The organism is Candidatus Planktophila sp. (assembly GCA_030681675.1).
Lineage (GTDB): Bacteria > Actinomycetota > Actinomycetes > Nanopelagicales > Nanopelagicaceae > Planktophila.
Genome location: JAUXRP010000002.1, coordinates 1 through 57,671, shown reverse-complemented (window position 1 = coordinate 57,671; position 57,671 = coordinate 1). Strand labels below are relative to the sequence as shown.

General features: G+C 46.8%; 59 protein-coding genes, 3 tRNA genes and 1 riboswitch (1 of these 63 running past the window's edge). Of the genes, 26 read left to right on the top strand and 36 right to left on the bottom strand.

The window, feature by feature from the left end:
* Positions 1-813, top strand: partial view of a DUF349 domain-containing protein gene (locus tag Q8K48_00315; protein ID MDP1850843.1) — the 3' portion only. The gene continues 486 nt to the left of window position 1, outside the view; only the last 813 of its 1,299 coding nucleotides appear in the window; its start codon lies beyond the left edge, outside the window; the stop codon is at positions 811-813.
* 1 nt (position 814) lies between these two features.
* Here Q8K48_00315 and Q8K48_00310 read toward each other — a convergent pair whose 3' ends face one another.
* From Q8K48_00310 to Q8K48_00245, 14 genes are all read right to left on the bottom strand, one after another.
* Positions 815-2,977, bottom strand: coding sequence for a bifunctional (p)ppGpp synthetase/guanosine-3',5'-bis(diphosphate) 3'-pyrophosphohydrolase (locus Q8K48_00310; GenBank protein ID MDP1850842.1), 2,163 nt, complete (start codon positions 2,975-2,977; stop codon positions 815-817).
* Positions 2,978-2,986: 9 nt separating this feature from the next.
* The gene (secF, locus tag Q8K48_00305) at positions 2,987-4,042 is read right to left on the bottom strand and encodes a protein translocase subunit SecF (GenBank protein ID MDP1850841.1); all 1,056 of its coding nucleotides are present in this window, start codon (positions 4,040-4,042) and stop codon (positions 2,987-2,989) included.
* Positions 4,043-4,045: 3 nt separating this feature from the next.
* Positions 4,046-5,557, bottom strand: coding sequence for a protein translocase subunit SecD (gene secD, locus Q8K48_00300; GenBank protein ID MDP1850840.1), 1,512 nt, complete (start codon positions 5,555-5,557; stop codon positions 4,046-4,048).
* 11 nt (positions 5,558-5,568) lie between these two features.
* Entirely contained in the window at positions 5,569-6,609 is a 1,041-nt protein-coding gene (ruvB, locus tag Q8K48_00295) for a Holliday junction branch migration DNA helicase RuvB (protein MDP1850839.1), read from the bottom strand.
* Positions 6,602-7,216, bottom strand: coding sequence for a Holliday junction branch migration protein RuvA (gene ruvA, locus Q8K48_00290; GenBank protein MDP1850838.1), 615 nt, complete (start codon positions 7,214-7,216; stop codon positions 6,602-6,604). Before ruvA ends, ruvB begins: the two co-directional genes overlap by 8 nt.
* Positions 7,217-7,753 (bottom strand): crossover junction endodeoxyribonuclease RuvC, encoded by a 537-nt coding sequence (gene ruvC / locus Q8K48_00285; GenBank protein ID MDP1850837.1) that lies wholly within the window; start codon positions 7,751-7,753, stop codon positions 7,217-7,219.
* Between the two features lie 61 nt (positions 7,754-7,814).
* The gene (locus Q8K48_00280; protein ID MDP1850836.1) at positions 7,815-8,567 is read right to left on the bottom strand and encodes a YebC/PmpR family DNA-binding transcriptional regulator; all 753 of its coding nucleotides are present in this window, start codon (positions 8,565-8,567) and stop codon (positions 7,815-7,817) included.
* 36 nt (positions 8,568-8,603) lie between these two features.
* The gene (pdxT, locus tag Q8K48_00275) at positions 8,604-9,200 is read right to left on the bottom strand and encodes a pyridoxal 5'-phosphate synthase glutaminase subunit PdxT (protein MDP1850835.1); all 597 of its coding nucleotides are present in this window, start codon (positions 9,198-9,200) and stop codon (positions 8,604-8,606) included.
* 14 nt (positions 9,201-9,214) lie between these two features.
* Complete coding sequence (pdxS, locus tag Q8K48_00270; GenBank protein MDP1850834.1) at positions 9,215-10,102, bottom strand: pyridoxal 5'-phosphate synthase lyase subunit PdxS; 888 nt, start codon at positions 10,100-10,102, stop codon at positions 9,215-9,217.
* A 40-nt stretch (positions 10,103-10,142) separates the two neighbouring features.
* Entirely contained in the window at positions 10,143-11,123 is a 981-nt protein-coding gene (locus Q8K48_00265; protein MDP1850833.1) for a DUF3048 domain-containing protein, read from the bottom strand.
* 40 nt (positions 11,124-11,163) lie between these two features.
* The gene (locus Q8K48_00260; GenBank protein ID MDP1850832.1) at positions 11,164-11,667 is read right to left on the bottom strand and encodes a hypothetical protein; all 504 of its coding nucleotides are present in this window, start codon (positions 11,665-11,667) and stop codon (positions 11,164-11,166) included.
* A 3-nt stretch (positions 11,668-11,670) separates the two neighbouring features.
* Positions 11,671-12,852 carry a glycosyltransferase family 4 protein gene (locus tag Q8K48_00255; protein MDP1850831.1) on the bottom strand — a complete coding sequence of 394 codons (1,182 nt, stop codon included), beginning with the start codon at positions 12,850-12,852 and terminating at the stop codon, positions 11,671-11,673.
* Positions 12,849-13,733 carry a phosphatidylinositol mannoside acyltransferase gene (locus Q8K48_00250; protein ID MDP1850830.1) on the bottom strand — a complete coding sequence of 295 codons (885 nt, stop codon included), beginning with the start codon at positions 13,731-13,733 and terminating at the stop codon, positions 12,849-12,851. The genes Q8K48_00255 and Q8K48_00250 overlap by 4 nt, the downstream gene beginning before the upstream one ends.
* Positions 13,734-14,330: a CDP-alcohol phosphatidyltransferase family protein gene (locus Q8K48_00245; GenBank protein ID MDP1850829.1), complete on the bottom strand. Its 597-nt coding sequence runs from the start codon at positions 14,328-14,330 to the stop codon at positions 13,734-13,736.
* Between the two features lie 24 nt (positions 14,331-14,354).
* Here Q8K48_00245 and Q8K48_00240 point away from each other — a divergent pair, with 24 nt between their 5' ends.
* The gene (locus Q8K48_00240; GenBank protein MDP1850828.1) at positions 14,355-14,939 is read left to right on the top strand and encodes a hypothetical protein; all 585 of its coding nucleotides are present in this window, start codon (positions 14,355-14,357) and stop codon (positions 14,937-14,939) included.
* Here Q8K48_00240 and Q8K48_00235 read toward each other — a convergent pair whose 3' ends face one another.
* Genes Q8K48_00235 through Q8K48_00220 form a run of 4 tightly spaced genes read right to left on the bottom strand, consistent with a single transcriptional unit; the run spans position 14,940 to position 19,198 of the window.
* Positions 14,940-15,455 (bottom strand): HIT domain-containing protein, encoded by a 516-nt coding sequence (locus Q8K48_00235; GenBank protein ID MDP1850827.1) that lies wholly within the window; start codon positions 15,453-15,455, stop codon positions 14,940-14,942. It abuts the gene before it with no gap.
* 5 nt (positions 15,456-15,460) lie between these two features.
* A complete protein-coding gene (gene thrS / locus Q8K48_00230) occupies positions 15,461-17,449 on the bottom strand; it encodes a threonine--tRNA ligase (protein MDP1850826.1) in 1,989 nt (662 codons plus the stop codon).
* A gap of 4 nt (positions 17,450-17,453) precedes the next feature.
* Complete coding sequence (locus tag Q8K48_00225; GenBank protein MDP1850825.1) at positions 17,454-18,212, bottom strand: aminotransferase class IV; 759 nt, start codon at positions 18,210-18,212, stop codon at positions 17,454-17,456.
* Positions 18,209-19,198 carry a chorismate-binding protein gene (locus Q8K48_00220; protein ID MDP1850824.1) on the bottom strand — a complete coding sequence of 330 codons (990 nt, stop codon included), beginning with the start codon at positions 19,196-19,198 and terminating at the stop codon, positions 18,209-18,211. The genes Q8K48_00225 and Q8K48_00220 overlap by 4 nt, the downstream gene beginning before the upstream one ends.
* Before the next feature lie 69 nt (positions 19,199-19,267).
* Between Q8K48_00220 and Q8K48_00215 the strand changes: the two genes are divergently transcribed.
* Both Q8K48_00215 and Q8K48_00210 read left to right on the top strand, forming a co-directional pair.
* Positions 19,268-19,340, top strand: a tRNA-Gly gene (locus Q8K48_00215).
* A gap of 29 nt (positions 19,341-19,369) precedes the next feature.
* Positions 19,370-19,443: transfer RNA gene (locus tag Q8K48_00210), tRNA-Cys, on the top strand.
* A gap of 34 nt (positions 19,444-19,477) precedes the next feature.
* Here Q8K48_00210 and Q8K48_00205 read toward each other — a convergent pair.
* Positions 19,478-20,212 (bottom strand): hypothetical protein, encoded by a 735-nt coding sequence (locus tag Q8K48_00205; protein ID MDP1850823.1) that lies wholly within the window; start codon positions 20,210-20,212, stop codon positions 19,478-19,480.
* Between the two features lie 176 nt (positions 20,213-20,388).
* On the opposite strand from Q8K48_00205, the gene Q8K48_00200 reads away from it, so the two are divergent.
* Positions 20,389-20,775, top strand: a complete 387-nt coding sequence (locus tag Q8K48_00200; protein ID MDP1850822.1) for a phosphomannose isomerase type II C-terminal cupin domain — start codon at positions 20,389-20,391, stop codon at positions 20,773-20,775.
* Positions 20,776-20,808: 33 nt separating this feature from the next.
* Positions 20,809-20,880, top strand: a tRNA-Val gene (locus Q8K48_00195).
* 31 nt (positions 20,881-20,911) lie between these two features.
* Here Q8K48_00195 and Q8K48_00190 read toward each other — a convergent pair.
* From Q8K48_00190 to Q8K48_00180, 3 genes are read right to left on the bottom strand one after another with little or no spacing between them, the layout of a single operon-like run.
* Positions 20,912-22,285 carry a tryptophanase gene (locus Q8K48_00190; GenBank protein MDP1850821.1) on the bottom strand — a complete coding sequence of 458 codons (1,374 nt, stop codon included), beginning with the start codon at positions 22,283-22,285 and terminating at the stop codon, positions 20,912-20,914.
* A 55-nt stretch (positions 22,286-22,340) separates the two neighbouring features.
* Positions 22,341-22,895: a GNAT family N-acetyltransferase gene (locus Q8K48_00185; protein ID MDP1850820.1), complete on the bottom strand. Its 555-nt coding sequence runs from the start codon at positions 22,893-22,895 to the stop codon at positions 22,341-22,343.
* On the bottom strand, positions 22,888-23,388 hold the full coding sequence (locus tag Q8K48_00180; GenBank protein MDP1850819.1) for a DinB family protein: 501 nt from the start codon (positions 23,386-23,388) through the stop codon (positions 22,888-22,890). Before Q8K48_00180 ends, Q8K48_00185 begins: the two co-directional genes overlap by 8 nt.
* 126 nt (positions 23,389-23,514) lie before the next feature.
* Here Q8K48_00180 and Q8K48_00175 point away from each other — a divergent pair, with 126 nt between their 5' ends.
* A complete protein-coding gene (locus Q8K48_00175) occupies positions 23,515-24,945 on the top strand; it encodes a nitronate monooxygenase (GenBank protein MDP1850818.1) in 1,431 nt (476 codons plus the stop codon).
* A gap of 46 nt (positions 24,946-24,991) precedes the next feature.
* On the opposite strand, the gene Q8K48_00170 is transcribed toward Q8K48_00175, so the two are convergent.
* Positions 24,992-25,768, bottom strand: a complete 777-nt coding sequence (locus Q8K48_00170) for an alpha/beta fold hydrolase (GenBank protein ID MDP1850817.1) — start codon at positions 25,766-25,768, stop codon at positions 24,992-24,994.
* A gap of 80 nt (positions 25,769-25,848) precedes the next feature.
* Here Q8K48_00170 and Q8K48_00165 point away from each other — a divergent pair, with 80 nt between their 5' ends.
* Positions 25,849-26,505, top strand: coding sequence for an exonuclease domain-containing protein (locus tag Q8K48_00165; GenBank protein ID MDP1850816.1), 657 nt, complete (start codon positions 25,849-25,851; stop codon positions 26,503-26,505).
* A 9-nt stretch (positions 26,506-26,514) separates the two neighbouring features.
* Here Q8K48_00165 and trpD read toward each other — a convergent pair whose 3' ends face one another.
* On the bottom strand, positions 26,515-27,570 hold the full coding sequence (trpD, locus tag Q8K48_00160) for an anthranilate phosphoribosyltransferase (protein MDP1850815.1): 1,056 nt from the start codon (positions 27,568-27,570) through the stop codon (positions 26,515-26,517).
* A 56-nt stretch (positions 27,571-27,626) separates the two neighbouring features.
* Positions 27,627-28,040, bottom strand: a complete 414-nt coding sequence (locus tag Q8K48_00155; GenBank protein MDP1850814.1) for a hypothetical protein — start codon at positions 28,038-28,040, stop codon at positions 27,627-27,629.
* 150 nt (positions 28,041-28,190) lie between these two features.
* Here Q8K48_00155 and Q8K48_00150 point away from each other — a divergent pair, with 150 nt between their 5' ends.
* From Q8K48_00150 to Q8K48_00135, 4 genes are read left to right on the top strand one after another with little or no spacing between them, the layout of a single operon-like run.
* The gene (locus Q8K48_00150; GenBank protein MDP1850813.1) at positions 28,191-28,820 is read left to right on the top strand and encodes a heme-copper oxidase subunit III; all 630 of its coding nucleotides are present in this window, start codon (positions 28,191-28,193) and stop codon (positions 28,818-28,820) included.
* A 15-nt stretch (positions 28,821-28,835) separates the two neighbouring features.
* Positions 28,836-29,627 (top strand): c-type cytochrome, encoded by a 792-nt coding sequence (locus Q8K48_00145; protein ID MDP1850812.1) that lies wholly within the window; start codon positions 28,836-28,838, stop codon positions 29,625-29,627.
* Between the two features lie 5 nt (positions 29,628-29,632).
* Positions 29,633-30,646, top strand: a complete 1,014-nt coding sequence (locus Q8K48_00140; GenBank protein ID MDP1850811.1) for a Rieske 2Fe-2S domain-containing protein — start codon at positions 29,633-29,635, stop codon at positions 30,644-30,646.
* Positions 30,643-32,229, top strand: a complete 1,587-nt coding sequence (locus tag Q8K48_00135; protein ID MDP1850810.1) for a ubiquinol-cytochrome c reductase cytochrome b subunit — start codon at positions 30,643-30,645, stop codon at positions 32,227-32,229. Before Q8K48_00140 ends, Q8K48_00135 begins: the two co-directional genes overlap by 4 nt.
* Here the strand turns inward: Q8K48_00135 and Q8K48_00130 are convergent.
* The 6 genes from Q8K48_00130 to erpA form a co-directional block, all read right to left on the bottom strand.
* Complete coding sequence (locus tag Q8K48_00130) at positions 32,226-33,086, bottom strand: DMT family transporter (protein MDP1850809.1); 861 nt, start codon at positions 33,084-33,086, stop codon at positions 32,226-32,228. The genes Q8K48_00135 and Q8K48_00130 overlap by 4 nt on opposite strands.
* A gap of 9 nt (positions 33,087-33,095) precedes the next feature.
* A complete protein-coding gene (locus Q8K48_00125; protein MDP1850808.1) occupies positions 33,096-33,500 on the bottom strand; it encodes a cytochrome c oxidase subunit 4 in 405 nt (134 codons plus the stop codon).
* Positions 33,501-33,505: 5 nt separating this feature from the next.
* On the bottom strand, positions 33,506-35,158 hold the full coding sequence (gene ctaD, locus Q8K48_00120; protein MDP1850807.1) for a cytochrome c oxidase subunit I: 1,653 nt from the start codon (positions 35,156-35,158) through the stop codon (positions 33,506-33,508).
* Positions 35,155-35,904, bottom strand: coding sequence for a cytochrome c oxidase subunit II (gene coxB / locus Q8K48_00115; protein MDP1850806.1), 750 nt, complete (start codon positions 35,902-35,904; stop codon positions 35,155-35,157). The genes ctaD and coxB overlap by 4 nt, the downstream gene beginning before the upstream one ends.
* A 76-nt stretch (positions 35,905-35,980) precedes the next feature.
* Entirely contained in the window at positions 35,981-36,958 is a 978-nt protein-coding gene (locus tag Q8K48_00110) for a carbohydrate kinase family protein (protein MDP1850805.1), read from the bottom strand.
* A gap of 29 nt (positions 36,959-36,987) precedes the next feature.
* Complete coding sequence (erpA, locus tag Q8K48_00105; protein ID MDP1850804.1) at positions 36,988-37,344, bottom strand: iron-sulfur cluster insertion protein ErpA; 357 nt, start codon at positions 37,342-37,344, stop codon at positions 36,988-36,990.
* Between the two features lie 92 nt (positions 37,345-37,436).
* On the opposite strand from erpA, the gene Q8K48_00100 reads away from it, so the two are divergent.
* The gene (locus Q8K48_00100) at positions 37,437-37,967 is read left to right on the top strand and encodes a DUF3043 domain-containing protein (GenBank protein MDP1850803.1); all 531 of its coding nucleotides are present in this window, start codon (positions 37,437-37,439) and stop codon (positions 37,965-37,967) included.
* On the opposite strand, the gene Q8K48_00095 is transcribed toward Q8K48_00100, so the two are convergent.
* A complete protein-coding gene (locus tag Q8K48_00095) occupies positions 37,964-38,965 on the bottom strand; it encodes an aldo/keto reductase family protein (protein MDP1850802.1) in 1,002 nt (333 codons plus the stop codon). The two genes, Q8K48_00100 and Q8K48_00095, sit on opposite strands and share 4 nt — an antisense overlap.
* A 61-nt stretch (positions 38,966-39,026) precedes the next feature.
* A riboswitch (adenosylcobalamin (AdoCbl) riboswitch) is annotated at positions 39,027-39,180 on the top strand.
* A 76-nt stretch (positions 39,181-39,256) separates the two neighbouring features.
* Between Q8K48_00095 and Q8K48_00090 the strand changes: the two genes are divergently transcribed.
* From Q8K48_00090 to Q8K48_00075, 4 genes are read left to right on the top strand one after another with little or no spacing between them, the layout of a single operon-like run.
* Positions 39,257-39,790, top strand: coding sequence for an SCO2322 family protein (locus tag Q8K48_00090; protein ID MDP1850801.1), 534 nt, complete (start codon positions 39,257-39,259; stop codon positions 39,788-39,790).
* A 10-nt stretch (positions 39,791-39,800) separates the two neighbouring features.
* Positions 39,801-40,547: an energy-coupling factor transporter transmembrane component T gene (locus tag Q8K48_00085; GenBank protein MDP1850800.1), complete on the top strand. Its 747-nt coding sequence runs from the start codon at positions 39,801-39,803 to the stop codon at positions 40,545-40,547.
* Positions 40,544-42,154, top strand: coding sequence for an ATP-binding cassette domain-containing protein (locus Q8K48_00080; protein ID MDP1850799.1), 1,611 nt, complete (start codon positions 40,544-40,546; stop codon positions 42,152-42,154). Before Q8K48_00085 ends, Q8K48_00080 begins: the two co-directional genes overlap by 4 nt.
* Positions 42,151-42,969, top strand: coding sequence for an ECF transporter S component (locus tag Q8K48_00075; protein MDP1850798.1), 819 nt, complete (start codon positions 42,151-42,153; stop codon positions 42,967-42,969). The genes Q8K48_00080 and Q8K48_00075 overlap by 4 nt, the downstream gene beginning before the upstream one ends.
* On the opposite strand, the gene gcvT is transcribed toward Q8K48_00075, so the two are convergent.
* Positions 42,935-44,023 carry a glycine cleavage system aminomethyltransferase GcvT gene (gene gcvT / locus Q8K48_00070; GenBank protein MDP1850797.1) on the bottom strand — a complete coding sequence of 363 codons (1,089 nt, stop codon included), beginning with the start codon at positions 44,021-44,023 and terminating at the stop codon, positions 42,935-42,937. The genes Q8K48_00075 and gcvT overlap by 35 nt on opposite strands.
* A 38-nt stretch (positions 44,024-44,061) precedes the next feature.
* On the opposite strand from gcvT, the gene Q8K48_00065 reads away from it, so the two are divergent.
* The 4 genes from Q8K48_00065 to Q8K48_00050 all read left to right on the top strand — a co-directional run bounded on the left by Q8K48_00065 (position 44,062) and on the right by Q8K48_00050 (position 49,599).
* Positions 44,062-45,552 carry a leucyl aminopeptidase gene (locus Q8K48_00065; protein ID MDP1850796.1) on the top strand — a complete coding sequence of 497 codons (1,491 nt, stop codon included), beginning with the start codon at positions 44,062-44,064 and terminating at the stop codon, positions 45,550-45,552.
* Between the two features lie 82 nt (positions 45,553-45,634).
* Positions 45,635-47,002, top strand: a complete 1,368-nt coding sequence (gene lpdA, locus Q8K48_00060) for a dihydrolipoyl dehydrogenase (GenBank protein ID MDP1850795.1) — start codon at positions 45,635-45,637, stop codon at positions 47,000-47,002.
* A 13-nt stretch (positions 47,003-47,015) separates the two neighbouring features.
* Complete coding sequence (sucB, locus tag Q8K48_00055; protein ID MDP1850794.1) at positions 47,016-48,701, top strand: 2-oxoglutarate dehydrogenase, E2 component, dihydrolipoamide succinyltransferase; 1,686 nt, start codon at positions 47,016-47,018, stop codon at positions 48,699-48,701.
* A 7-nt stretch (positions 48,702-48,708) separates the two neighbouring features.
* Positions 48,709-49,599, top strand: a complete 891-nt coding sequence (locus Q8K48_00050) for a TIGR01777 family oxidoreductase (protein MDP1850793.1) — start codon at positions 48,709-48,711, stop codon at positions 49,597-49,599.
* A 1-nt stretch (position 49,600) separates the two neighbouring features.
* Here Q8K48_00050 and Q8K48_00045 read toward each other — a convergent pair whose 3' ends face one another.
* Together Q8K48_00045 and Q8K48_00040 are read right to left on the bottom strand one after the other, a co-directional pair.
* Entirely contained in the window at positions 49,601-50,617 is a 1,017-nt protein-coding gene (locus tag Q8K48_00045) for a Gfo/Idh/MocA family oxidoreductase (GenBank protein ID MDP1850792.1), read from the bottom strand.
* Positions 50,618-52,759, bottom strand: coding sequence for an MMPL family transporter (locus Q8K48_00040; GenBank protein MDP1850791.1), 2,142 nt, complete (start codon positions 52,757-52,759; stop codon positions 50,618-50,620).
* A 66-nt stretch (positions 52,760-52,825) separates the two neighbouring features.
* Here Q8K48_00040 and lipB point away from each other — a divergent pair, with 66 nt between their 5' ends.
* Genes lipB through Q8K48_00020 form a run of 4 tightly spaced genes read left to right on the top strand, consistent with a single transcriptional unit; the run spans position 52,826 to position 55,781 of the window.
* The gene (gene lipB / locus Q8K48_00035) at positions 52,826-53,482 is read left to right on the top strand and encodes a lipoyl(octanoyl) transferase LipB (protein MDP1850790.1); all 657 of its coding nucleotides are present in this window, start codon (positions 52,826-52,828) and stop codon (positions 53,480-53,482) included.
* Between the two features lie 23 nt (positions 53,483-53,505).
* Positions 53,506-54,411: a lipoyl synthase gene (lipA, locus tag Q8K48_00030; protein MDP1850789.1), complete on the top strand. Its 906-nt coding sequence runs from the start codon at positions 53,506-53,508 to the stop codon at positions 54,409-54,411.
* Positions 54,404-55,102, top strand: coding sequence for a lysophospholipid acyltransferase family protein (locus Q8K48_00025; GenBank protein ID MDP1850788.1), 699 nt, complete (start codon positions 54,404-54,406; stop codon positions 55,100-55,102). Before lipA ends, Q8K48_00025 begins: the two co-directional genes overlap by 8 nt.
* A 4-nt stretch (positions 55,103-55,106) precedes the next feature.
* A complete protein-coding gene (locus Q8K48_00020; GenBank protein MDP1850787.1) occupies positions 55,107-55,781 on the top strand; it encodes a DUF4191 domain-containing protein in 675 nt (224 codons plus the stop codon).
* On the opposite strand, the gene Q8K48_00015 is transcribed toward Q8K48_00020, so the two are convergent.
* On the bottom strand, positions 55,778-56,149 hold the full coding sequence (locus Q8K48_00015) for an RDD family protein (GenBank protein ID MDP1850786.1): 372 nt from the start codon (positions 56,147-56,149) through the stop codon (positions 55,778-55,780). The genes Q8K48_00020 and Q8K48_00015 overlap by 4 nt on opposite strands.
* Positions 56,150-56,310: 161 nt before the next feature.
* Here Q8K48_00015 and glnA point away from each other — a divergent pair.
* Positions 56,311-57,671, top strand: a 1,361-nt coding sequence (gene glnA / locus Q8K48_00010) for a type I glutamate--ammonia ligase (protein MDP1850785.1), incomplete at its 3' end; no start/stop codon positions are given.

The window sequence follows — 57,671 nt, the reverse complement described above, 5'->3', positions numbered from 1 at the left end:
GAGTCATGGAAGAGCACGGGAGATAGATTAAAAACTCTCTTAGATGAGTGGAAATCCGCGCCACGTTTAGATAAAGCGACAGATGCCGAACTGTGGAAGCGTTTCTCATCCTCGCGTAACAAATTTGATAAACGCCGTCGCACCCACTTTGCCGCCCTTGAAGCGGTACAGAAAGTTGTCTCTGATGCAAAAAAAGCGATTATTACTGAAGCTGAAAGCTTAGCCACATCAACTGATTGGGTGCCAACAGCCAAACGCTTTAAAACACTTATGGATGCTTGGAAAGCTACGGGTCGAGGCAAGCCAAGTGATGATGCCAAGATGTGGGCGCGTTTTAAAGCCGCGCAGGACCAATTCTTCACTGCTAAGAATGCAGATCTAGAAAAACGCGATGTAACGATGGCAAGTAATTTAATAAAGCGCGAAGAACTTGTCGTACTCATCGAAGCAATTCTGCCAATAACGAAGTTGGATGAGGCTAAGAAGGCGCTTCGAGAGCATATGAACGAATGGAACAAGATTGGTATGACTCATCGCGACAAGCGCGCCTCTCTCGATGCTCGTGTCCATGCAGTTGAAGCTGCAGTTAAAGCGGCCGAAGCCGATAATTGGCGCAAGAGTGATCCCGCTGCAAAGGCTAGAGCCCAAGAGGTAGTAAAGCAGCTGAATGATTCAATCGAAAACTATGAAAAAACCGCCGCTAAATCGCAAGCTGCTGGCAATACCAAGAAAGCTACCGAGGCTTTAGAGTCAGCCGCCGCTCGAAGAGTGTGGCTCGCAGAGGCAGAAAAGAGCTTGGCAGAGTTTAGCTAATTTAATTTTTAGTGGTTCTATAGACGTCGTAGACGCCTTCGATATTTCGCACTGCACCTAGGACTGCATCCAAATGCGTTGCGTCGGCCATTTCAAAAGTAAAGCGTGAAAAGGCCGTACGGTCTTTTGATGTACTAACTGATGCACTTAAAATATTTACATGTTGATCCGATAGTGTGCGTGTCACATCAGCTAAAAGTGATGCACGGTCCAGCGCCTCTACCTGAATATTTACGAGGAAGATCGAACCTGCTCCTACTCGCCACTTTACCTCGACCACTCTATCGAATTGATTTGTTACTAAATCCCCTGCATTGACGCAATCACTTCGATGTATGGAAACACCACTGCCTTTAGTAATAAAGCCCATGATTTCATCACCTGGTACCGGTGTGCAGCAGCGTGCAAGTTTAACGAGTACATCATCAGCGCCTTCAACATCTACGGCATTACTTGATCTGCGACTTACAGGCACACGGGTGGGCAGAACATTCATAGTTGGTTCGGGGTGAGAGTCTTCTGCGCCGAGCGCTACGACTAACTTATCAATTATCGATGTTGCTGAAACATGGCCATCACCGACGGCAGAGTAAAGGCTTTCGATATCGCTGTAGTGAAGATCATGGGCGAGCTCTAGAAGCGAGTGACCAGCAAATATCTTTTGCAAAGGCAGACCAGCTTTGCGCATTTGTCGAGCGATTGATTCACGGCCAGCATCTATCGCTTCCTCTCTACGCTCTTTACTAAACCAAGCCTTTATCTTTGAACGTGCGCGAGGGCTCTGTACAAAGTTAAGCCAATCTCGACTTGGACCTGCGTGCTCGCCCTTATTAGTTAAAATCTCTACAACATCACCATTACTTAACCGGGATTCAAGTGGAACTAACCGTCCATTTACTTTTGCCCCTGCGCATCGGATGCCCACATCGGTATGAACCGAGAATGCAAAATCAACCGGAGTCGATCCCCCTGGCAGAGCGACAACACTCCCCTTTGGCGTAAATACGAAGACCTCAGGTGAACCTAAATCAAAACGCAACGCTTCGAGGAACTCTGAAGGATCTTCGGTCTCCTTTTGCCATTCATGGAGTTGGCGAAGCCATAACATTTCTGGCGAACTCTCGTTATTCTCATGTCCCTGCTTGTACTTCCAGTGTGCTGCAATGCCGAACTCAGCCCGCGAATGCATATCAAAGGTTCGGATCTGAATCTCTATCGCTTTACCAGTCGGTCCGATTACCGTTGTATGAAGAGATTGATAGAGATTAAATTTAGGCATCGCAATGTAATCTTTAAATCGGCCAGGAATTGGACTCCATCTAGCATGAATAGAACCTAATACGGCATAACAGTCGCGTACATCATCAACTAGAACTCGAATACCTACTAAATCATAAATTTCATTGAACTCGCGTCCTCGAACAACCATTTTTTGATACACCGAAAAAAAATGTTTTTGACGACCCGTAACCGTTGCATGAATCGAATCTTTAGCTAGATCATCGGTGACGATGGCGATAACCTGCGATGTTAGTGAATCGCGCGAAGGTGATCGCTCAGCAACTAACCGAGAAATCTCTTCAAATTTCTTAGGTTCGAGAACTTCAAATGAGAGATCTTCTAACTCCCACTTAATTGCATTCATTCCTAGCCGGTGCGCTAATGGTGCATATATATCTAGAGTCTCGCGAGCCTTGCGCTCAGCGTTTTCCTGAGAAACAAATTTCCAGGTGCGCGCATTGTGCAGACGATCTGCAAGTTTGATTACCAATACACGAATATCCCTAGACATTGCCACTACCATTTTACGAACGGTCTCAGCTTCGGCCATGGGGCCATATGTAAGGCGATCTAATTTAGTGACACCGTCAACAAGATTAGCGATCTCGTCACCAAAATCTCGTCGCAACTCTTTGAGTGAGTACGGAGTATCTTCTATGGTGTCATGCAAGAGCGCTGCAATAATTGTTTCGCTATTTAATCCTAGCTCTGCCAAGATTTTAGCAACGGCTACAGGGTGTGTAATGTAGTGTTCTCCGGATTTACGTAATTGACCCTCATGTGCCTTTTGGGCAACAAGAAAGGCGCGCTCTACATCTTCAAGCTTGCTACTCGCATGATTTTCTTTGAGCACACTTAAAACTGGTGCAATCAAAGTATCCACAAGAACTGCCTACTTGCGACCTTTGCGCTTTGGTTGATTACGAGGTCCACGATTTTCAATCTTTGCAGTAATTGGAGTTACTGCGGAAAAAACTGTTGGGGTTGCACTTCGCCCATTTACACGCTTGGCCAGGGCAATCATCGCCGGCTCTCTTTCACGCAATTGAGCAAGCACGGGAGGTGCGATAAAGACCGAGGAATAAGTTCCGACTGCTAAACCAATAAATAGAGCGAGCGAGAGATCTTTGAGCGTTCCAGCACCGAGTAGTCCCGCACCTACAAACAAGATTGAGCCAACTGGAAGTAAGGCAATGACAGACGTGTTAAATGAGCGAACAATCGTCTGGTTAACTGCCAAATTTGCAGCTTGAGAATACGTGCTCTTTGAACTCGATGTTATGGTCCGAGTGTTTTCACGAATCTTGTCAAAGACAACAACGGTGTCGTAGAGCGAATAACCGAGAATGGTGAGAAAACCAATGACCGTCGCCGGCGTTACATCAAATCCAACAAGAGCATAGATTCCAACTGTAATAAAGACGTCGTGCACAACGGCCACAATTGCCGCAACTGCCATCTTCGGCTCAAATGCCATAGCAAGATAGAGCATGACGCAAATCAGGAAACCAAGTAATCCGTACACTGCCTTGCGTGTAATCTCTTTACCCCACGATGGACCAACGATTTGAGTATCGATTGATTCGACACTTACCGAAAACTTGTCGGCAAGGGCATCCTGAACCGCATTATTTTGAACAGTATCAAGGGCCGCCGTTTGAACTCGCACTTTATCAGTACCAATATTTTGAACGATTATCTCGCCAGGAACTCCAACTGAAGCAACAGCTGCACGTGCATCGGCAATTGATGCGTTTTGCTTAGTAACCGTAAAAGATGAGCCACCTTTAAATTCAATTCCTAAATGTAGGCCTTGCCATACAAGGGCTGCGATTGATAAAAGGATGAAGAAAGCAGAAATTGAATACCAGCGACGTCGACGTCCAATGAAGTCAACTGATGTTTCACCGCGATAGAGACGACCACCTAGACCTGAAAATTTTGACATGAATTACGCCTCCTTAGTTACTAGCAGTGTTCCAGTGCTCTTAGCTGAGAGGCCAGAGAAGCGGTGCCCAGATGCAAAGAAATTGAGCCGTGCAAGAATCGTCACGAGTGGCTTTGTGAAAGTGAAGACCACAATGAGGTCAACCAAGGTGGTGAGACCTAAAGTAAATGCAAAGCCTCGAACTCCGCCAACGGCAAAGAAGTAGAGAAGTGCTGCGGCAATAATCGAAACAAAGTCGGCGATTAAAATTGTGTGACGGGCGCGCAGCCAGCCAGTTTCAACTGCAGTTCGAAGCGATTTACCCTCTCTAATCTCATCTCGAATACGTTCGAAGTAGATAATGAATGAATCGGCAGTAACGCCGATAGCTACGATTGCACCCGCGATTCCAGCAAGTGTGAGCGTAAATCCAATCCATTCTCCTAGAAGCAAGAAGAGAACAAGTACAAGTGAAGTTGCCACAAGAAGTGAGCCGACGGTTACAAGGCCAAGACCTCGGTAATAGAGCAGTGAGTAAAGAAAGACGAGAATTAGGCCAAGGCCACCTGCAATTAAACCAGCATCAAGTTGGTCAGCTCCAAGAGTTGGAGAGATCTGCTGAATTTCGCCACGATCAAATGCCAAAGGCAATGCACCGTACTTTAATACATTGGCTAAATCCTGTGCTTCAAGTTGAGTGAAGCTGCCAGTAATCTGCGCATTTCCAGATGGAATTGGCTCAGTGATTCGTGGAGATGAAACAACTAAACCATCTAGAACTATCGCGACTTGATTAAGAGGCTCAACCAACGTTGTTACACGAGTTGTGAGTGCACCAAATGCTGTTGTTCCCTCGCCATTAAATGTCAGACTGACATACCAAGCGTTTCCACCTTGGGTGTCAATTCCGGCAGATGCTTTTGAAATTTGACGGCCTAATACTTCAGCTGGAGCTAAAATATATTTAGTGGTGCCTGCGCGATCACACACAGCAATCGTATCTGTTGGTGCATCAGTTCCAGTTCCCTGAAGATTTTCTAACTTGGTGCAATCTAAAGCCGCAAACTTTGCATTCACGTCAGCGCTCACACCCGCAGTTGGGGTCGCGGCAGGATCGGCAGTTCCCGTTGCAGCAGCGCTTGCAAGAACCTGACGAAATCGAAGTTCAGCTGTTTGTCCAACTAATTCAACAACTCTACGACCTGTATCTCCTGGAACAGAGATGACAATTTGACGATTAGTTCCACTTCCCTGCGCGGCAACTTCTGATTCAGCAACGCCAAGTGAGTTAACGCGTTGGCGAATTATAGATACGGCTTGATCTATCGCCTCATTGGTAACTTTCCCACTCTCGCCAGGTGCTACTCGAGGTTGGAGCGTCACAGATGTTCCGCCTCGAAGATCTAGGCCAAGGCGCACCGAGGTTGCGCCTTGGACAAAGGCGATTCCAGCCAAGGCCACTAGAACCAGGCCAAGGATCGCCAATGAACGGCTCGGGCGGTTGGCCGTCTTTACAGCTTTATTAGTAGTAGACATAGACGCAGAGTCTAGGCATCAATTGCAGGTGTGTCGAAAAGAGAGGCCAGTTGCGCGGGTGGTGTACGTCCTATGTGGGCAAAACCCATTGCTGTTGCAACTCTCCCCCGCGGAGTTCTGGCCATAAAGCCATTTCTTACCAAGAAGGGCTCTGCTACAGATTCAACGGTTTCAACCTCTTCACCAACTGCTATTGCCAGTGTCGATAGCCCCACAGGTCCGCCATTGAAGCGCTCAATTAAAGCGGTGAGAACTCCACGATCTAGGCGATCTAAACCTGCAAAATCTACCTCGTAGATTTCAAGGGCGGCGCGAGTATCTTCAATGCCGATAAGAACACTGCCCTTGACTTGACCATAATCTCGCACGCGACGAAGAAGGCGATTGGCAATTCTGGGAGTTCCGCGAGAGCGCGTAGCGATTTCAACAATTGCATCGTGTGCAATTTGAATATCAAGTAAATCTGCACTCCTGCTTATTACCTGCGCTAACTCACTGTCGCTGTAAAAATCTAAATGCCCAGTAAAGCCAAAACGATCGCGCAGCGGACTAGTTAATAAACCACTTCGAGTAGTTGCTCCGACTAAAGTGAAATGTGGAAGTGAAAGCGGAATAGCCGTTGCACCAGGACCCTTACCGACAACAATATCTACTCTAAAATCCTCCATCGCCAAATACAGAAGCTCTTCGGCAGGTCGCGGTAAGCGATGAATCTCATCGAGAAACAAAATCTCACCCTCAACTAATGAGGAGAGAATTGCTGCCAAATCACCGGCATGTGTAATCGCCGGTCCACTAGTAATTCGAATAGGTGCAGACATTTCATTGGCCAAAATAAGAGCTAACGTTGTTTTTCCTAAACCTGGTGGTCCCGAAAGTAAAATATGATCGGCAGGCGATCCGCGATGGCGCGCTGCAGTAAGAAGAACATCGATTTGCTCACGCACTCTGTGCTGTCCAATAAACTCCTTCAAGCTGGCTGGGCGAAGTGCCTGTTCAACGGCTGAGTCTTCGCCCTTAATACTTGAACCCACTAAGCGATCCTCATTCACGTGAGATTTTCCCTTGTGATAATGCATCTTTGAGTAATTCGCCCAATGCAATAGTTTTCGGATCCACGCCCTCATTAGTTAACCTGGAAATCAAGGCTGAGATTGCTGCATCAGAATCTCTGGGTGAAAAACCAAGTGTGATCAGTGCACCCGTTAAATCTTCACGCCATGCCGGAACATGCGCGGAGAAAGCCGAAGAGTTGGTGAGCGAAGTTAACTTTCCTTTGAGTTCAAGAATTAATCGTTGCGCTCCTTTTTTTCCGATGCCAGGCACTCTTTCGATAGTTGCAACATCATCTTGTGCTATTGCACTACCTAAATCCTCTGGAGTGAGTGCGCCTAGAATGGAGAGCGCTACTTTTGGACCGATACCAGATACTGTTTGAAGTAGTTCAAATATCGTACGTGCCTCATCATGTGCAAATCCAAATAGTGTTAAGGAGTCTTCGCGTACGACTAACGTCGTATAGAGAAGGAGTTGAGATCCAATACTGACTTCAGCGGCCGTTTGCGCGTTTACTAAAATGCTTAGGCCCACTCCCCCAACTTCAACGATTAAGCGATCACTGTGGACGGCGCGAACAACTCCATGTACTGTAGAAATCATTTACGCACGTTGTTTTCTAAGTCGAGCTTGCTCAATCGATACCGCCGATGCAATCTTTGCAGTTGCCCCGCCCCGCCAAATATGACAGATTGCAAGGGCAAGCGCATCAGTGGCATCGACTGGCTTTGGAATCTCATTTAAATTCAAAAGTTTGGCGACCATCTGTGCAACTTGAGCCTTATTGGCACGACCAGATCCTGTGACCGATGCTTTAACTTCGCTAGGTGTATGCATCATGACTGGAATCCCGGATTTTGCTGCGATTAATAAGGCTACACCGGCGGCTTGAGCAGTACCCATAACAGTGCGAACATTATGTTGGGCAAAGACGCGCTCGACTGCGATGAAATCTGGGCTCCATAAAGAGATCCATTCATTAATTGAGGTATCTAATTCAAGAAGACGCGACTCAAGTGCAAGAGTTGAGGGAGTTAAAATCACACCGACACCCATCATTGTTAGAGGTCGACCAACAGCGCCTTCGACTATCCCAATACCGCAGCGCGTTAGACCTGGATCAATACCAAGAACTCGCATCGCACCACCTTCACTACATCGCGTTACATAAGAGTTCTAGCCTAGGGTTTTACCCACTTCTTTACTCAAGGCTCGCCATAACCTCATCACTTACATCAAAATTGCTAAAAACATTTTGCACATCATCGAGCTCTTCGATGGCATCGATGAGTTCAAATACTTTCTTAGCGTTCTCGACGTCGAGCTCAATCTGCAATGAAGGCAGAAATGAGGAGTCTGCCGATTCATAGTCAATGCCTGCGCTTTGGAGTGCGGTACGCACTGGAACTAATCTATTTGGCTCACTTACCACTTCAAAGGCCGTACCTAAATCATTGACCTCTTCGGCTCCGGCATCAAGTACCGCTTCAAGAATTGAGTCTTCAGTAAGGCCATCAGTTTTATTTACGATGACCACACCTTTTCGATTAAATAAATATGCAACCGACCCTGGATCTGCCATCGTGCCACCATTTCGCGTCACAGCAACGCGCACCTCAGAAGATGACCTATTCCGATTATCTGTAAGACACTCAATCATGATTGCAACACCATTGGGGCCATAACCCTCGTACATAATCGTTTGGTAATCCGCCGCACCGAGCTCTAAACCCGCTCCTCGTTTGACCGCACGCTCAATATTGTCGGCGGGCATCGATGATTTCTTCGCTTTAGTGATTGCATCAAAGAGCGTTGGATTGCCTTCAAGATCGGCGCCACCATTTCGCGCAGCCACTTCTATTGCACGGATCTGTTTTGCAAAAACCTTTGCACGTCGGCTATCGATGATCGCCTTCTTATGCTTAGTTGTCGCCCATTTGGAATGGCCAGACATTTCTTTGCCCCTTTGCCGCTTTTGTAATAGTTCGAGCTACTGTACCTGCTTCAGCGCGCCTCGTGCCACTTCCTCAATAAAGTATCGATGAACTCGATGATCTCCCGTGAGCTCTGGATGAAAAGATGTTGCCAAGATGGTTGAAGAGCGAACCGCGACTGGGTGGGAATCAATCTGCGCCAAAACTTCAACTCCGAGTCCTGTTGTTTCTACCCATGGTGCACGAATAAAGATTGCGCGAAGCGGCACATCATTTCCATCTGCAAATGCAATATCTGATTCAAAGGAATCAACTTGGCGTCCAAAAGCATTTCTTCGAACTGTGATATCCAGACCACCAAAAACCTCTTGTCCATCCATCACATCAAGAATCTGGTTGGCTAATAGAATCATCCCAGCACACGATCCATACACCGGCATTCCTGAAGCAATTCGTGACTTAATGGGCATGAAAATCTCAAAACTCTTAGCTAAATGTGCAATTGTTGTTGACTCGCCGCCAGGTATAACTAAGGCATCAACTGCATCTAACTCTTGGGAGCGTCGAATTGCCGTTGGATACACTCCGCAAGCGATCAGCGCACTAACATGTTCGCGAACATCGCCCTGTAGTGCAAGAACTCCAACTCTCATTCCCGAAACTCTGACTACCAACCACGCTCTGCAAGACGGTGGGGCGCTGGAAGATCGGCGACATTAATTCCAACCATCGCCTCCCCTAGGCCACGTGAAGCATCCGCAATTACCTTAGGGTCATCCCAAAAAGTTGTCGCGCGAACACATGCTGCAGCGCGTTGTGCTGGATTTCCTGATTTAAATATTCCGGAGCCGATAAATACACCATCTGCACCCATGCTCATCATAAGCGCTGCATCGGCAGGAGTTGCGATTCCTCCGGCGGTGAAGAGAACAACTGGAAGTTTGCCTTTTTCAGCTACCTCTTTTACTAATTCATACGGCGCCTGCAACTCTTTTGCTGCAACATAGAGTTCATCTTCACGAAGAGATGATAAACGGCGAATTTCACCATTAATTTCACGCATGTGCTGCATCGCATTAGATACATCGCCCGTGCCGGCCTCGCCCTTTGAACGGATCATGGCAGCACCTTCATTGATTCGCCGCAGCGCTTCGCCAAGATTTGTAGCACCGCATACGAAGGGTATGGTGAAGGCCCATTTATCAATATGATTTTTATAATCCGCAGGAGTTAATACCTCTGACTCGTCGATGTAATCAACACCTAAGGACTGCAAAACCTGTGCTTCAACAAAATGACCAATGCGCGCCTTTGCCATCACTGGAATTGTGACCGCGGCCTTTATCTTTTCAATCATGTCTGGATCTGACATCCGCGCTACACCACCTTGTGCGCGAATATCGGCAGGTACTCGCTCAAGTGCCATCACGGCAACTGCACCGGCATCTTCAGCAATCTTTGCCTGCTCGGCGTTAACGACATCCATGATGACGCCACCTTTGAGCATCTCTGCCATGCCACGTTTGACTCGCCCAGTACCTGTCTCATGCGCCATTAAGGTTCTCCAATTTTTTCACTCTTACTAGAGGGATATCCTACTTTGTTGGTGATGGCTTTGCGCTCGCAGGTATTAGCGTGAAATCCGGCTCAGTATCGGTCAGCGCTACCCAGACGTGGCCGGGCGCGAAGGCGATTTCACTGCCATCGAGCGCCGTCCACGTTGTTCCAACCTCATCAGAGGCGCGGCTCCATGTCGCGGTAAAGCTTTTGCCATCGCGCAAAATGTAACCAGTTCCAGTACCTACGGTCCTAGATAGCGGAGTGACGCCTCCAAACTTATCTCCATAGATCGAGGGGGTAATCGAAGTAATTTGAATTACGAAGGTCGAAGCGCCTAATTGTTTTCCTGTATCGGCAAGTTTGGGTTCATTGTTGTGCGTTAAAAGCCATCTATTTTCAACAAATGACCAGATGACACCATATTGCGCGGCGGGCCAGCGAACCACCGCACGTGAAATCGGAACTCCAACAGAATCGACTTTTCCAAATTTCCAACCAATTGATTTCGCAGAATCGACAACATATTCCTTCTCCAAAACTCTCTGCATTAATAAATCAGCGCGTAGAACCATTGCATGCGGCTGATTTCGAGTTGGATCCGTTGTATAAATCGTTGGAGATTGAGATTGGGCGCCGAGATTAACTACATTGGCTGCATCGATTACTGGAAGGAGTTTGCGTTGAGCACCACTATATGCAAAAACAACTCGACCATATTGACTCATGATCTCAATATCTGAAATGCGCGCACTTCGAACTGGACCGATACGCATCGGAATAATCGATGAAAAAACTGCAGCGAGGCGCGTTAGGCCACCCTCAACCTGTTCAATGTATACAACATCGGCATCTTCTAAACCGATCTGCGGACGCGCTGCATTCGTATCATCAATTTTGACTATTAAAACTGGACCGTTAATCCCCTCGCGACCGCTCAAAGCATTGTATTCAATTACTTTAGGAATGGTTGGAATGGGAGTGGCAATCCTTGGTGTCACTGTTGCGCAACTGCTCACTAAAAGTAGGATGATGAGGCTACATAGGCCTAAAACGGTTTTAGATCGCATCGAACTCAAACTCGTACGTTACTGGAAGCGGCGCAGTTCCTGCTAAACGAAATAAGCGAATAGCTAATTTCTTTCTGACCATCTGTGTCGATGAAACTGCATCGGTATGAATCGCAATAGCAATAGAAATCTTAGCCATCAACTCCGATAATTCATTGAGTAATGAGGCCTCCCCTTCATTTGCATGGATCGCTCCATCAACAATGAGCAGACCTAAAGCACCAGATAGCGCCATCTCCGCCGATGAACGATCTTGAACACTCGCTTCACGTGCTTGATAAGCAGCAGACGTTAATAGCAACGAGGATGCCGGATCTGCGAAATCGCTGTGGGCAATTTCTAAAGCTATTGCCGCACGACGCTGAAGCAGACTATCTAAGTTCGCCCAACTAGTTTCAACCCGATGATGTAATCGGTCTAAACGAGTAGCAAGGAAGGAGAGATACCAGAGCGAAATCAGAATAACTAAAGCAACTGCCAGTGTAGTTTTCACTTCCTATCGCCCGTCTCTAGTTAGAAATCGATTCCATGATCGATTATCTGAGGCTAAAGTAATTTTTTCTCCACCCACCATGGCCATTTCATAAATCGAAAATATTTCTTGTGCCACAACATCCCAATCAAATATTTGAGCGTGATTCTTACCTTTTCTCACAAGTTCTCTACACTTAGGTTCATCGCGAAGTAAGTCAATTATGGTTTTTGCCAAATCCAATGAATCCTCCGATGCAAACAAGGCGCCGTATTCGCCTCCACCTAGCAGTGAATCAAAAGCGGGAATATCACTTGCTACTACGCAGGCACCTCCGGCTAGAGCTTCGGCCAAAATTATTCCAAAGGACTCTCCACCAGTGTTTGGGGCGACGTAGATGACCAATGATGAGATAAAATCGGCCTTTTCAGCTTCAGTAATCTTGCCTAAAAATTTAATTCGGTGACGTAGTTCTGGATCGATCGATTTTTCAATCTCACTTGAATCACCTGGACCAGCGACAAAAAGTTTAACATCAGGGGCAAATCGGGCAATGATTGGAAGCGCGTCGAGTAAAACTTGTAAACCTTTTCGGGGCTCTTCAAAGCGCCCAATAAATCCAATCGAATTTCCCGACCATTCAGCTCTTGGAACTCCATTTGCATAACGCTTGGCATAAATCCCATTTGGAATCACAACGGCATCGGTTTCAAGGTGATTGGTAAGCGTTAATCGCGCCGCTTCAGAGACTGCAATGCGAGCTGAGAGTTTTTCTATGGCAGGTTCGAGAATTGGACCAATGGCAAAAATTACTTTTTGATGTTTAGCCGCAGCATGAAAAGTTCCGACCATTGGACCTTCGGCGGCCCAGCATGCAAGAAGTGAAATCGATGGAATTGCTGGCTCATGTAAATGCAAGACATCGAACTCCCCATTTTGAATCCATTGCCGCACACGTGCAAAGGCGATTGGACCAAAAAGCACTCGCGCAACTGCGCCGTTGTAAGGAATTGAGATTGGCTTTCCAGCATTAACCACGTAAGGTGGTAATAAAGATTCATTTATCGCAGGTGCTAATACTGAGACTCTATGTCCTGCACTAATTAGAAACTCAGCTAAATCTCGCACATGGTTTTGCACTCCACCGGGCGTATCCCATCCATAAGGGCAGACAATTCCAATTGCTAGTTTTTTAGTGTGCGTCAATTTCGCTCCTTGAAATCGCCATCGATCCAAATGCGCTGCATCATATGCCAATCGGAAGGATGTGCAGAAATTCCTTTAGCAAATAAATCAGCACTACTTTGAACAATTGCTGCAACTCTCTCACTCTCATCGCCATTCGTTGACATCGGAACCATTTCAAAATCAATGTGAATTCCATCCTCGGTATAAGAAACCATCGCATAAATGAGCGGTGCGCCTGTCTTGATGGCCAAAATTGCAGGTCCAGCTGGCATGCGTGCCGGAGCCCCAAAGAAATTAACATCGATTCCAGAGCGAGAAAGATCTCTATCTGCAGCCAATGCAACAACACATCCGGCGCGTAATCGTTGTGCCAGAGTTGGAATAACACGTCCATCAAGGGGCAAAGCCTCCATACCAAATGCAGCGCGATATGACATAAATTTCTTAAACAGAGCCTCTGGCTTTAATCGCTCGGCCACGGTCACAATTTTTGCCCCTTTGCCGCAAAAATAGGCTGCGGCATGGTCATAATTTCCAACATGTGGCAACGTCACGATAGCGCCTTTACCTGCGGCAATTGCATCAAGGAGAAGATGCTCATTTGTCGTAGTTACAGTTGAAGCAATTCGCGCTTCCGACCAATCTGGAAATCTAAATGTGTCGCACCAATATCGAACCATCGAGCGCATCGCCCTGTACACCAGCAAATCTAAATCCAATGCCGTAATGTTTGGTTGTGTACGTGCGAGATTTGATTTGAAACGTACCACGCCCGGACCATTTCTCTTTGTAAGAAAATCTGAGATTCGATATGCCGACCTGTAAACAAAACCTTCAGGCAGCCAACGCAAAATACGCCAAGCGGCAAAATAGCCCCATGCAGTGAGTGTTTTCAGCATTTAGGCAAGCGCTCTTTTAACGATGAGCATTCGTTGTAGCACTGTTACTGATCCCAGGATCGCTAACAACCACAATCCCCCGGCTAAAACAAATGGAACGCCAAGACCATCAAAGGCGATAGCTAGCATTGAAATTGCTAATCGCTCAGTGCGTTCGGCGATTCCACCTGAACATGGAATTGAAAAAATCTCAGCTTTAGCTCGAATATATGGCACCAGCAAACCTGACACTAAGGCAACTATGACTACACCGGTCAAGCGATCATCTCTATCGATTAAATAGATTGCTAAACCAATCAAGATTGCAGAGTCTGTTATTCGATCTATCGTTGAATCTAAAAAAGCGCCCCAACGACTGGCACCTATCTGGGAAATTCTCGCCATGGTTCCATCGAAAAGATCGCTAAGGGCAAAGATTAAGATGATGGCCGTTCCGAGAAAAAAATCCCCCCTCGGGTAGAAATAGAGCGAGGATGCAACTACACCGAGCGCACCAATAAAGGTGGCCCCGTTAGGCGTGATGCCGATACGAAGGGCGAACTTAGCTACGGGTGTTATGAATCTCGTAACCGCCGGTTTGAAAATGCGACTTATCATCACCTCCCATCGTAGGCTGAGCAGGTGAATTCCACTGCATCATCCCTGTCCATCGCAGTTTATGGCCATGAGAGCGCCGAGCCAGCAGCTGTTGCCGCAGCACTGGGCGCACATGTAGCCCACGTCGCTGAGGCGCATATTGACTGTGCAATCTTTGCCGTTAACCCATCCACCGGAATTGACCAGGCAACGATTGATATCTGGTCGGCATATGATGAGTTTCAGACTCCACGGATTCTTGTTGTGACACATCTAGAAAACCAGGAGGCTGATTTCGAGGATGCCGTCATGGTTGCGAACCGCGTCTTTGATCTTATGGCTACTCCATATTTAGTTTTGCATGATGAGGCTGGATTGCCCTGCGCACTTATCTCGCTTGAATCAATGCAGATACTCGACTACAGCACCGTACCGCCAACGCAACGCCCCTGCGAAACTGAACATGAACTATTAGTGCAGGAGTTTCGCGATGAGTACCTCGAACTCACGTCCTCATTGGGTGAAGGTGCATTTTCTGCCGGGGTTTTATTTCCAGCAATACCAATCTGGATTGAAAAAACCCTCGGTGTAGATATTGTAAAAAGTTACGTGCAACAACTCAACGTGTAATCACCACGCGGCTGCGATTTCATCGCGAGTAAGGCTTAAAAGCTGCGGGATAACTTTCGTATGCCCGATGATCGGCATGAAGTTGGCATCACCACTCCACCGTGGAACAAGATGCTGATGAATATGATCGGCCACTCCTGCTCCAGAAATCGCCCCTTGGTTCATGCCAAGATTAAAACCTGCTGGCGAAGACACGATGCGCACCGTCCTCATTGCATGCGCAGTGAGCGCTGAAATCTCATCGCGCTCAATGTCAGTTAAATCGGTTAAATCGCTGACATGTCGATAAGCACAAATTAAAAGATGGCCCGGGTTATATGGATACAAATTCATGACCACGTAAGCGGTTTCGCCGCGATGAACAATTAGACCATCTTCATTGCTTAAAGTTGGAATTCGACAGAATGGACATTCAATTCCATTTCCTTCTAGCGGACGGTTTTCACCACGTAGATAATCAAGTCGATGTGGAGCCCATAAACGTGCCCAACTATCTGGAATCCCTAAGCCATCCATCTCAATTACACCTGCGTGCGATCGTCGATTATTTTTTTGATTTCAGCTATTGCATCGGCGATAGGAATTCCATTTTTCTGCTCACCATTTCGATATCTAAATGAGACGGCACCAGCTGCTTGATCTTCTTCGCCCGCGATCACCATGAAGGGTATTTTTTGCAATTGGGCATTGCGAACTTTCTTTTGCATTCGATCATCAGAGTTATCGAGTTCAGTGCGAATTCCAGCTTTGCCCATGGCCGACATGACTCCTGCTAAATAATCGGCGAAAGCATCGGCCACTGGAATTCCTATAGCCTGGACAGGAGCAAGCCATGGCGGAAAAGCCCCTGCATAATGTTCGGTCAAGACTCCAAAAAACCGTTCAATGGAGCCAAAGAGTGCGCGGTGGATCATCACTGGGCGCTGGCGGGTGCCATTCGGAGTGACATACTCAAGTCCAAAGCGTTGCGGTAGTTGGAAATCAACTTGGATAGTCGACATCTGCCATGTTCGACCGATTGCATCTTTTGCCTGAACTGAAATCTTTGGTCCGTAAAAAGCCGCTCCACCCTCATCTAATACAAGTTCAAGTTTCTGGGCAGTCGCGGCGGCGCGAAGTGCCTCGGTTGCCTCCAGCCAATCACTATCGTCGCCAACTGATTTTTCAGGGTTTCTAGTGGAGAGTTCAAGATAGAAATCACTGAGACCATAATCGCGAAGTAAGTTAAGAACAAAGGTCAGAAGCGAATCCAGTTCACCAACCATCTGTTCTTTAGTGCAATAAATATGCGCATCATCTTGAGTAAATCCCCGTGCACGTGTGATGCCATGGAGAACTCCAGATTTTTCATAGCGGTAGACCGTACCAAATTCAAAAAGACGCAATGGAAGTTCACGATACGAGCGACCACGTGAGCGATAAATTAGATTGTGGAAAGGGCAGTTCATTGGCTTCATGTAATACTGCTGACCTGCACGTTTGATTGTGCCATCGGTATGAAACTCTTCATCTAAAATCATTGGTGGGTACATACCATCGGCATACCATTCTAGGTGTCCTGATGTTTCAAAGAGCGCGGCCTTTGTTAAATGGGGTGAGTAGACAAACTCGTATCCCTCATCCTCGTGGCGCTTTCGGGAGTAATCCTCCATTGCTCTACGAATAATTCCGCCCTTTGGATGAAATACCGCTAAACCTGAGCCAATCTCTTCGGGAAATGAAAAGAGATCTAACTCTGCTCCAAGTCGGCGATGATCGCGCTTTTCAGCCTCTGCCAAAAGCTCTAGGTAAGCATTGAGCTCATCCTGAGAAGTCCAAGCAGTTCCGTAAATGCGCTGTAACATCGGATTTTTTTCCGAGCCACGCCAATATGCCCCAGCGCTTCGCATTAATTTAAATGCAGGGATTAACTTTGTCGATGATAAGTGTGGGCCTCTGCATAGATCACTCCACACTGGATTCCCATCTCGACCTAAGTTGTCATATATCGTTAATTCGGAGCCGCCGACTTCAACACTGGCTTCTTCACCTGCGGGACCTTTAATTCCAATGAGTTCGCATTTGTATGGTTCGTGAGCAAGCTCAAAAAGTGCTTCGGTTTCAGTAACCACTCGCCGCCTAAAACGCTGACCTTCTTTGACGATCTTGCGCATCACCGCTTCGATTTTTACTAAATCATCTGGGTTAAAACTCGCCTCTGGTTCAAAGTCATAGTAGAAGCCATCTTTGATGGGTGGTCCGATTCCTAGACGAGTATTGGCATAGAGCTCCTGAACGGCTTGGGCCATTACATGCGCAGTTGAGTGTCTAAGAACGGCTAAACCATCAGGGGAGGAAATCGAAACACCCTCAACGATATCTCCAGCATTTAACTGGCTCCAGAGATCTCGTAGTTGACCATTGATGCGCGCAACAACAATATCTTTGTTATCAGCGAAGAGATGGGTTGGGCGAATATCGACCTCAACGCTGAGCAGTTGACCATCTACTGTGATCTCTATCGAGGACATGTGCTTAGCCTAGCGAATGAAGTATGACCATCGCTCGGATTTTATCGCTGAAGGCCTGAGATGCCTCTAATTCGCGACCATCAATAGATGCCACTGGCTGTGAGATTCGAAGACTACTGAGCAAAATCGCCGCTCGTACTTCATCGATTCGAGAGATAGAAATTGATTCAACGCTCACCTCGCAGTGCTCAACAACGAGCTCTCGCATGATGCCGGGCAAAGTTCCATCACTAGTGGGCGGCGTCACCCAACGGTCATTGATATTCATCATCACATTTGAGACCGCGCCTTCACAAATATTTCCATCGGTGTTACACACTATCGCGTCATCAAAACCTACGAGCTTTGCCTCTTCTAAAATCGCCAAGCGATGTTCATATGGATAGCGTTTAATCATCTGGCTATCGGGTGCAAGTGCATCGGGGTGAATACGCACCCTAGCCGGCTTATTGTGTGAGTGATACGGCAGATGAACAACGGCCCACTGATCATTGGAGCCAAAAGAGATTCGCAATAAACCATCAGGGTGTGGTTCGGCTCCAAGCACCTGTGCTACCGCTTGTTCAACAAGTTCAAGATCAGGCAAGTTTATCTGGGCAATCTGAGCACTCTTTATTGCGCGCGCAATATGGCGAGAGTATGCATAGACAACACCATCTACTGTACGTAAAGTTTCAAATAATCCATTACCCTGCAGCCATCCTGTTGGAGTACATGGTGTAGTTTCAATATCAAGTAAAGCCCCGTTAAATGAGATCTTCATGACAAGGTTCCACCAGCGATTGAAATGAGTCGGCGCGCTTTCAATTCGGTCTCTTCCCACTCATCACTTGGGATGCTCCCCCATGTAATTCCCGCTCCTGTTCCAAAACGCAACGCGCTATCTTTAAAGAAGATTCGAATTGCGACTGAGAGTTCACATGCATCGCCTTGAACCCACCCTAGAGCCCCGCAGTAAGGGCCGCGAGCGATTTCATTCTCGGTTATCACTGAAACCGCCGATGACTTAGGGGCACCGCTAATTGATCCAGCAGGTTGCAGCGCCGCAAAAATCTCGCTCCAAGAAATTCCATCTCTAAGTTCGCCCTCAATATCTGAGACTAAATGTACTAACCCAGGATGTGGCTCTGATGCCAAAAGTCTTGGAACCGTGACCGTGCCACCTTGACAGATTGCTCCGAAATCATTGCGCATTAAATCAACGATCATGACATTTTCAGCGATATCTTTCGCGCCAAAGTGAGATTGACCAGGAAGTTGAGTTCCTTTAATCGGCGAAGTCCGCACTCGATTTCCATTTCGTTTTAAAAATAATTCTGGCGAAGCCGATGCGATATTAATTCCAGGGGTTTCAAAATATGAGGCCCACGGTGCAGGATTGTCGATAAGAATCGATGAAAAAAGACCACGCAAGTTACGAGATTCATCAAAGGGCGTTGATAACTCTCTGCAGGCATTTACTTGATACACCCATCCCTGAGCAATAAGAGTTTGAATTGACTCCACGTATTCGATGTAGCCCGATTTACTTCGCGATGAATGCCACTGGCCCTCCAGTTTTTTCCATGTAACTTTTGGAAACGGTGCAGGTGTCACGCTCTCAAATCGCGCTGCAGTAAAAGCGCCTTCAAAGGTTGTTGAAACCGCCCAAAAACCACCATCATCTAAATCTGAAGGATCATGGGTTATCTCGGTCAAACCGGTTGCAGATCGGCCTCCCATCCAAAACATAGCTTCGTCCTGACTCATGAGCACACGCTACCTATGTGGGATTGATTTTGGCGCTTACGGCTTACCTACGATAGATTTTGTTACCTCGCGGACGTAGCGCAGTTGGTAGCGCGGAACCTTGCCAAGGTTCAGGTCGCCGGTTCGAACCCGGTCGTCCGCTCTGGTAAGTCGCCACGGCGATGAGTAATTGGTCGGGTGGCCGAGAGGCGAGGCAAGGGACTGCAAATCCCTCTACACGGGTTCAAATCCCGTCCCGACCTCCACGTGTGTCCCATTCAAGCCGTTGGTTGGACGGAGTTATTCACGTTTCGACTCTCGCCCAAAATCTAATGCGAGCAGCACGCCAGTAGTGATCAGCGTTAGCCACGCGAAGAAGATGGCGGTCACTTCGAACCGATACTCGAGAGACATGCCGAAGCTGAGCGACATCCCCACAAATGCGACAACTATGACAATGGCTGACATCAAGAAAACTCGCCGAGATATTCGTTCCAGTTTTGAAGAACCTAGCGCGAAAGCAATGAATCCGAACGATATTCCCATTACGAGAAAGCCCAGTTCTTCAAGAGCAATAAACACCCCATGCGGGTTGTATTGCGAAATTATCGCAAGCCCGTCAGTTTCTCCTCGTAAGAGTGAGGGTTGAACAGTCCGTAACTGTATGAAGTAATCAACACCGATGATTCCGAAGGACACCGCTGCCAATGTCGATCCGACAGTCCCGTAAACTCTTCCAGCTCCGACGCTTCGCCTCTGCAAGCAGACGAACAAGATTACATAGAAAAGCATCATTAACAGGGCCGGGTACATCCAAATGAAATCTCGCGGTACGTATTTCCCTGCACCGGAGTAGGGATAAGGAATTAGGTTTTCGGGGGCCGCAAATGGTCCGCTTCTTGGAGGCGTTGTGATTGCCACCCCCAAGGACGAAGCGGCAAGTGCCGCGGTGAGAATTGCCGCAAGGTAGCCAGTTCGACCGAATTTCTGTGTTTTTTCGATTGTAATTTGCGATTTTCCCTTAATAAGACTCATGCATAAATTCTAATAAACTGACTTAGTTTGAGGTGAAAGTGACGAGAGGGTTGGTTCTCATTTCACATAGTGACTCGGAATACACCACTTTCAGAAGCTTCCAACCTGTTGAACTTCTCTCGCTAAAAACCCAGTATCAGCCAGTAGCATTGTTGAGAGAATCCTCGCATGCAGCGGTGTCTCAAGAGTTTCAAGGAAGAGGTTTGACCATGACCCAGGAATTAGAGAAATCGACTCGCCCATGGGGGCGTTACGAAATCCTGCAAGAGCATGCCCAATTCAAGGTCAAGTGCATCTGGGTCTCGCCAGGGAAAAGACTCTCTTACCAACGCCATGAGAAACGTGCCGAACAATGGTATTTCGTGCAAGGCAAAGCTGAAGTAACGCTAAATGGAGTGATCACTCACCATTCGGCAGGAGATAGCGTCACTGTGAAAATCGGAGATCTCCATCGAGTGAGCAATGTCAGCGATAGAGAAGTTATCTTCATTGAAGTTCAAACCGGCACCTACTTTGGTGAAGATGATATTGAACGAATCGAAGATGATTTCGGGCGCCGATAACATTAATTTTCCTGGGGTATGATTTCCCAGCAAGGATCGTTGGCTCAGCGGTAGAGCACCACATTGACATTGTGGGGGTCACTGGTTCGATCCCAGTACGGTCCACTTCAAATCCTTTTTCCAGGGTTAATAAACCTCAAAGAGGTGCAAACTCCGATGTGAAGTGCCGCAGGGAAGCTGGCTCTTGTGTAATCCTGTAACCGTGAAAGCTTGGTGCACGTTTGAGCACTTCTTCACATACTTCAATTACGTAATCAATGTGACTTTGAGTATATGTGCGTCGTGGAATGGCCAAACGCACAAGCTCCATGGTCGCAGGGAGTTCGCTTCCATCGGGTTTTCGCCCGAACATAACACTGCCTATTTCACATCCACGAATTCCACCGATTTTATAGAGTTCGATTGCAAGTGATTGGCCTGGATACTGCAACGCTGGGATGTGTGGCAAAAGTGCTTTAGCATCGATGTAAACCGCATGACCTCCGATTGGTTGCACAACTGGAATTCCCATCTGGGCAAGGGCATTTCCAAGATAGGCCGTTGATCTGATTCGATACTTCAAATAATCATGTGAGACAACTTCACTAAGACCAACCGCTAACGCCTCTAAATCACGCCCAGCCAGACCGCCGTAAGTTGGAAAACCCTCAGTCAAAATGAGAAGGTTTCGGCATATTGCTGCAAGTCCATCATCGTTGAGTGCGAGCCAGCCCCCGATGTTGCCTAAAGGATCCTTCTTTGCACTCATTGTCATTCCATTGGCTAAAGCTGCGATTTCGCGCACAATATCTACGACTTGGCGTTCTGATTGCCCTACTTCACGTTCGCGAATAAACCAAGCATTTTCAGCGAATCGACATGCATCCAAAAAGAAAGGGATAGAGTATTTTTTACACATTGCACTGACGGCCTTCAAATTTTCAAGTGAGACAGGTTGGCCACCACCTGAATTATTTGTTATTGTCATCATTACGACCGGAATGTTTCCAACTCCTCGCGCGTTAATAACTGCTTCAAGCGCCACCAAATCCATGTTTCCTTTAAATGGATGCAAGTTAGCAGGATCACGGCCCTCAGCTATAACTAGGTCAACTGCCTCGGCTTGTGAATACTCAATATTTGCGCGCGTGGTATCAAAGTGAGTATTACTCGGAATAACTTTCCCTGCTCCCCCAATCGCCGTGAATAGAATCTTCTCAGCGGCCCGTCCTTGGTGCGTCGGGATAACATGTTTGTAAGGAAAGAGGTTTTGAACCGCTGCTTTAAAAGTTAACCACGATGGCGAACCCGCATATGACTCATCCCCTCGTTGAATGGCTGCCCATTGATTTCGACTCATAGCGCCTGTGCCCGAATCAGTGAGAAAATCAATAAGAACATCGTCGGAGTGCAGAGAAAAAAGATTGTATCCGACATCTGCAATGAATTTTTCCCGCTGCGATTGCGTTGTCATTGCAATTGATGCTACTGAGTGAATTCTAAATGGCTCGATGATGGTATTAAATTCCATGCCTTGAGGTTAAAGAATGAGATCCATAAAAATATGGATTTAGATAGTGCTAGCCCTAGAAACTGAGATTCTTAAAGATTTCAGTCGATAACTCGAAGATTTCTTCAGGACCATCAATCTCATCCAATTGTTGGCCGATGTGCGAAAAACCAAACTTACTCACAAGTGCAATCGAGGCTTCGTTGGAGGCGGCAACGGTGTACCTCAGGGTTTTTACGCCCTCCTGTATACAGACCCAACTCCACATTCCAACCAAGGTCTCGAAAGCAAAACCCTGTCTCCGGAAATTTGGACTTACACCTAGGCCAATTTCAATCATTCCATTGTCATCTGGTGCACCATGAAAACTAGTGCTGCCAATAATCTCTCGGCTCTGTCTTAAAACCATCCATCGAACAAACCATTTATTGAGCTGCGGTTCTACCTTCACTTGCGGAACTCTCCATGCCAATGGGCCAGACTCATCAATAAGTTCGCGGTGCGGATTAGTAAAGCCCTTGCCTTCATAAATCCATGGGTCTTCAGGTCTTTCAAGGAGAGAGATAATTTCAGCAACGTTTAAGTGATGTAGTTCTAAGCGCGGCGTGTAAATTACCGGCTCTCTATCCATCGATTGAATTAATCTCCCCGGCTATATCTGAGTATGCCCAAAGGTCAATTTCATCTAAATCCAAAATACGAATTCCATGCACTTTCAGCGTATCTGAAATCTGTGCACGGTGTTCAGTTGCATGATGTATAGACTGAGAAATAATTGTTGAACGCGATCTGTCAACGCTTCCACCGTCACGGGTGTACGTATTTACTTCATCAGGTTTATGCGATTCAATGCGCAAAATCTCATCGGCTTCGGCACAATGGGCCTGCAAATCGGCTAGCGGTATTACCATCTCTTGATTTAAACCAGTTGAAACCGCTCGACCGGATACGCGATGGGCATATCCCCCGGCAGCTAAGACGATGTGATTGACTAACACTTGAATCGACCAATCATCTTCGGTGAGTTTGAGTTGCCAATCTGAATCTGAAAGTCGCTCCAATGCGGCTAGAACATATTGATTTGCCCACGCCATATGCAGCAGCAACTTCTCTTGGTTGAGCATCACAAACTCCTCACCTTAGCGCCTGTATTAACTACACAGATGTAGCAATATTCACATCTTAACTCTTTGAGTGTCATCTCTCCCCGTACTGGTCAGTTGGTTTTTTAGCACACTTACGATTGAGAAATGGAAATTGGAGAGATTTCATCACTTCCCCGCATTATTCAAGGTGGCATGGGTATCGGGGTTTCATCATGGCCGATGGCCAAGGCGGTCGCACAGGCCGGTGGCTTAGGGGTTGTCTCCGGCACGGCCATTGATTCGGTAATTTCGCGGCGTTTACAAGATGGCGATAGCGATGGATCGCTTCGCCGAGCAATCGAGCATTTTCCAGATCAAGAATTCGCTGACGAAGTTATCCGACGATACTTTATTGAAGGTGGCAGAGAAAGAAATACTCCCTACCTACTTGTACCCAAACTCTCACTTCTCCCAACTGAGTTTTCTACAAAGTTTTTAGTTTTAGCTAACTTCGTCGAAGTCTGGCTTGCAAAGGAAGCACATACTGGATTAATAGGAATCAATTTTCTTGAAAAGCTGCAATTATCAACGCCCGCATCGATATACGGAGCTATATTGGCAGGAGTTGATTATGTACTCATGGGCGCTGGCATCCCAAGTGAGATACCTCGAGTAATTCGTGAACTTTCAAATCACAAGGAGACGTCAATCTCTATCGCGGTTGAAAATGCGAGCACAAAATACTATGTCCCATTTGATCCTTCTATCATCCTCGGTGCAAATAAAATTGAAATTGCACAACCAAAATTTCTCGCGATTATTTCATCCCATGCTTTAGCGGCATACCTTAACCGTGATGTAGATGTGCGCCCCGATGGATTTGTAGTTGAAGGAGTAACCGCGGGAGGGCACAACGCTCCACCGCGAGGAAACACTCCAATAGGCAGTGATGGTCAGAGCCAGTTTACGATCAAGGATGATGCAGATATAGAAAAGATTCGCGCAACGGGTCTGCCATTTTGGTTAGCGGGTGGATATGCAACTCCAGAAAAGCTCAATTCCGCGATTTCGCAAGGTGCAGTGGGTGTTCAAGTAGGGTCAATCTTTGCACTCTCACATGAATCCGGAATAACGAAAGAGCTGCGCCGGCAAGTATTAACTCAACTGGCTGACAAAACCTTGAATGTAATTACCGATCCACTTGGCTCTCCAACTTCATTTCCATTTAAATATGCCGAACTTGCCGAGACAATTTCAGATAACAGTGAATTTGACTCTCGTGTAAAGCTTTGCGATTTAGGTTATTTGCGAACAGTAGTGGAGCGACCAAATAAACGAATCGTCTATCGATGCTCTGGTGAGCCCAATAAAACCTTTAATTTCAAAGGTGGGGTAGATGGCGCGACGGTGGGCAAAAAATGTCTGTGTAACGCTTTAATGGCCAATATTGGACTGGCGCAAATAAGACCAACAGGTTATCAAGAAGCTGCGCTTGTAACATTGGGCTCTGATTTAGCCGGTGAAGAGGCATTGCTAGCTATGTATCCAGATGGTTGGAGTGCAGTTCAAGCCATGGAGTATTTGAACGGTTGTTAAGATTGACCTGTTACGGAAAACTTTTCACTTTTAGTAAAGCAAGCACTCACCTAGAAAGTGTGAGCCTTTCAATAAATGCGAGTGAGTTGGCAAAGATCAATTCCTGATCATAATCAAGAGTTGCAACGTGATAGCTATTTACTAATTCAATTCTGGATTTATTTGTTGAACCCAAACCGGCCATAATGATTTCGGTGTTTGAAACTGGCAGAGTGTGATCTTCGATGCTGTAAAAAAGTTGAACAGGTACGGTTATTTTATGTAGATTCTCTCTGGTTATTTTTAGCATTAAAAGAAGTTGATAAATTCCGCGAGTCGGTAACGCGTCATATCCATGTTCGGTAGTCCCAGGTCGTTTGATGTCGTTGCCAACACTAGCTCGAAGTTTTTGAAAGCGCGAAAGTACGTAAGCTAACTGCGGAGAAACGCGCGGCAGGTGAATCATTGGATTAACGAGAATAATTCCACTTAATCGATCATTGTTCTCTTCTGCAACATGGAGTGAAGTTCCACCGCCCATTGATAACCCAGCGATAAAGACTTGATCGCAGATTTTAAATAACTCTTCTAACTCGCTTTGCACTTTAGCTGGCCACTCTTGCCATTTCACTTTATTTAAATCCTCAGGCTTAGTACCGTGCCCTGGCAGTAATGGAACCCGAACGGTGTAACCCTTAGAGAGCAAAAACTCCGCCCACGGGCGCATCGATGGAGGCGCACCCGTGAATCCATGTACAAGCAGTACTCCAATACGAGCGTTTTTATCAGAGCCGGTCGCGGCCCAATCTTGCATCCATCCTGGAGGTGCGGTTTCAACGGCCATAGGCATAAGGCTACGCAATCAATTATTACCAAGCAACATCAACCAAGTGAATGTCAGTCAATTCATTTACTCTTTGTACTGTGAATTCTGACGATGAAACGGCATGGCAGCCGAGTATTGGGGATTTAGGTCGGCCATTATCTGAAACGGTTTTCGTTGTCGTAGATCTCGAAACTTCTGGCGGCTCCACCTTTGCCGGAGCCGGAATTACAGAGATCGGAGCTGTGAAAGTTTGTGGTGGCAAGGTAATTGGCGAATTCCAAAGTTTAGTGAACCCCGGAACTCCGATTCCTGATTACATTACCGATTTAACTGGAATATCTTTTGCGATGCTTCAGGGTTCGCCATCAATCGAAAGCATCTTGCCGTCGTTTTTCGAGTTTCTTGGTTCACCCCTAACCAATATTCTAGTTGCACACAATGCCAGTTTTGATATTAGTTTCTTGAGAGCGGCCGCCTCACAACATAATTATAAATGGCCTCGATTTAAGGTATTCGACACCGTTGCATTAGCCCGGGCGATTTTGAGTAAAGATGACGTGCCGGACTGCAAACTTTCTACTCTATCTACATTTTTCGGCGCTGCCACCTCCCCCAATCACCGCGCACTAGATGATGCACGTGCAACCGTCGATGTATTACATGGGATCTTTGAACGCTTTGGTTCACTCGATATCAAAACCGTTGAAGATGTTATGGCATTTACTAATCGGATATCACGAAGAGGTTTGAGCTAGCAAGATCGGTTAATTGACTTTCCGAATCGAAAGCTCTTGGCTGAGTTCGACCCATTTAGCTAATAGCTCGCGCGCGGCCCCAGAATCAACAGCAGAGATAGCTTGTTCGACTCCCTTAGCAATGCGATCATGCAGGCTCAATTCGAATTCACCATCGTAAGCGGCTATGGCTGCAGCGGCATTGAGTACAACGGCATCACGGGGTGCACCTGACTCACCTGCGAAAATGGCGTTTGTAATCCGAGCATTTTCCGCTGCATCTCCCCCAACTAACGCAGAAATTGGCGCACGCGCAATTGAAAAATCTAGCGGATCGATTAAATCACTCGAGATTTCACCGCTTCCAATAGTTAATACAGATGTTGTAGTTGCCAATGTAATCTCATCTAAACCATCGTCTCCGCGAAAGACAAAGCCATCGACTCCGCGATCGCCGAGAACTTGCGCCATCACTAAATGCATTCGATCATTTGCAACACCTATCGCTGCGGCTTGTGGTTTAGCTGGGTTAGCAAGAGGTCCTAAAATATTGAATACGGTGGGCACGCCTAACTCTTTTCGTGCAAGGGCGGCAAAGCGCATTGCAGGGTGAAAAACCGGCGCAAAGCAAAATCCAATACCGAGAGAGGCAAAAGTTTTTTCAACACCGGCCCCATCTAAAGTAATTGAAACGCCTAAAGCTTCAAGTAAATCCCCTGCCCCAGATTTTGATGATGCGGCGCGGTTGCCGTGTTTGATTACTTTCGCACCTGCAGCAGCAGCGATGATTGCCGCGGTAGTAGAGATATTTATTGTGTGGGCGCCATCTCCGCCAGTTCCAACAGTATCGACTGCGCGCTCTGAAATCGTAATCGGGGCACAATGCTGGTACATCTGAGCAACGAGTGCGCCGACCTCATCTGCCGTTTCTCCTTTAGCTTTCAATGCTAGAAGAAAATCTTTTATCTGTTCGGTTTCGGCACGGCCTTCTAATATCTCTTGCATGCACCAAGCAACATCGTCTATCTCAAGATCTAAACCAGAGACAAGGGTAATCAGATTTTTACCCCAAGAGTGTTCGCGCATGAGCGTAATCCAAGCAGATGTAACCCTTTATTGGTGGATAAATTAATCAGTACAAACTAGGCAACAATGGATAAACGTGTACGCAGCAATTTCGCCGCACTTTGCGCGAGAGTGAATGGATCGATTGGATGTACCACCGAGGCTTCGGCTAAGGACCAGGCCGCCAACCATGAATCTTGAACACGTCCAATTATAAGTAAAACAGGAGGGCAGTTGAAAACCTCATCTTTTAGTTGCCGTGCGATTCCCATTCCACCCTCAGGCGTTGATTCTCCATCGAGAATGAAAAGATCAATGTGGGCTTTTGAATCTACAAATGCGCGAAGCGCCGGACCCGTGGCAAACTCATGAATTACATGCTCAGGTAAGTCAGCGGCCACTGTTCGTCCCAACGCTGCGATGATAGTTTGGCGAACCGAGGAGTCATTGGAGTAAAGAACAATCTGGCTCTTTTGAATCTTCTGGCTCATGGCCACGATTCTAACTCCAGATATAGGTCTGGCAAAAGCCCAAACCGCACTGTGTAGTAGTGACCTGTTTCATGAGCCACTGCGGGCAGACTCTTCTCAGATGGGCCTTTTATGCAGGACAGAGCGCGTGTTTTAGGCAATAATCGCCCCATGTCTAGCGCAGCCGTAATGGCCCATCACAAAATTTCACGCCCCAACGCTGTAGCAGTTGGAACTATCGTCTGGCTCTCAAGTGAGTTAATGTTCTTTGCCGCTTTATTTGCAATCTACTTCACGACTCGTGGAGTCCAGGGTCCAACAATTTGGAGCGAATCAACACATCTTCTGAATATTCCATTTGCTGCCATTAATACAACGGTCTTAGTTCTGTCTTCAGTTACCTGCCAATTTGGCGTCTTTGCCGCCGAGCGATTTCAAAATCATAAAACTGGAAAGATTTATCAAATCAATAAATGGGGAATGCGCGAATGGTTCGCATTGACATTTTTAATGGGCGCTTTTTTCGTTGCCGGTCAGATTTATGAATATGCCGCATTGGTTCACGAAGGATTAACACTTTCATCTACGGCATACGGATCAGTATTTTTCGTTGCTACAGGTTTTCATGGTCTACACGTAACGGGTGGATTAATTGCATTTTTAATCGTGATTGTTCGAGTATCAAAAGCACGACGTTTTACCAGCGCTCAAGCAACAACGGCAATCGTAGTTTCGTATTACTGGCACTTCGTCGACGTAGTGTGGATCGCACTTTTCTCCGCTATCTACCTCATTAAGTAAAGGAGTTATTTAATCGTGAAGCGCCTTTCCAGATACCGTCGCCATAAAGGGGCAGCTCCCTTGTTGCTTATCATCGCTTTATTAGGGATAGGTACAACTTTTAACATTGCTAGTGCAACTATCAAATTGGCGCCGAATACTTTTGCTCGTTCTGCCGCAATTGAAGAGGGTAAACAGATTTTCCTTAAAGGTTGTTCTTCATGTCATGGATTGAATGCCGAAGGTGGCGCAATCGCACCATCTTTAATTGGTGTTGGCGCAGCTTCGGTAGATTTCCAAGTTGGCACGGGTCGTATGCCGATGGCCGATATGAGCACTCAGGCTGTTAGAAAAGCTCCGGTTTATACTCCTGAGCAAACGGCGGCTCTAGCTGCCTACGTTGCATCCCTGGCTCCTGGACCGATGATTCCAACGGAAGGACAGTTAAATTATGAGCGCGATGGAAGCACTGCAGAAGGCGGAGAATTGTTTAGAAACAACTGCGCAATGTGCCACAACTTCGCAGGACAAGGCGGCGCCCTGACGCAAGGTAAATACGCACCCACATTGATGGGAGTTGAACCGAAATATATTTACGAAGCACTTATTACTGGACCACAGGCAATGCCAGTATTTAGCGATAAGACAATCACGCCAGCTGAAAAACTTTCGCTCATTAAGTGGATTAAGGCGGCCGAAGCTGAACCAAATCTCGGCGGTGCCACCATGGGTCGAATTGGACCAGTTACAGAAGGACTTTTGGCGTGGATACTAGGTATGGGACTGCTGATAGCTGTTGCAGTCTGGCTAACAACGAAAGCGAGATGAGAACGGTGTCTAACGAAATCGAATCAATAAAAGATCCCGGTCCTGCCCCACATGTACTTCGCGCAGCCGATGTAAACCCACGCTCTGAAAAACGTGCTGAACAACAAGTAGCGATTCTCTTTGCTCTCTCCGGTGTGGGCTCGCTTTTGTTGATTTACTCTTATGTTTTTATTGCAAATGATGTATTTATTTTTATTCCTGTCATGGGAAATCAACATGCACAGCAACTCGGGCTTGGTATCGGAATGGCCATGTCGCTTTTCTTCCTTGGCATGGCGGCAATTCATTGGGCTAAAACTTTGATGCCGGAGACTGAAGTGATTAATCATCGCCATGAGTTCCGCTCATCAGACGAAGATCGCGAAGATTTCATCAAGACGGTTAAAGAGGGTGTTGCCGGCGTACAACTTGGCCGGCGTAAACTTATTAAGCGTTCGATGGCCGCCTCTATAGGGCTCTTCGCACTTCCACCAGTCTTACTTCTGCGCGATTTAGGTCCATTACCTAAAAAGCAACTTGAAACAACGAATTGGAAGAGTGGGACGCGCCTGGTCTCGGACCCGGGCGATCGCCCAATTCTGGCCTCCGATCTTGAAGTCGGATCAGTTGTTCAAGTTCTGCCAGCAATTGCCGAGAGTGGCGAGAAGGGCGAACACGCCGAGCGCTTACTGAGTGATATTGCTAAGGATCCAGTACTACTTATTCGTCTGCGTCCCGAAGATTTTAATCTGACTCCAGAAAAACTTGCCATGACACATGAAGGAATCATCGCCTTTTCAAAGATTTGTTCGCACATGGGATGCGCAGTTGCTCTCTATGAACAGACAACAAAGCATTTGTTATGCCCGTGCCATCAATCAACTTTTGATGTTACTCGCGGCGCTAAAGTTATCTTTGGACCAGCTGCACGTCCATTACCGCAGTTGGATATAACCGTTGACGCTGAAGGATATTTAATTGCTCGTGCACCATTTAGTGAATCCGTTGGACCTAGTTACTGGGAGCGAAACTCACAATGACAATTGCTGAAAAAAGAGTCGGTGCGGTAGCTAACTTTGTAGATGAGCGAACAGGTGCCGCTGGTTGGGTTAAGAAATCCCTTAACAAGGTCTTTCCAGACCACTGGTCCTTCATGCTCGGTGAAGTATGCATGTATTCATTTATCATCTTGCTCTTATCTGGAACTTTCTTAACGCTCTGGTTTGATCCATCTCAACGTGAAGTCATTTACGATGGCGTGTACGAGCCGCTTCAAGGTCTGAAAATGTCGGCTGCGTATGCATCCACTTTAGACATCTCCTTTGAGGTCCGAGGTGGATTATTAATGCGCCAGATTCACCACTGGTCTGCAAATATCTTCATGGCCGCCATTGTGGCCCACTTGCTTCGAGTCTTTTTCACAGGCGCATTTAGAAAACCACGTGAATTTAACTGGATTCTGGGAATCATTCTCGTCACTCTTGGTCTGGTTGAAGGTCTCTTTGGCTACTCACTTCCAGATGACCTACTTTCAGGAACTGGCCTTCGAATTACCTCCGCAATAATTCAAGCGATTCCACTTGTTGGAACCTATATCACCTTCTTCTTATTTGGTGGAGCCTTCCCTGGCGTTGGATTCATCCCACGCATATTTACACTTCACGTTTTACTGATTCCAGGAATTTTCTTAGCGGTTATCACAATTCACGTGATGCTCGTCTGGTACCAAAAGCACACCCAGTTTGCTGGCCCTGGTAAAACCGAAAAAAATGTGGTTGGGCATCCAATTTTGCCCGTGTATATGGCAAAAGCTGGCGGTTTCTTCTTTATCGTTTTTGGAGTAACTGCATTCCTCTCTGCGGTCGCATCGATTAACCCAATCTGGTTATACGGTCCTTACACTCCAGGTCAGATTTCTGCGGGCTCTCAGCCGGATTGGTACATGGGTTGGTTAGATGGCTTAGTTCGAATGGCACCCCCTTGGGAAACACATGCATTTGGTCACACGGTTTCATGGAACATTTTGATCCCGGCACTCATAGTTCCTGGAATTTTATTTACTGGAATGGCGCTCTATCCATTTATTGAAAGTTGGATTACTGGAGATAAGCGCGAACATCATCTCCTTGATCGTCCACGCAATGTTCCTAACCGAACTGCACTCGGAGTTATGTCAATTACTTTCGTCATGATTTCTCTAATAAACGGTGGAAACGATATTTTAGCAACGGCCTTTGACCTTTCAATTAACCAGATTATGTGGTTTTCTCGAATTTCGATCTTTGTGCTTCCACCCATTGCATTTGTAATTACTAAACGACTGTGCCTATCGTTACAGCGCGCAGATCGTGAATTAGTTCTTCATGGAAAAGAGACTGGTCGCCTTGTACGAATGCCGAGCGGTGAATTCGTCGAAGTCCACGAACCAATCTCAGAGCAAAAGCGCTTTATCTTGACTTCGCATGAGCAGCCCACACCACTTGTGCTCGAAGATATTGATTCTCGTGGAGTCAAACGTCCAGGTGGGCTTAAAAATAAACTACGCGTGCGCATGAGCAAAGCTCACGCCGTAGCAATTCCTAAGGTAACTGCGCAGGAGTTAAAAGAGATTGAGAACCACTAATTCCCAGAGCGTAATACCAACCAAACACCTAAAGCGGTAATTGCTATTCCAAGCAAACTCTGGGTATTTAGTTTTTCCCCAAATAGAAAATATGCTTCAACGGCAGTTGCTGGAGGGACTAAGTAAAAGAGCGATGAAACCGATGCTGTACTTGCCGTGTTAAGGAGCCAGAGCAATAACAAGATCGCGCCCACCGAGAGTACTAAAATCAGCCAAATCATGGCGCTAGCAAATCTAATATTCCATTGAATCTCAGTTCCACCCGTAACAACTGCTACTATAAATAAGAAAAATCCACTTGCACAATATTGGTAGGCGGTTCCGGCCAGCAATGGAATACCTGAACCAATTTTCTTTTGAAGCAAAGTAGCAGTAGTGCTACCAATGAGCGCAATAAAGACTGCAAGAATTCCCAATTGCGAAACTGAACTCTCGAAACTTGGTCCAAGAACTAATACAACACCACAAAGTCCAAGAATTAATCCAAGAATTTGCCGACTATGTAACTTCTCATTCAATACCTTTATTGCCAATAAAGAAACAAGAACAGGTTGCAGGCTAGTGATTACCGCGGCAGTTCCGGCAGTTACTCCCTTAGAGATTGCAAAGAAGACCCCACCTAAATAGGCGGCGTGTAAAAAAATCCCAATAAGAGCCGAACTTCTAATCTGTATTCGGGTGAGTGCAATTGGCGATTTCAGGAGTACAGCAATTCCAAAGAGAATAAGTGCGGCGATAAATAATCGCAGAGCTAAAAATATGAATGGGTCGGCAAAAGGCAGACCATATTTTGCACCAACAAAGCCAGTGCTCCAGAGAAGAACAAAGATGAACGGCGCGAAACGCGAAACTCTCAACAAGTTAGGTCAGTGAGAAGGGCTTTGAATTGGCTTCTCATACTCAGTAACCATTCCAATTACCGAAATAATTAGTGCTCCAACACCGATAAGTGTGAGCCACCAACCAATGATCAGCCCGAGACCCATGGCGCATGAACTTAACGCCACAGGAAGCGGCCACCATGAGTGTGGGCTATAGAAACCAAGTTCGCCCGCGCCATCAGCGATTTCAGCCGTTAAACTATCCTCAGGAAGGATTTCACCAATTCGTTTTTGAGTAAACCAGACATAAAAACCGACCATGCCTGCAAGTCCAGCCGCTAAGAGCATCCCGCCAATTCCAACGGGTTCTCCGCCGACATACCAATATATAACCGTCATGATGACATAGAAGACCGCTAAACCAGTAAATAACTGCCAATTGACCTTCACGGAAGTCAGTGCTCCTCTGTCTTAATGTGCGGATAATGTAGATCAAATGCTGGACGCTCACTAGATATACGTGGCATCGTTAAAAAGTTGTGGCGTGGCGGTGGGCAAGAGGTTGCCCACTCAAGTGATGCCCCATAACCCCATGGATCATCAACGCCGACGAGTGGTGATTTGCGAGTAATCCAAATATTGATCATAAATGGAATCATGGAAAAGGCGAGAAGGAATGAGCCGATAGTTGAAACCGTATTCATCAAGGTGAAGCCATCGGTTGCAAGATAATCGGCATAACGTCGCGGAAAGCCCTTTATACCAAGCCAGTGCTGAATTAAGAAGGTTAAGTGGAAGCCGACAAAAGTTGTCCAGAAGTGAATCTTGCCAAGTCTCTCATTGAGCATCTTGCCAGTCATCTTTGGCCACCAGAAATAGAAGCCTGCAAACATCGCAAAGACCACAGTTCCAAAGAGCACGTAATGAAAGTGCGCCACGACAAAGTAGCTAGCCGATACGGCAAAGTCCAATGGTGGTGATGCCAAGATAATTCCAGTTAATCCGCCGAATAGGAAGGTCACGAGAAAACCCATTACCCAAAGCATTGGTGTCTCAAAAGTTACGTGGCCGCGCCACATGGTACCGATCCAGTTGAAGAATTTGACTCCGGTCGGCACGCCGATTAAGAAAGTCATAAAGGAGAAGAATGGAAGAAGAACTTGACCGGTGGCAAACATATGGTGGGCCCAGACCGAAACTGAGAGCGCCGAGATCGCAATCGTTGCTGCGATTAAACCCTTATAACCAAAGATCGGTTTGCGGCTAAATACGGGCAAGATTTCAGTTGCAATGCCAAAGAAAGGCAGAGCCAAAATATAAACTTCGGGATGGCCGAAGAACCAGAACAAATGCTGGAACAACATAGCTCCGCCATTTGCAGGGTCGAAGAGATGTGTTCCATATAAACGATCGGATTCAAGCCCTAATAACGCTGCAGCAAGTGGTGGAAATGCGAGCAAAACTAAAATTGAGGTAAGTAGAACGTTCCATGAAAAGATTGACATACGAAACATCGTCATACCTGGTGCGCGCATAGTAAGTATCGTTGTTATGAAATTAACTCCACCCAGAATTGTTCCAACGCCACTGATAGCTAGACCAACGAGCCATAAATCGGCGCCAATACCGGGTGAATATGTTGCATTTGAGAGTGGAACATAGACGGTCCAGCCAAATGATGCCGCCCCTCCCGGTGATAAGAAACCTGCAAAGGCCATCGTGCCGCCGAATAAATAGAGCCAGTACGAGAGCATATTTAACCGCGGGAAAGCCACGTCGGCCGCGCCTATTTGCAAAGGCATAATCACATTAGCAAAACCCACAAAGAGTGGAGTTGCAAACATCAAAAGCATAATTGTTCCGTGCATAGTAAAGATTTGGTTGTACTGCTCATAGCTCAAGAACTGCATACCTGGGCGAGCTAATTCGCTTCGAAGTGCCAAGGCTAAAACTCCACCGATTAGGAACCATGCAAAAGAAGTCAGCAAATACAGATAGCCGATTGTCTTGTGGTCAGTTGAGGTTATCCACTTAACAAAGTTCTTGCCTTTAGGCGATGGTTGTGCCACAACATCTGACGCAGTTGGGTTTGATGCATATATGGTCATGCTTGGCTCCCCTTTAACGTCTCAAGATAAGCCTGATAATCAGTGGGTGTAACAACTTTTACTGTAAAAATCATTTGGGAGTGCGCGCGTCCACATAAAATATTGCAGCGCCCTGGATACTCTCCTAATTTATTCGCTGTGAATTCAAGGTGATTAGTCACGCCTGGAATATTCTGCATTTGAATCATAAAGGCCGGAATCCAAAATCCATGAACAACATCATTTGAAATTATTGTGTACCTAACACGCTCTCCCAATGGAATTACTAACGTTGGTTTTTGAGAAGGAGTTCCAGTAACTATGGCCGAAGGTCCAGCGTCGGGATATGCAAACTGCCACGACCATTGCATGCCAGTCACTGAGATTTGGTGCATCACTGAATCACTCTTAGCGGTAATGACGGTTTCTTTCTTTGCAGTGTAATAAAACATCACTGCAACAATGATGAAAGGAATGATCGTATAAATTATTTCGATGGGAATGTGATACTGGGTCTGTTTCGGAAACTCAGGTCCATCTTTTTTAGGGCGATGAAAAATTGCAGGCCACACAATCAAAATCAGCGTGATAACACCGACAACGCCTGCCGCTATCCATGCGCCTTGCCACAGTGAAAGTGACTCATCGTTAACACTTGTGACGCCCTCTGGAAAACCAAGCTCTGAAACTTTGGAACAACCAGTTAAAAATAGAGCTGGAATCAATAAGGCAAAGGTACGCAGAGCCTTAAATTTCTGTGACGACATGGGGCCAAGGATATAGGCCGAGCGCCAAATTCTCAGTATCCAATTGCTGTCCTGGCGCCGTGGTTGTAAGTACCGGCTATTTCTTGATATGGAGCGATATCTCAGCGGCGGCATCGCCGCCATACGCCTCAGCAAATCTGGCTACAAACTCTTGGCCAGTAAAGCGATACTCCTGAGTGCCCATCGTTTCGATGACGTATGTGGCGATGAGAGCGCCTAACTGTGCACATCGCTCATGGCTCAACCCCCATGCAAGACCGGCAATAAATCCAGATCTAAAAGAGTCACCGACGCCCGTTGGATCTGTCTTTGATATCTCTTTAGGACATCCCACCTGCACAAACTCACCATCAGCACTCTCGACTTTGGCACCCTTTGATCCAAGAGTTGTAACTCGAACCTTCACCCGCTCCAATATCTCGGCATCGCTCCAGCCCGTCTTTTGCATGGCAAGGGCGAGTTCATACTCATTCATAAAAAGATAAGACGCGCCATCAATGAGAAGTTTTATATCTTCACCGCTCATACGCGCCATCTGTTGAGAAGGATCGGCGGCAAATGCAATGCCCAATTCACGGCATGTTTCAGAGTGGCGTAACATCGCCTCAGGATCATCCGGTGAGATCACGAGCATGTCAAAGCGACCGGTTTTATCCATAATCGGTCCAAGTTCGATATTTCTCGCTTCGCTCATCGCACCCGGAAAAAATGATGCGATTTGATTGAGATCATCATCTGTCGTGACCATAAAGTGGGCAGTGAACAGTGACTGAGAAACTAAGGCATGCGATGTGTCGACACCGTGACGCGATAGCCAGGCTTCATAATCTGGCCAATCTTTGCCGACCGCGGCAATGAGAACTGGGTTTAGTCCAAGCACTCCCATGCCAAATGCAATGTTGGCCGCGCAACCACCACGTCGAACATCCAGACTATCGACTAAAAAAGAGAGTGAGATTTTCTCTAGCGAACCAGCTACAAATGAGTCGGTGAACTTTCCAGAAAAATTCATTAAATGATCAAGACCCACCGAGCCCGCTACACCGATTTTCATGTCGCGATACTAGAGCGTTTTAGGAAAACTTAGTTAAATGAATCGCCGCAGGCGCATGAGCCACCTGCATTGGGATTATCTATTGTAAATCCCTGTTTTTCAATTGTGTCGACAAAGTCAATCGATGCACCCATTAAATATGGATCACTCATCTTGTCAATAATGACCTTGACGCCACCGAACTCATGGATGACATCTCCATCTTGATTACGGTCATCAAAGTAGAGTTGATAGCGAAGTCCAGAACAACCACCAGGTTGAACTGCTACGCGAAGCATCAAATCATCGCGGCCCTCTTGAGCCAGTAGCGCAGCGACTTTTACAGCTGCGACATCGGTCAATCTAATTGCAGTAGTCAATGAATCCGTTTGGGTCTCAGTGCTCATACATTCTCTCCTTGGACTAGATAGAACAAGCCTACCTGCTCCCCCTTGTCACCGCGAACGCAACGGCTAAAAAAGCCAATATAGTTAGCGCTATGAGTACAGAATCCACAGGCAAAGGCCGTCCGACGCCAAAGCGTAAAGTTTCAGAGGCAAAACGCATTACTTCATCCCTGGCCCCAGTTGTTACAAAAGATCAGAAACGTGCAGCCAAACTAGCTAACCGCCAAGACCGCATCACAATGCGTGCGGCATATCTGCGCGGAGATGAGAACGCGCTGCCTGCTCGCGACCGTGGTCCAGAACGACGTTTTGTCCGAAACTATGTCGATGCCCGACGATCTATTGGCGAATACTTTTTACCCATCATCTTTCTCGTACTAATCTTAACGTTGATTCCTGAGCCAGTAGTTCAATTTAGCGCAATTGCTGTTATGTATGGAGTACTGATGATTGCCGTTGTCGATGGAGTTTTCCTCAGTCGTAAAATTCGAAGATTAATTGGTGGGAAATTTCCTAACTCTCCAACTAAAGGTCTCGGAATGTACGCCTGGCTGCGATCTACGCAGATGCGGCGATTGCGCGCGCCACACCCTCAGATTAAAGTCGGAGATAAGTTCAACTAAGCACGAGGATTCGGACTTATATTCTTAGCCGGATCCATTTCAGGTAGTTTTCCAAGAGCTTTGTCGATCGCTTTCATCGTCGAAGCATCTAACTTCACTCCCGACGCTTTAACGTTCTCCTTTACCTGTGACGGCTTTGTGGCACCCATAATCGCTGAAGAAACATTTGGATTTTGTAATACCCACGCGATCGCCATTTGCGACATTGTTAACCCAGCCTCTTTAGCAACGGGTGCTAGCTTAGCAACGGCAGTTAGCACCTCATCTCTCATCCAACCCGAAATCATTCCAGCGCCACTCTTTTTATCGGTTGCGCGAGAACCTGCTGGAGCTTTCTTTCCTGGTGCATACTTTCCAGAGAGAACGCCCTGGGCCATTGGTGACCAAACAATCTGGCCTATCCCTTCCTTAATTGAGAGTGGAATAACTTCGGCTTCAATGACGCGCCACAGCGCTGAGTATTGAGGTTGACTTGAAACAAAACGGTTATAGCCAAGTGCATCTTGAATCTCTAACGCCGCTGAAATCTGAGAGGCGTTCCATTCAGAGAAACCGATGTAATGAACTTTTCCCGCACGAATTAAATCATCGAAGGCGCTTAACGATTCTTCAAGTGGGGTTTCAAAATCATAACGATGCATTTGGTATAAATCTATATGGTCGGTCTGCAAACGCTTAAGCGATGCATTGCATGATTCAATGATGTGCTTACGCGATAAGCCGCGATCGTTTTTGCCTGGGCCTGTTGGCCAATATACCTTTGTGAAAAGTTCATAGGACTCACGGCGCACGCCTTTTAGCGCTCTGCCTAAAACTACTTCGGCTCGAGTGCCGGCATACACATCGGCGGTATCAAATGTTGTGATCCCCTCATTGAGCGCGGCTTTGACACATTTGATTGCCGCTTCAGCTTCAACTTGTGATCCATGAGTAATCCAATTGCCATAGGCGATTTCAGAGACATACATTCCGGTACTTCCAAGGCGGCGATATTCCATACAACGACTTTAGGTCCTGCGCGCCCAGTTGCCAACTCCAGTTCGATGTGGTTTGGTTCACCCACAACTTAATAGTTTTCTCATTAGGGGAAGTTCGGTGAAATTCCGACGCTGACCCGCAACCGTAAAGCGCCTGTATTAAGCGTGAAGTCGGATTACCTAATGAAGAGACGTACGAGACAGACACCCGCCGAGGTTTGCGGGGTGTGGTCCTTGATTTGAGTGCGATTTCTGCACTCTTATGCGGTGCTACCCCTGTGAGACTCTTCACATTCGAGAGGCTTCACTTCAATGAAAATCAAAGCTTTATTAATCACTCTTTTCATTCTGACTTCATCAGTTTTCACAATTCCCGCATCCCACAGTGCGACTAAGGGTTGGCGTTACTGGGGCTATTTTCAAGCGGCCCCAGGTGCAACTAAATGGACCACTGCGATGACTGGACCTACCGTCGATGTTGCCAATGGCGCAGTTGAGGGGTGGTCCTTTGTGTTTAGTAGCGATGATGTTCCATCAATTCCTCCAAAAATTAAACCTAACTTCAAAGCCATATGTGGCACAACAAAAGCCGACCCGGATACTAAACGAGTGGCACTTGTCATTGAGTTCGGCTCAAAAGCATGGGCACCAAAGGGCGAAAAACCTGCTAAGACTATTAAAAGATGCGTACGTACCGCTTTAGATTCCCAAGGAATCGACGTATTGGGTCAAGTCGTAAAGATTCGTGCGGCGTCATCAGGTCTAATTTGTGGGCTTAATGGATTTCCGGCTAAAGAGTGTGGTGTCGAGATTTCAACGCCAGCAGCTTTGATTCCGAAGAAGTAAAAAACCTCAATTGAGAAAAACCCCGCTTCACCCTCTGACGTGGTGGATTTGGTCATTCGCCGTTGCAATCTGCGTTGCACGTGTTAATGCGCCAGCCTTTGCCATCGCTTCAGTGGGTGTCGTCGGAGTAATTGTCTATTTTTTTCGCGAAGATGCGCCTTGGGGTAAGAGCTTCACCTGGACGTTGAAATTAGCTGCATGGATTTTAGTAATCCGAACGTATATCGCTGTAGTAATTGGTGTACCAATACCTGGAACTACGATTTTCTCACTTCCTCAAATCCCCCTTCCCACTTGGATGCCGGGAGTTCGAATCGGTGGAGCAGTGACGCTGGAACGAATCTCTTCTGCGATTTCAGAGGGTCTGATCATCTGCGCAATTATCGTAATTTTTGGCGCAGCGGCCTCACTTACGAGTCCTCATCGGCTATTGCGTGTGCTTCCGGTCTATATGTATGAGTTTGGAGTCTCAGTTGTCATCGCCACCACAATATTGCCCCAGTTAGTAACTAGCTTTTCCAGAATAAGAACTGCGCAACGTTTGCGCGGGCAGAGCACCAAGGGATTTGCCTCGTATCGTCGCGTAGCGATTCCCCTTTTAGAAGAATCCCTTGCCCGCTCATTGGATTTAGCGGCAGCTATGGATTCTCGCGGATACGGAATCAGTCGTAAGCGCAGTAGGTATCGGCCTATTAGGTGGAGATCTGTTGACACGGCCATTGTTGCAACTGGCCTAATCGTTATGGGGTTATCGTGATTAAGTTTTCTAATGTTTCACTCATCTATCCAAACTCAACAAGAACAGTGATTGAAAATTTAACGCTGGAAATCTCTGAAGGAGAGTTAGTTTTAGTCATCGGAGCTACTGGTTCGGGTAAATCTTCATTACTGCGATTGATAAATGGTCTGGTCCCCCACCACACTGGAGGAATTCTTGCCGGTGACATCAGTGTCAATGGTTTCTCGACTCGCGAAGTTAAACCTGGAGGCTTGGCACATCTCATCGGAATTGTCGGACAAAACCCAATCAACGGCTTCGTGGCCGACACCGTTGAGGAGGAGTTGGCATTTTCTATGGAGGCGCTCAACCTAGCGCCTGAGACGATGCGTAAACGTGTCGAAGAGGTTTTGGATTTGCTTTCATTAGCTTCACTTCGTGCTCGGACAATTGCAACGTTAAGTGGTGGCGAGCAACAGCGTGTAGCAATTGCTAGCGCCCTCGTATTGCATCCTAAAGTCTTAGTTTTAGATGAGCCAACGAGCGCACTCGATCCAATTGCCGCCGAAGAAGTTCTCTCGATTCTTCACCGCTTAGTACATGATTTAAGCCTTACCGTCATAATCGCAGAACACAAGTTAGAGCGCGTCATTGGTTTTGCCGATCGAATTCTTCATATTAGTGGAGACGGTAACTCCGTTATCGGAACACCAGAAGAGATTATGAAAATATCCTCGATTGCACCACCCATTGTGCACTTAGCGAGAGCCCTTGGGCTTGAAGAAGTCGGGTTATCCGTCAGAGACATGCGCCGAATGACCGAGAACGTACGAGCAAATACCCCACTTAGTCCACCACATAAAAATCCTGTAAGCGCGATTCCTGTCATCGAAATTAAGAAGTTAAGTATGGTTCATGGAACGACAATTGCACTCAATGAAGTAAGTGCGACGATTTTCGACAATGAGATCGTTGCCGTGATGGGACGCAACGGTGCGGGTAAGAGTTCGCTTCTGCGATCAATCGCCGGCGTGAGTGATGGAGCAACTGGACACGTGCACGTTCACTCAATAAATTCTAAAGATCTACACAGCAAAGTTAGGAGAGCAACAATTGGATACATTCCGCAAGAGCCTAGTGATCTTTTGTATGCCCAGAGTGTCTCACAAGAGTGTGAACAGGCTGATAGAGATAATGAAATCGCACCGGGTTCAACATATACATTATTGACGCAACTTGTACCAGGAATCTCCTTACATGCACACCCGCGTGATTTATCTGAGGGACAACGCCTGGGTTTGGCTCTTAGTATTGTTCTCTCAGCAAATCCAAAAATTCTAATCCTCGATGAACCAACCCGTGGTTTAGATTACGAGGCAAAGAAATCACTTACGCGAATTCTCCTAGAGTTCGCAAAGGCTTTTAACCGCACGGTCGTACTTGCCACTCACGATGTAGAGCTAGTAGCTGAACTTGCTACGCGTGTAATTTTCATCGCCGATGGAGATATCGTTGCCGACGGCCCAACTATCGATGTTTTACTCTCATCCCCGGCCTTTGCGCCACAAGTTTCAAAAGTGATGTCACCGCAACCTTGGTTGACTGTGCGCGATGTCGTAGCGGCCTTAGAAGCTAACGCGCCATGATGTTAACTGGCGATATTGTAAAATTCTCTCGACGCAATGCCTTAGTTCTATCGATTGCATCCATAATAAGTGCGGCAGGTTTTATTTGGCCATTTTTTTACACCGGTGAGAGCCTTCCTAGAACTCAAATCTTTTTCTGGATTGCGATTTCAATCGCCGCTCTGTTGGCAATTATTGAAATATCTGGATCAGGTTTAGATTCAAAATCTATTGCCCTGCTAGGCGTTCTTTCGGCTTTGATCGCTGCCTTGCGACCGCTTGGCGCAGGTGCTCTTGGAATTGAACCGATGTGGTTTCTACTCATACTCAGCGCCAGAGTCTTTGGTCCCTCCTTTGGTTTTTTGCTGGGGCTTATCTCAGTCTTTGTATCTGCCCTCTTAACTGGTGGCTTAGGCCCTTGGTTGGGCTATCAAATCTTTGCCGCGGCCTGGATTGGTCTGCTCGCAGGTCTGCTGCCTGGAACTAAAAGCCTTCGAGGAAAAGGCGAGATAGCAATGCTTATGATGTATGGCGCTTTAGCAAGTGAGTTATTTGGAATTTTAATGGATCTACAGTTCTGGCCTTGGGCCCTTGGCTCACAAACTCAATTATCTTTCGTAGCCGGTGCACCAATTTCAGAGAATCTCTCTAATTTTTTTACATTTCACTTTCTCACGGCAATGGCCTGGGATATTCCCCGAGCGGTATTTACTGCTGGATTAATTCTCTTTGCCGGTCGCGCAGTATTAACGGCATTGCGGCGAACATATGTACGTGCAGCCTTTTTAACGCCTATTGAATTTATCGAACATGAGAAGGTACAAAAGGAAGCTTGACAACTTCTACATGTGATTCTCGCCCGCGAACATCAATAATTAATTTATCCCCAACTTTGACAGAAGATGCAAGAAGTGCGAGTGCAATTCCAGTTTTCAGAGTTGGAGAAAAAGTTCCGCTAGTAACTTCACCTAAAGCCTCTCTCGATGCACTTTTTACCTGCATATGTCCACGCGGAATTCCGCGATCTAAAGATTTAAGCGCCACGCTGCGCAACGCTGGTTTATTAGCCTTTTCAGCGCGTAAAACATCACTGCCAATAAATCCAGGTTTGTCCCAGCCAATTGCCCATGAGGCACTTGCCTGAACCGGAGTTATCTCTCGTGATAACTCGTGACCATGAAGTGGATAGCCCATCTCAGTGCGTAATGTATCGCGAGCACCTAGGCCGCACACTAAGCCACCAAAAGCTTCAACTGCACTTGCTAGGGCATCCCACACTGCAGATGCATCAGCGACTCTCGGCAAAATTTCATAGCCAAGTTCGCCGGTATAGCCAGTTCGGCAGAGAATAACCTCGGCGCCGCCAACCTTCACATGAGAAAATTCCATGTAGTCGATTTCGGTATTGACCCCAAGTGATTGCATAACGTGGGCAGCTAGTGGGCCTTGAACAGCCAAGACCGCGAAATCATTATGCAGATTCGTAACTGTAATCCCAGCCGGTGCGAGTGATTGAAGTACCGCAACGACATCGCTGGTATTTGAGGCGTTTGGTACTAAAAATAGATTATCGGGTGAGTTTCGATATGCAATTAGATCATCAATGACGCCACCCTCAGGAGTACACAGCAAAGTGTATTGAGCCGAACCATCGCCAATTCGATCTAAGTCATTAGTAAATACTGTATTAAGAAACTCTAAAGCCCCAACCCCGACAACTGAGATTTTACCTAAATGCGAAACATCAAAGAGTCCGACACGTTCGCGTACTGCAGCATGCTCGGCAAGAACACCCCCACTCGGATATTCGATGGGCATAGACCAACCGCCAAAATCTGCCATTTTGGCATTTCGCGTGAGGTGTTTCTCATGTAATGGTGAACTCTTCATAGTGCAAACCTACCAAAACATCTATTACGCTGAGACCCATGAGTACTTTAAGAATTACCGAGGGTCCGCTAAAAGACGATGTACTTGTATTGGGTTTAGCCAAGAGTGATTCAGCAGGCGGTCTTGCTATTGAATCTGGCGATGTAGCTGTCGATTCACGTGCACTCATTGCCGCGCTTACCGAAATGGGTGCAACGGGGGCTGCCGACGAGGTAATTAAATTTCCAGGTGGCACTGTGCGCATGATGGTCTTTACCGGGCTAGGAAAGAAAATGAATACCTACTCTCATGAAACGCTTCGGAGAGCGGCCGGTGCAGCGTCGCGTTCATTGGCCGGTGCTACTAATGCAACTTTCGCACTTCCATCTTCAACGCCAGAGAGTTTGAGCGCTGTAGCCGAAGGCGCGGCCCTTGGTGCATATGTATTTACCGATTTTCGAGGTTCGACAAAGGCCGAACAAAAAGCACCACTTAAAACAATTACAATCCATAGCAAACTAGCTACAGACCCTGCTGCACAATCGATTTTAGAGCGCGCGAAAATAATCGCAGATTACACGTTCTTAGTCCGTGATTTGATTAATACTCCCCCTTCTCACCTGACTCCCGATAGCTTTGCAAAGAAGATATCAGTCGAAGTGAGAAAAGCTGGTGGAGTAAAAGCTGGATTGAGAATCTCTATTTTGGATGAGACTGCGTTAAAGAGTCAAGGCTTTGGCGGAATTATTGGAGTCGGGCAAGGCTCTGCCAACCCTCCCCGCCTCATTCATATCTCGTACACACCAAAGGGAGCCGTGAAAAAGCGGTATGCATATGTTGGCAAGGGAATTACGTTCGATACCGGCGGTTTAGCGTTAAAACCTGCACTTGGTATGGAGGCGATGAAATCAGATATGAGTGGCGCCGCTGCAGTGTGTGCCGCGGTTCTGGCAATTGCAGCGCTAAAACTACCAATTGCGATCGAAACATGGGCACCGCTGGCAGAGAATATGCCAAGTGATAAAGCAACTCGCCCAAGTGACATCATTACAATTTTCGGCGGCAAAACTATTGAGGTTTTAAATCCCGATGCTGAAGGCCGTTTAGTGTTAGCCGATGCTTTAGTAAAAGCTCAGTCAAGCAAAAACAGACTCGACGGGATAGTCGATGTTGCGACTCTCACTGGAGCTCAAGTCGTTGCCCTAGGAACGCGCACAAGCGCAGTCATGACAAATAACGAAGAGTTTTCTGTGCAGTTTCTAAAAGCCAGTGCAATTAGTGGTGAAGCTTTTTGGCCAATGCCACTTCCAGTTGAACTTCGAGCTTCACTGGATTCACCCGTCGCGGATATGGCAAATATCGGTGATAAAAACGGTGGAATGTTAGTGGCTGGGCTCTTCTTAAAAGAGTTTATTAATCCAGATCTTGCATGGCTTCATTTGGATATCGCCGGACCTGCCTTCAATACTGCAAAGGCTCATGGCTACACCCCGGTTGGTGGCACTGGAATAGCACTTCGCAGCCTGATTACCCTTGCAGAGGGCGCTTAGAAAACCTCCATTGGGTAGTTTCGCGCTCAGTAAGGCAAGATAGAGCCCTGCAGATTTATCCAGGTGAAAGGTCGTTAGATTCGTGTCTGAGTTTGATCTTGTCATTATCGGCGGCGGAAGCGGCGGCTATGCCTGCGCCCTACGCAGTGCGCAATTAGGTAAAAGCGTTGTACTCATTGAGGCCGAAAAAGTTGGTGGCACGTGTTTGCATAAAGGCTGTATTCCGACAAAGGCGCTTTTACATGCCGGTGAAATTGCCGATAGCGCCCGTGAGAGCGCTCGCTTCGGAGTTAAATCCACTTTCGAAGGAATCGATATGGCTGGAGTTAACAGTTACAAAGATGGCGTTGTCTCTCGTCTGTACAAAGGTTTGCAAGGTTTAATTAAATCTCGCGCAATTACATATGTCGAAGGCCACGGAAAACTTGTCTCAAAAAACTCTGTTGAAGTTAATGGTCAGATTTACACCGGTAAAAATATCGTCCTAGCAACTGGCTCGTATGCTAAAAGCCTTCCGGGAGTTGAAATAGATGGTCACCAGGTTATTACCTCCGACCATGGAACGAAGTTAGATTATGTGCCAAAGAGTGTCATCGTGCTGGGAGGCGGTGTCATCGGTTGTGAGTTTGCATCGGTTTGGAAATCATTTGGTGCCGAAGTAACAATCATTGAAGGCCTGCCTCACTTAATTGCACTCGAAGATGAATCATCGAGCAAACAGTTGGAGCGCGCTTTTAGAAAACGTGGAATCAATTTCGAACTCGGCGTATTTTTCAAATCCATGGAAAAAAACTCCGAGGGCGTAACCGTAACTCTTGAAGATGGCAAGACTTTTACCGCCGAACTACTCATGGTCTCAGTTGGTCGCGGTCCAGTGTCGGCAAATCTCGGTTATGAGGCGGCCGGCGTTGCGATGGATCGTGGTTATGTATTAGTTGATAACAAGTGTCGTACAAATGTTCCTGGGATCTGGGCCGTTGGCGATCTAATTCCAACGTTGCAGTTAGCCCACGTTGGCTTTGCAGAAGGGATGCTCGTAGCTGAAGAGATTGCAGGGCTAAGTCCGCGTCCAATCAACTACGATGGAATACCACGCATTACATACTCAGATCCTGAAGTTGCATCTGTGGGTTTAACAACGGCAGAAGCTAAGAAGCGTGGCCACAATGTGATTGAACTGAGCTATGACTTAGCTGGAAATGGTAAGGCTCAGATACTCAATACCGCTGGTTCAATAAAATTAATTGCTGAAAAAAATGGCCCGATTCTCGGTGTGCATATGGTCGGTGCACGCGTCGGTGAGTTATTAGCTGAGGCCGAATTAATATTTAACTGGGAGGCGCGTGCAGATGACGTTGCATCTTTAATTCACCCACATCCAACGCTTTCAGAAGCTATGGGCGAAGCCCACATGGCACTTGCAGGCAAACCGCTACACGCTCACGGATAATCAAGGAGATGAAATGACATTTTCAGTAACTATGCCGGCGCTTGGCGAGAGCGTGAGCGAAGGTACGGTCACTCGTTGGCTCAAAGCCGAAGGCGATCATGTCAATGTAGATGAACCACTTCTAGAAGTTTCAACTGACAAAGTAGATACCGAAATTCCCTCACCCGTAGCAGGAGTTCTTACCAAAATTGTTGTTCAGATTGATCAAACCGTTGCGGTCGGAGCCGAGCTTGCAGTAATTTCCGATGTGTCCGAACCACGAACTCAGGTTGCTGTGTCCGAGGTTCCAGCCCAAGTTATGCAAACGGTTGACGTGGTTGAAACGCCCGCGCTCGTCGCACCAGCTGTGTCCGAGCCACTAACTCAGCTTGCTGTGTCCGAGGTTCCAGCTCAAGTTGTGACAACGGCAGGCACGGTCATCACAATGCCGGCCCTTGGTGAAAGCGTAAGTGAGGGGACTGTTACTCGTTGGTTGAAAAACGTTGGAGACGTTGTTGCAGTTGATGAGGCCTTACTTGAAGTGTCAACCGACAAAGTTGATACCGAGATTCCATCGCCGGTCGCCGGAACTTTGCTTGCCATAGATGTGCCTATCGATACGACTGTTGCAGTTGGTGCTCGATTAGCACTCATCGGTGTAACTGGCGCCGTTGCTGCGCCAGTAGTGTCCAAGCCAATGGCTGAGATTGCTGTCTCCGAGGTTCCAACTCAGGTCGCAGCCCCCGCAGCACTAGTTGCCGCTGCAATAGTTCCTGCACAAATAAACCAACCAATGGATGTCTATGTAACACCCCTTGTTCGCAAACTCGCTAATGATCTCGGAGTAAACCTAGCCGATGTTAAAGGCACAGGCGTTGGCGGAAGAATTCGCCGTGAAGATATTGAAGCCCTCTCTAAGCCGGTAGCAGTGTCAGTTCAAACTCAAAATATTTCTTCCCCCGCAGCAAAAACTTCAACACCAACGAGCGTTGCTGTCTCCCCTCTTCGTGGGACGACTGTAACAATGACACGGTTGCGCAAAGTTATCGCGGCTCGAATGCTTGAATCACTTCATGTGAGCGCACAACTCACAACGGTTGTTGAAGTTGATGTAACTAAAATTGCTCGTTTACGCGATCGCTCTAAGGTAAATTTTGAAGCGCGCGAAGGAGTCAAACTCTCTTTCCTTCCTTTTTTTGCAGTTGCTATCTGTGAGGCTTTGAAGCAACATCCAGTACTGAACTCATCTGTCGAAGGTGACCAAATTACCTACCACGGCGCCGAGCACCTCGGCGTGGCAGTGGATACTGAGAGAGGTTTGCTAGTCCCCGTAATTGCTAATGCCGGCGATTTAAATATGGGTGGAATTGCACGAAAAATTGCCGACCTTGCTGCACGCACTCGCGAAAATAAAGTCACTCCAGATGAACTCGGCGGTGGAACTTTCACTTTGACTAATACCGGAAGTCGCGGCGCACTTTTCGATACTCCGATTATCAATCAGCCTCAAGTTGCAATCTTGGGAATTGGCGCAGTTGTAAAACGTCCAATGGTTGTTCGTGGTGAAGATGGCGGGGAGTCCATCGCAATTCGATCCATGGTCTATCTCGCTCTTTCATACGATCATCGTGTTGTAGATGGTGCAGATGCTGCGCGCTTCTTGGTCACTCTTAAAGAGCGACTTGAAGGTGGAGCTTTTGAATCAGATTTAGGTCTGTAAAAAAGATATGAGAGTTCCTGAACGTATAGCAATTACTGGCTCATCCGGGCTAATTGGTACCTCCCTCGTTGGTCACCTAAAGTCCGAGGGTCACACAGTTCAGCGTCTAGTACGTCGAGCGCCAGTCGCAGTCGATGAAGTGACTTGGGATCCAAATACTGGATATGTAGATTTGAGCGCGCTCGAAGGCGTCGATGCAATTATCCACTTAGCTGGCGCACCTGTTGCCGATAAACGCTGGAGTAAAAAATACAAAGCGGAAATTCTTAACTCTCGGTTAATGGGTACTACTACAATTGCAAAAGCGGTGGCCGAAGTTAAGCCAGATGTATTTATATCTGCCAGTGCCATCGGCTGGTATGGCGAGAGCGGCAATCGAGCAGTGGTTGAATCTGATCGAGTGGGTGATGATTTCCTTGCAGCCACATGCCATGAATGGGAGGCCGCGGCCGATATAGCATCCGGGGTCCGAACAGTAAAATTACGTACAGGGTTAGTTTTAGATCCGACTGGAGGCGCCCTTGGAAAGATGCTTCCACTCTTTCGCTTAGGTTTTGGCGGAAAACTTGGCAGCGGTAAGCAATGGTGGTCATGGATTACTCTCCACGATCTTGTTCGTGCCATTGATTTCGCACTTGTAGAAGATATTTCTGGTCCTGTAAATTTAACTTCACCTAACCCTGTAACCAACTTAGAATTCACTTCTGCGCTAGCTCGCGCTCTACACCGTCCCGCTCTTTTTCCAGCTCCGGCATTTGCACTTAAAATCGCTCTCGGCGGTTTTTCGATTGAAGTTTTAGGTTCGAAGCGCGTAATACCACAGGCTTTGCAAGATGCCGGCTTTACATGGGATTACCCCCACATAACCGAGGCGCTGAAAGCCCTAGTTGAAAGCTAATTTAATCCTGAACTGAACCCTCACGTGCTTGATCAATTAACTGCGCCACTAATAAAACATCATCATTAGCAATTGGCCAAGGAGCTTTACCTGTAATTGCATCGGCAACAGCGATATAAAACAAAGCATAGTTTCCATTTTCACTGGCGATTTCTTCTACCTCAGTGCCGCGGTGAATGAAAGCTCTAGAGGAAGTTGGTTCTGCCCACGTGCCACCCGCTGGATATTTTCCGCTTCTCAATAAATCCTCTTGCGGATCTAAATCATGTATTACAAGTGCGCCTTGAGTACCAAGCATTCGAACACAAGGACCCGGTGCGCCAACGACTGCACTTGCCGATAGATACGACATTAATCCTCCAGCGTGGCGCAAAACCACAACAGAGTCATCATCGGCCCCACCTCGCAAAGATCGAACCGAAGACATAACAAGTTCGGCAGAACCAAACCAATCTATAGCCGTTGATATTAAATGGGACTGTAAATCCAATAACTGACCTCCACCCTCGGCAGCGCTCATGTTTTCTCGCCATGACTGCGCATTTAGGTGTGGTCGAAAGCGCTCAAAACGTGACTCCAGTCTATGGATCTGCCCTAACACTCCACTGGCTAAGACACGTTTAATAGTTAATGCGTTGCTATCCCATCTTCGATTAAAGAATGTCGAAACTGGAGTTCCAGCCTTTAGACCGGCATCGATTATTGCCTTAGTTTCAGCATAGGTTCGGCCCATAGGTTTATCTATAACCACCGGGATACCTGCATCAATTGCACTCAACGCATCATGTGCGTGTGCGATATTTGCTGAAGCGATTACTACGAGATCTAACCGCTCCTTCACAAGCTCTTCACTCGTGGCGACTACTTTTACACCTGGAAAGTCCTTGTGCGCATGGCTCTGTCGAATTTCATTTGTGGTCACAATCGCGGCTACTTCGAAACCACACCCTTTAAGTAACGGAGCATGAAAGTAGCGCCCGGCTAATCCATAGCCGACAATTCCTACACGCAGGTCCATTTACTTGTACTGCAACTTTGATGGCCACCAGATTTTCCCGCCGATGTCATAAGCCAATGCTGGAACTAAAATCGTTCGAACTATGAGAGTGTCAAGTAAAACACCGAAGGCTACTGCAAAGCCCAATTCAGCTAAAAAGACCAAAGGTAGAACACCAAGAACTCCGAAAGTTGCAGCTAAAACAATTCCGGCAGAAGTAATCACACCACCAGTGACAGTTAACCCCTTTATCACGCCGGCTCGAGTACCGATTTTTGTACTCTCTTCTCGAACTCTAGTCATGAGGAAAATGTTGTAGTCAATGCCAAGAGCAACTAGGAAAATAAATGCGAATAGAGGAAAAGATGTATCTGCCCCTTTGAAGTTGAATATATGTTCAAAGACCAATTGACAAGCCCCCAATGTTGCAAAGTATGAGAGCACCACCGTTGACAGTAAGAGAAGCGCCGAAATAATACTTCGAAGAAGTAAACCAAGTATAAGTGTGATTAAAACTAGAACGATTGGAATAATCGTTCTATTGTCGTGATCGGCCGCGACATCTGTGTCAAATGCAACGGCAGTTGAGCCACCGACTAATATATTTGGATCAATAGCGTGCACGGTTTCTCTGATTACTGGTATGACATCCCGTGCTTCAATTGAATCAGGGTTAAGCGATAGTGTTGCATTTAAAACAACTTGGCCATTGAGAGTTTTTACATCTGAGAGTGGCTGTCCAGGAATAACTGGAGTCACACGCAGTGGTTCAACTGATGCGACTCCTTCGACTCTCATGAGTGCTTCACTCACTGAGTTAGCCAAAGCTTCATTAACAATAACCTCTGTTGGTTGTCCTGCTCCACCAGGAAAGTGTTGACCTAAAAGCTCTAAACCAACGACTGATTCCTGTTTTTTAGTGAAAGAGTCGGCCGTCGACAGACCTTTAGCGTTTAACGTCGTAGAAAAACCGGCGAGAATTACTAGAATTACTGAGGTTACAATCCACAATTTACGGGGACGCTTTCGAACACCTGCACCGATTTTTGCCCAAGTTCCTTCGAGTTGAGAGTTAACATCATCAAAGCGCGGAATTCGTGGCCAGAAAATCCATCTTCCAAATGCCACTAAAAGTGCCGGGAGTAAAGTTAAAATCGTAATCATTGAAGCGGCGATACCTATCGCTCCCACTGGACCAAGTCCTCGATTACTGGAGAGATCACTAAGGAGTAAAACTAATAAACTAACGATGACGGTTAAACCCGAAGCAAGAATTGGTTCAAAGATGCCCTTGTAAGCTGCCTTCATCGCATCAAATCGTGAGGCATAGTGATGTAGCTCTTCGCGATAACGTGAAATTAAAAGTAGCGCATAGTCCGTTGCTGCGCCTAAGACTAAGACCGAGAGAATTCCCTGGGACTGACCGCTTAAATCAATCGCATTATTTTTAGCTAATAAATAAACAATTCCACCAGCCGTAGATAGGGCTATCACTGATGAGAAAAGCGGCAAAATCCATAAAACAGGGGATCGATAAACGATTATTAATATAAACGCAACAACTATAAGCGTAGTAAATAAAAGAGATGAGTCGATACCGCTAAAGGCTCCAAAGAGATCTCCCAGTAGCGCACCTATACCGGTTACGTTTGCGGTCAACCCATTGGCTTTAGCGTAAGCGGCCGAATCCTCTCGAAGAGTTTTTATGATCTCCGGCAGCACGGGTTTATCATTCGGCAATAAATCTTGAGCCGAATCAAAGGTAAGTGGCAGACTTACAAGAATCGCCTTTTTGTCTTGCGATGCAAAGGCAAAGATTGGTTGACCAGGAATTAAATACTTTGAAATAGCAATATCTGATCCAATAATTGGTTTTGAAGCAAGCCCAGCCAAGTGCAGGTTAAGCTCTGCCACTTTGGACTCGTCAACTTCGCCTAAATAGAGAATGAGTGTTGGAATCGTCTGAGTCTGATCGGCAGAAAATTGGGTAATAATCTTTGATGCCTGAGTTGATTCAGCGCTTTGGGGCAAAAAGGAGGAGTTATCATTTTCTTGAACTGTCGATAGCGCGCCGAAAAGTGGGCCAAAAACTCCACTTGCTCCCAACCAGAGGAAAATCACGATGAGTGACGTGATGAATGGGCGTCGGCTCTTTTTTCTCACAACTGGACCCACGATTTGTTCTCTTTCTAATTGGTAAGTACCCAATCCTACCTTTAGGCTAGGGATGTGCCTGTAGTAACTACCCCCCACGATTCTGTAATTGCCCTGGCCCGCCATGGTCTCATCGATTACGAAAAAGCTTGGGAAATTCAGCGAACAATTCACGGCGAAGTTGTTGAAAATAAACGGCCGAACACGCTTCTACTTTTGCAACACCCCTCGGTTTACACCGCAGGGCGTCGAAGTGATGCGTCGGAGCGACCACACGACGGAACTCCAGTTATCAATGTCGATAGAGGCGGAAGAATCACATGGCACGGACCTGGTCAATTAGTTGGCTATCCAATTGTCCGATTAGCTAGACCCACCGAAATCGTTGGCTTTGTTCGTGAAATCGAGGCTGGACTCATTCAAGTCTGTGCTGAGTTTGGAATAAACGCGCAATGTTTTGCTGGGCGCTCGGGAGTCTGGATTCGCGATGAAAATGGTGATCGTAAAATCGCCGCGATCGGAGTACGTGTAGCCAAGGCCGTTACTATGCATGGCTTTGCTTTAAATGTCTGCCCTGATTTAACTGCATTTGATCAGATTATTCCGTGTGGAATTGCCGATGCCGCCGTAACTTCAATGGAAAAAGAGTTGGGTCGCGAGATTACGATTGAAGAAGTTGAACCAGTTGTTGAGCGCTACATCTTTGAATCTTTGAAGCGAGTGAGCATATGAGCATCGCCCCTGAGGGTCGCAAAATGATTCGAATTGAGGCCCGCAATGCGCAAACTCCAATCGAACGCAAACCCGATTGGATAAAGACTCGAGCAAATATGGGTCCTGAATACACCAGGCTTCGATCATTGGTAAAAAGTGAAGGTTTACATACAGTCTGCCAAGAGGCAGCGTGTCCAAACATCTTTGAGTGCTGGGAAGATAAGGAGGCGACATTTTTAATCGGTGGAGATAAGTGCACTCGACGTTGCGACTTTTGCAATATCGATACTGGAAAACCCGATCCACTCGATCGAGAGGAGCCACGTAAAGTCGCCGAGTCTGTAAAGGCAATGGGGCTTGCTTACGCAACAATCACTGGTGTTACTCGAGATGATCTGCCCGATGAAGGCGCCTGGTTATACGCCGAAACTATAAGACAGGTGCATGAATTGAACCCTGGCTGCGGAGTTGAAATGTTAGCCCCTGATTTTCATGCCAAAAGCGAGCTTCTTAACGAAATATTTGAAACTCAGCCAGAAGTTTTCGCCCACAATCTAGAAACTGTACCAAGAATCTTTAAAGAGATTCGACCAGCGTTTACTTACGAAAAATCCTTACGTGTGATAACCATGGCCCGCGAATTTGGTCTCATTACCAAATCGAATTTAATTCTAGGATTGGGTGAAACACGTGAAGAGATTTCACAAGCCCTTATAGATCTACGTAGTGCTGGCTGTGATTTAATTACGATTACCCAATATTTACGCCCTACTAATCGCCATCATCCAGTTGTACGTTGGGTCAAGCCCGAAGAGTTTGTTGAGCTATCAAGCGAGGCAACTGAGGCAGGATTCCTCGGCGTAATGAGTGGACCACTCGTACGCTCAAGTTATCGTGCTGGACGTTTATATCGACAGGCAATGGCGGCTAAAGCAACTCATGGCTGATCTCGTATATCCCCCAGTTATCGTTGCAATCAAATCACTCTGGAAATATTTAGATCTTAAATTTGACTTTCAAGGTGTTGAAAATATTCCACGAAAAGATGGCGCGATTTTAGCGATTAATCACGTGAGTTATTTAGATTTCGCAATTACCGGTACGGCGGCATTGCCTTCAGGTAGATATGTTCGCTTCATGGCAAAAAAAGAGGTCTTCAATAACAAGCTCGCAGGTCCACTAATGCGCGGGATGCACCACATAAATGTAGATCGCGAAAATGGCGCAGCATCTTTTGTTGCAGCTCTGCGTGCCTTAAGATCCGGCGAAATAATAGGAATTTTTCCTGAAGGAACGGTATCCACGAGTTTTGAGATTAAAGGTTTAAAATCTGGCGCAGTTCGTCTTGCAATGGGCGCAGGTGTTCCAGTTATTCCAACGATTATTTGGGGCAGTCAGAGAGTTTGGACTAAGGGAGTAAAGCGAAATCTGCGTCGCAAACATATTCCAGTCACCGTAATCTTTGGAGAACCGATTTTCTATAAGAAAGGTGAAGACCTCGAAGTTGCTGAAGCGCATCTTCGCCAAACACTTCTTGGAATGCTCCACCAAGTTCAAGAGAATTACCCTGATAGCCATGTGGGTCAGCGCTGGGCACCTACCCGCCTTGGTGGAACGGCCCCTGCCCCACTAAACTAGGCACATGTTTAAGAGAAAAGCAAAAGAAAAAAAGATCAAGACGCCACGTTTCCAAACTTTCCGCGATGCTTATAGCGTTACGAAAGTTGTGAAGCCATGGATTCCATATGCTCTCATTGGAATTTTTCTCGTCACATGGATCATTGGAATCGGGATTGGATTTGGTCTAGGCCACCCAATTTACTTTGGATTTATTTTCTTGCCGCTTGCTTTTCTTATGTCTCTCTTGTTCTTTACTCGCCAAGCCGGCACTGCCGCTTACTCATCAATTGAAGGCCAGATGGGCGCTGGAGCTAGTGTCTTGATGGCGATCCGTAAAGGATGGACTACTACCCCGGCAGTTGCCGTCGCACGTAACCAAGATATGGTTCACCGAAGTGTTGGTCGTGCAGGAATCGTTTTAACTGGAGAAGGCTCGCATGGAGTTAACCAGATGCTCATCGAAGAGCGAAAAAAGACCGAGCGCTTTGCACCAGGTGTTCCAATCGAACTCGTCGTCATTGGCGATGAAAAGGGACAAGTACCCTTGCGCAAACTTCAAAAGAAGCTGCAAAAAATGCCTAAAAAATTAACTGCCCATCAGATGCGTGAAGTACGTGCGCGCTTGAAGGCCGTAGGTGGTCTATCCATGCCAATCCCAAAGGGTCCAATGCCGACTCGCGCACCAAAGATGCGCTAAACCCTAGCCAAAACAGTTCCGCTAATTCGTTCGTGGATTCCACGACCGTTTTCGTCATATGTCACAGCAGTTACGACCAAAACTAAGAATAGTGTGCGAACCAGAGCCTGCATCGGTGAAACCGACGCCCCATCTGAAAATCGCACAACGCGCATGCCAAAGATTTTCTGACCAAGTGAAGCTCCAGTAAGTGAGGTAAGAACCCACACCTCCATGAAAAAGAGCGCCAAAATAATCGGAGATTGACGTGGCCCCATATGACCGATCCCCCCTGAAAGCGCAGCGACGATGGCATAGCAAGCGAGCCAATCCAGAGTAATTGCGACAAGGCGTCGACCCAAGCTCACATCCCTAGCTTTTGAATCCATGCTCCTAGCCTAGAGGTCAATTTCGTAACATGGCTGTAACAGGGCGGTTATGCCCTTTTGACGCAAAAGACTTATTCTTGCCACAGCGCAGAGATGCTCAATGCCGAGAGATCTGCAACTGATACGGCGGTTTTTCGTGTCACATGTGAATTGGGAGAAGCATGTTTAAGAACTCAGAAGAGATTTTTGCATATATTAAGAAGGAAGATATCAAGTTAGTTGATGTTCGTTTTACAGATCTTCCTGGAATCCAGCATCACTTTAATGTTCCAGTTGAATCATTCGATCAAGCTGTTTTCACTGATGGTTTAATGTTTGATGGTTCATCAATTCGCGGTTTCCAATCGATCCACGAATCAGATATGAAACTCTTGCCCGTTCCAGAGTCGGCTTACCTTGATCCCTATCGCAAAGAGAAAACATTAATTATTCTCTTCTCTGTTCATAATCCAAGTGATAACTCTCTTTATAGCCGCGATCCACGCGGCGTGGTCGCCAAGGCCGTTGACTTCATGCGCGATCAAGGCATCGCTGATACTGCATTCTTTGCACCAGAGGCAGAGTTCTATGTATTTGATCGTGTTCGCTTTAAAACCGATATCAACACTGCCTACCATGAGATTGATTCCTATGAAGGTGCATGGAATACCGGAATAAAAGAGGATGCAGACGGCACTCCTAATCGCGGATATCGCACACGTGTTAAAGGCGGATATTTCCCAGTATCTCCAACGGATCAATTCGCAGATCTTCGCGATGAGATGGTTATGCAGCTCGGCAAAGTTGGTTTACTAGTTGAGCGCTCTCACCATGAAGTTGGAACTGCAGGTCAGATGGAGATCAACTATCGCTTCACCGATATTTTGCATGCCGGCGATGACATTATGAAATTCAAATACGTCGTGCGCAATACAGCGTGGCAGGGCGGAAAAACTGCAACCTTCATGCCTAAACCACTCTTCGGAGACAATGGCTCAGGTATGCACGTTCACCAATCACTCTGGAAAGAAGGCGTTCCGCTGTTCTTTGGAGATGGCTACGGTGACTTATCCGAGATGGCTCGTCACTACATCGGCGGTCTGCTCAAACATGCACCATCACTTCTTGCCTTCACTAATCCAACGGTTAACTCATATCGCCGCTTAGTTCCAGGCTATGAAGCACCAGTTAATCTTGTTTACTCAGCCCGTAACCGCTCGGCCTGTATCCGCATTCCAATTACAGGATCTAACCCAAAGGCCAAGCGCATTGAATTCCGTTGCCCAGATCCATCATCGAATCCTTATTTAGCATTTGCTGCAATGCTCATGGCCGGTCTTGATGGAATCATTAACAAAATAGAACCACCTGCCCCAGTTGATAAAGATCTCTACGAGTTAACTGGCGAAGAGGCTGCGGCAATTCCACAGGTACCAGGTTCACTCGATGAAGTGCTCAATAATTTAGAGCGCGACCACGAGTTCTTGCTCAAAGGTGGAGTATTTACTAAGGATCTCATCGATACATGGATTGATTTCAAGCG

Excerpts from the sequence above, each read along its gene's own strand:
- secF (MDP1850841.1), bottom strand. The coding sequence starts at position 4,042 with ATGTCAAAATTTTCAGGTCTAGGTGGTCGTCTCTATCGCGGTGAAACA.
- secD (MDP1850840.1), bottom strand. The coding sequence starts at position 5,557 with ATGTCTACTACTAATAAAGCTGTAAAGACGGCCAACCGCCCGAGCCGT.
- ruvA (MDP1850838.1), bottom strand. The coding sequence starts at position 7,216 with ATGATTTCTACAGTACATGGAGTTGTTCGCGCCGTCCACAGTGATCGC.
- ruvC (MDP1850837.1), bottom strand. The coding sequence starts at position 7,753 with ATGCGAGTTCTTGGTATTGATCCAGGTCTAACGCGCTGCGGTATTGGG.
- Q8K48_00280 (MDP1850836.1), bottom strand. The coding sequence starts at position 8,567 with ATGTCTGGCCATTCCAAATGGGCGACAACTAAGCATAAGAAGGCGATC.
- pdxT (MDP1850835.1), bottom strand. The coding sequence starts at position 9,200 with ATGAGAGTTGGAGTTCTTGCACTACAGGGCGATGTTCGCGAACATGTT.
- pdxS (MDP1850834.1), bottom strand. The coding sequence starts at position 10,102 with ATGGCGCATGAGACAGGTACTGGGCGAGTCAAACGTGGCATGGCAGAG.
- Q8K48_00250 (MDP1850830.1), bottom strand. The coding sequence starts at position 13,733 with ATGCTGAAAACACTCACTGCATGGGGCTATTTTGCCGCTTGGCGTATT.
- Q8K48_00245 (MDP1850829.1), bottom strand. The coding sequence starts at position 14,330 with ATGATAAGTCGCATTTTCAAACCGGCGGTTACGAGATTCATAACACCC.
- Q8K48_00235 (MDP1850827.1), bottom strand. The coding sequence starts at position 15,455 with ATGGATGGCTTAGGGATTCCAGATAGTTGGGCACGTTTATGGGCTCCA.
- thrS (MDP1850826.1), bottom strand. The coding sequence starts at position 17,449 with ATGTCCTCGATAGAGATCACAGTAGATGGTCAACTGCTCAGCGTTGAG.
- Q8K48_00225 (MDP1850825.1), bottom strand. The coding sequence starts at position 18,212 with ATGAAGATCTCATTTAACGGGGCTTTACTTGATATTGAAACTACACCA.
- Q8K48_00220 (MDP1850824.1), bottom strand. The coding sequence starts at position 19,198 with ATGAGTCAGGACGAAGCTATGTTTTGGATGGGAGGCCGATCTGCAACC.
- Q8K48_00205 (MDP1850823.1), bottom strand. The coding sequence starts at position 20,212 with ATGAGTCTTATTAAGGGAAAATCGCAAATTACAATCGAAAAAACACAG.
- Q8K48_00190 (MDP1850821.1), bottom strand. The coding sequence starts at position 22,285 with ATGGAATTTAATACCATCATCGAGCCATTTAGAATTCACTCAGTAGCA.
- Q8K48_00185 (MDP1850820.1), bottom strand. The coding sequence starts at position 22,895 with ATGGATAGAGAGCCGGTAATTTACACGCCGCGCTTAGAACTACATCAC.
- Q8K48_00180 (MDP1850819.1), bottom strand. The coding sequence starts at position 23,388 with ATGCTCAACCAAGAGAAGTTGCTGCTGCATATGGCGTGGGCAAATCAA.
- Q8K48_00175 (MDP1850818.1), top strand. The coding sequence starts at position 23,515 with ATGGAAATTGGAGAGATTTCATCACTTCCCCGCATTATTCAAGGTGGC.
- Q8K48_00170 (MDP1850817.1), bottom strand. The coding sequence starts at position 25,768 with ATGGCCGTTGAAACCGCACCTCCAGGATGGATGCAAGATTGGGCCGCG.
- trpD (MDP1850815.1), bottom strand. The coding sequence starts at position 27,570 with ATGCGCGAACACTCTTGGGGTAAAAATCTGATTACCCTTGTCTCTGGT.
- Q8K48_00155 (MDP1850814.1), bottom strand. The coding sequence starts at position 28,040 with ATGAGCCAGAAGATTCAAAAGAGCCAGATTGTTCTTTACTCCAATGAC.
- Q8K48_00150 (MDP1850813.1), top strand. The coding sequence starts at position 28,191 with ATGTCTAGCGCAGCCGTAATGGCCCATCACAAAATTTCACGCCCCAAC.
- Q8K48_00135 (MDP1850810.1), top strand. The coding sequence starts at position 30,643 with ATGACAATTGCTGAAAAAAGAGTCGGTGCGGTAGCTAACTTTGTAGAT.
- ctaD (MDP1850807.1), bottom strand. The coding sequence starts at position 35,158 with ATGACCATATATGCATCAAACCCAACTGCGTCAGATGTTGTGGCACAA.
- coxB (MDP1850806.1), bottom strand. The coding sequence starts at position 35,904 with ATGTCGTCACAGAAATTTAAGGCTCTGCGTACCTTTGCCTTATTGATT.
- Q8K48_00110 (MDP1850805.1), bottom strand. The coding sequence starts at position 36,958 with ATGAAAATCGGTGTAGCGGGCTCGGTGGGTCTTGATCATTTAATGAAT.
- erpA (MDP1850804.1), bottom strand. The coding sequence starts at position 37,344 with ATGAGCACTGAGACCCAAACGGATTCATTGACTACTGCAATTAGATTG.
- Q8K48_00100 (MDP1850803.1), top strand. The coding sequence starts at position 37,437 with ATGAGTACAGAATCCACAGGCAAAGGCCGTCCGACGCCAAAGCGTAAA.
- Q8K48_00095 (MDP1850802.1), bottom strand. The coding sequence starts at position 38,965 with ATGGAATATCGCCGCCTTGGAAGTACCGGAATGTATGTCTCTGAAATC.
- Q8K48_00090 (MDP1850801.1), top strand. The coding sequence starts at position 39,257 with ATGAAAATCAAAGCTTTATTAATCACTCTTTTCATTCTGACTTCATCA.
- Q8K48_00075 (MDP1850798.1), top strand. The coding sequence starts at position 42,151 with ATGATGTTAACTGGCGATATTGTAAAATTCTCTCGACGCAATGCCTTA.
- gcvT (MDP1850797.1), bottom strand. The coding sequence starts at position 44,023 with ATGAAGAGTTCACCATTACATGAGAAACACCTCACGCGAAATGCCAAA.
- Q8K48_00065 (MDP1850796.1), top strand. The coding sequence starts at position 44,062 with ATGAGTACTTTAAGAATTACCGAGGGTCCGCTAAAAGACGATGTACTT.
- sucB (MDP1850794.1), top strand. The coding sequence starts at position 47,016 with ATGACATTTTCAGTAACTATGCCGGCGCTTGGCGAGAGCGTGAGCGAA.
- Q8K48_00050 (MDP1850793.1), top strand. The coding sequence starts at position 48,709 with ATGAGAGTTCCTGAACGTATAGCAATTACTGGCTCATCCGGGCTAATT.
- Q8K48_00045 (MDP1850792.1), bottom strand. The coding sequence starts at position 50,617 with ATGGACCTGCGTGTAGGAATTGTCGGCTATGGATTAGCCGGGCGCTAC.
- lipA (MDP1850789.1), top strand. The coding sequence starts at position 53,506 with ATGATTCGAATTGAGGCCCGCAATGCGCAAACTCCAATCGAACGCAAA.
- Q8K48_00025 (MDP1850788.1), top strand. The coding sequence starts at position 54,404 with ATGGCTGATCTCGTATATCCCCCAGTTATCGTTGCAATCAAATCACTC.
- Q8K48_00020 (MDP1850787.1), top strand. The coding sequence starts at position 55,107 with ATGTTTAAGAGAAAAGCAAAAGAAAAAAAGATCAAGACGCCACGTTTC.
- Q8K48_00015 (MDP1850786.1), bottom strand. The coding sequence starts at position 56,149 with ATGGATTCAAAAGCTAGGGATGTGAGCTTGGGTCGACGCCTTGTCGCA.